The sequence below is a fragment of the Hamadaea sp. NPDC051192 genome, from assembly GCF_040682475.1.
Lineage (GTDB): Bacteria > Actinomycetota > Actinomycetes > Mycobacteriales > Micromonosporaceae > Hamadaea > Hamadaea flava.
Map to the genome: position 1 here is coordinate 57,672 of NZ_JBFBAZ010000013.1, position 55,190 is coordinate 112,861.

A 55,190-nucleotide genomic window follows, 5' to 3' on the forward strand; every position below is an offset into this window, starting at 1 on the left:
GCCGTGGAGTAGGCGGCCGACATGGTGATCTTCGGATCGTCGGTGACGGCCTGCGCTTCGGCGTACAACTGGAGAGCCTCCTGCGCCTGACCGAGCGCGGCCAGCGCGGTGGCCAGCCCAGTCGTGAACGACCACCAGTCGGCCAGGTCGGTGTCGGGCGTGACAGCGGCCCGGCCGCGCCGGGCGGTACGCGCGGCGTGATGGTAGAAACCGCGGGCCAGACTGTCGCCCAGGGTGGCTCGCAGCTCGGCAGGCTGGGACTCGACCGGCGATTCGGGCGGCCCACCGTCGTGCAGCTGCACGGTCATCGGCGTGGACGCGAGCCGTCGCGTCAACATCCCGAGCAGTTCGGCAGTCGTCTCGTCAGCCGCGTCGGCGTGCAGGAAGTGAACGGTCAGCGGGCGGCGCACTGCGCACGCGGCGGCGAACTCCGCCGCGCCGAAGGCGAGGGCGGCGGTCCGCCGGACCGGATGGAACCGGATCGGCTGCTCCTCGGCGGCCGGCGCACCCGGATCCAGAGCCGGGACGATGGCCTGCAGTTCGACGGCATGGCGGGCGGCCTGGCGAGGATGATCGCGGGCGAGGTCTTCCAGGAAAGCGGCGACCCCGGCATACGGGCCCAGGTCCCGGTGGCAGTTGTAGGGCGGACGCCCGGAGGCGCCCGCCCTGCTGCGCCTTACCAGCACCATTCGAACCAGAGCCGACGGGCTCCGGACAGCAGGCGCACGGCGCTCTTGTGGCGGATCGTCATCTTCTTCATGGACACCTCCGGTAGAGATCACAACGAAGTGATCAGCATCATAGGGCTGATCATCGATGAAAGGGAAGGGCTGTCGCGACTCGCAGACCCGCCAAAGTCGGTTGCAGGGCAAGGAAACCGAATGGCACGGTCGACCGACGACGCGGCAGCGGCATAGGGCGATGGCGAGACGGCGTCAGATCCGGTCGATGAGGGTCGAGATCCGCCAGGTCCACGGGTCGCGCAGGGTGTGCACCGACTCGCGGGCGAGGAACGTGCGGTCGTCGCCGCTGCTGGAGTCGGTGAACAGGGTGGTCGCCCCCACCGGCTGGTCGACGTAGAAGCCGCCGTTGCCGAGCGGGCTGGCCGCGGTCTGCTGGCCCTCGGTCCAGACGTCCTCGACGAAGGACGCCTGGGCCTCCCGGTTGAAGACCGTCCACCGTTGGTCGCCACGGCCGAGTTCGGCGCGCCACGAGTACTCGTTGCTCACGAACGCCTGCGCCCCAGCGGCTTCGGAGATGTAGCGGCTGCCGGCGTGCTGGTACTGCCAGACGTGGGTGAACTCGTGGACGAGGACGTCGGACGCGGTGGCGGGGTTGTTGTGCTTCATGTAGATCGTGTTGCCGACGGTCACGGCGCGGTCGTTGATGCTGAAAACGCCGCCGAAGCCGAGCACCACCCGCACGTTGTAGTACGACAGCGACCGCCGGAAGACCTGGAACAGCAGCGCGCGTTCGGCCGTGGTCAGCGCACGCTTACGCCATTGCAGGCCGAACAAGCTCTGCGCGGCGGCGATCCCCTTGAGCGCCGTCGTCAGGAACGCGCCGACGACCCCGGCGACGAAGTCCTTGAGCCCCCGGACGAAGACGGTGCCGTCCCACGACATGAGGCCGCCCAGCCCGCCCAGGCCGACCCGCAACGCGCCCGCGACGACGTCCGCGGCCACGTTGAGGACCGCCTTGACGACCGCGCCGGCGAAGTCGAAGCAGGCCGAGACGACGCCGGCGATCCAGTGGAAGATCCCGTACAGCACGATGCCGACGCCAGGTACCTTGCGCAGCAGGCCGGCCAGCGCGTCAAGTCCGTCGCCGATGAGGTTGCCGACGGTCTCGACGGCGTCCGCGACGGCCTCGGCGACCGCTCCGGTGACGTCCTCGACGGCCTGGGCGACGACGTGGGAGATGTCGGCGATCGCGGTGCCGAGGTCCTGAACGAAGCCGAGGAAGCGCCCACCGGAATGCTTGTCGCGGGTCCACTCGAGGTCCAGGCGGTTGCCGGCCTGGCCGGTCAGCTCCAGCTCGTACATGCCGGTGTGGATGCCGAACAGCTTGGCCTTGAACAGCCGCAGCCGGACGGTGCCGGCCTGGTTCGACGGGAGCGACAGCACGGCCGTCGGACCGTGATCGGCGTCGCCGGTGCTCGTGGAATCGACGACGGCGCCATCGGGGGAGACCAGGCGCAGACCTTTCCACGACGTGACGCCCGGCGCGGACGCGAGCGTGAATTCGATGGCTGCGGGACTCGACGCGGAGCCCTGCACGACGGTGACGGAGTCCTCGCGCGACACCCCCGGGAAGTCGGCGAGCGTGACGATTCTGCTCATGACTCATCATGGAGCCGCCCGGCCGAAAGATACGTCGGCCAATGTCCGGCCGCCGGTCGGAAAAGCGACGCGCGCGCCACCACACGCCGCAGGTCGCCGGCGGCCGTCGCTCAGCGGCTCGCGTACCGGGTGTTGGGCTCGGTCAGCTCGATGATGTTGCCGAGGTTGTCGGTGACGAAGGCGATGCGCTGGCCGATCGCGGCCACGTCCATAGGCCCGCCGATCAGCTCGACGTGCCGGTCGCGGAGCAGGGCGACGGTCGCGTCGAGATCGTCGACGCCGAGGCAGAAGTGGTGCAGGCGAGCCGGGTCCATGCTCGTCAGAACGTCGTCGGTCGGGCCTTGCCGGGTCGCCGCACCGGCGAGGAGTTCGATCTTGACCGTGCCGCTGATCAGGAAGACGAAGGTGGTGCCGTGCGCGTCGAACCGCCGGTCGACGGTGAAGCCGAGCTTGGTGGCGTACCAGGTGACGGTGGCGTCGAGGTCGTCGGCGGTCACGCTGAGGCCGACGTGGTCATGGGTCAGGGAGAGGCTCATGCGATCGAGCCTGCGCCGGGCGGCCGGCCCGTACCAGAGACGGCGCGACGGTAGGAAATCCGGTACCACCCTCGGCCGGTGATCGCGAGGGAGACTTGATCCCATGAACAGCGACAACACGACGCTCGGTGCGACCTTGCGTGCGTGGCGTGACCGGGTCTCGCCGGCGGAGGCGGGGCTGCCGGCTGGGCGCGTACGCCGGGCGAAGGGGTTGCGCCGGGAGGAGTTCGCCGAACTCGCCGGGATCTCCGTGGACTACGTCGTGCGTCTTGAGCAGGGGAGATCCACCACTCCGTCGGCGCAGGTGGCCGCCGCCATCGCCCGTGCGCTGCGGCTCACGGACGCCGAACGGGATCACCTCTACCGGTTGGCCGGTCTCGCCGCTCCGGCGTACGCGGAGCTTTCCGAGCACATCCCACCGGGTCTGCACCGCCTGCTGAACCGGCTGGACGACACCGCCGCCGCGGTCTTCGCCGCCGACTGGCAGCTGATCTGGTGGAACCGCGGCTGGGCGGCCCTGCTGGGCGACCCGTCCTCGACGCCGCCCCGGCTTCGTAACTTCGCCCGCGACATCTTCCCCGTCGACGGGCAGGGTCCGGCGCTGTCGCAGTGGCCGGTGACCTCGTTCGCCCAGGACACCGTGCACGCCGCCGTCGTGTCCGACCTCCGCCGGGCGACCGGCCGTTTTCCGGACAGCCGCCGGCTGACCGACCTGATCCACGCACTCATCAAGGGCAACGCGCACTTCGCCGAACTCTGGGCCGCCGGCGCGGTCGGCGCTCATCGCGAGGACCACAAGCTGGTCGAGCATCCTGCCGTCGGCCCGATCGCGGTGGACTGCGACGTGATCACCGAAGGTGACGCGGACCGCAAGATCGTCGTCCTGACCGCGGCACCGGGTACCGAGGACGAGGCCAAGTTCCAGCTGGCCGTGCTGTCCGGCGTCACGGAGGGCGAGCCGCACAGGTAGCGGATGGAGGGCGCCGCGAGCGGTTCCGGGCCGGCCCGCGACGCCCTCGTCCTAGTGGCGGCTAGCGGACGGACCAGACCTGGTTGGCCTGCGTACCGCCGACGTAGCAGTCCCAGATCTGCAGCGGCGTGCCGTTGGCCGTGCCCTGCCCGGCGGCGTCCAGGCACTTGCCGGAATTGGGGTTCACGACGGTCCCGTTGGCCTGGACGATCCACTGCTGCGCGGCGTTGTTGAGGCAGGTCCACAGCCAGACCTGGGTGCCGTTGGCAGTGCCGACGCCGCGTACGTCGAGGCACTTGCCGGACTGTGGATTGACGAACGTGTTGCCGGTGCGGACCCATTTCTGCGCGCCGGAACCGTTGCAGTCCCACAGCTGGACCTTCGTGCCGTCGGCGGCGCCCTGGGCGTCGACATCGACGCAGCGGTTGGAGCCCTGGCCGACGATCGTCTTGGCGGTGCCGCCACCGCCGCCGGTGGTGCTGTAGCTGAAGCCGGTCACGGCCAGGCCCGCGCCGCCCTGCCAGGGTTCGAAGCCGGCCTGCACGCTGGTGAGATACCAACCGCTCTGGGCGTACCCGCGGGCGAGCATGTCGGCGTAGAAGTCGCGGACGGCGAAGCTGATCGAGCCGGTGCCGGCGGTGCGCACATAGGACACGACGTTCCAGCCGATGTTGCCGAACCAGACGTCCCAGGTGCCACCGGCGAGGGTGACGGTGGCGACGCGTCCGCCGACCGGCTGCGGCGCTCCGGCGTGGTTGAGCCAGACCATCAGCTCCGCGCCGGTGTTCTGCCCGTCGGTGCGGGCCGTCGGATCGAACCAGATGTCGTACGCGGCGTCCCACTGGCCGCTCGCGTAACTCATGGAGACGCTGGTCGTGACGTTGGCGAACGCGCCGTCGGAGGTACGCATCGGCAGCCCGCTGCCGGCCGAGCAGTTGCCGTAGTGGCAGCCGGCGTAGATCGACGGGTAGGAGCCGGGCGCCCCGTTGGTGGGCTTGTTGTGGTCGGACCGGGTCAGGGCGAACCCGGTGCCGGTGACGTTGATGCACTGGGTGGTGTCGTCACCCCAGTTGTTGTTCTGGACGACGTACTTGCCGCCTTGGATGGTGGTGGAGCCGTACTTCTCGCAGATCGCGGTGTCGGCGTGGGCGCTGTGGGCGAGCGGGACGGTGCCTGCGGCGGCCAGCAGGGCCGTGCACAGGACGCGTAGGAGCCGTGACATGGGCCGACGCTAGGCCGCCCGGAACCGGACGGCCTAGACGTTTCGAAACCGGCAAGTTCATAGATCTATGTGGGTGATGTCGCGGAACTCGGCGGGGCGGCCGTCGCCGGTCAGATCGTGTGCCCACAGCCCGACGAACGCCCCGGTGAACCCCCACACCGCCGGTACGCCGTGCGGATCGGTCTCCAGCGCGTGCTCGTCTGACAGCACGGTGGCATCGAGATCGGGGCCCAGCGGCGTACCGGTGGGGCCGTAGCTGAACCGGACCCGGTCGCCGTCGAAGGCCACCGCCACCGGCACCGGGTCCGACCCGGGCAGTGGGACCGGCTCGGCCCGATTCAGCACACCCCGGTCGCAGGTGAGCAGGGTCAGGCACCGTCCGGCGTGCTCGTCCCAGGTCACGGCGGCGTAGTACCAGTTGCGGGTGTTGTAGTACGCGGTCAGCCCGGCCAGATGCTGCGGCGTACGCGGATCGAAGGCGACGGTCGCGGCGAACCGCGTGCGCAGCGCGGTCACCCGCCGGGCGGCCAGGCTCGGCCCGAACCGGGAGAACGGCGACCGCCCCCCGTGCAGGCGTACGCCGTCCCCGTCGACCGTCGTGATCCAGTCCGCGGTGGCAGGGCGGCGCAGCGTGCTCCACTGCGGACCCAGGACGCGCTGGTCGGCGGGCAGCGGGTGTGGCGTACCGGGGTCGGCGAACTCCAGCGGCGGCAGGCCGTCCGCGATGACGGGCCACCCGTCCTGCCACTGCACCGGGGCCAGGGCGGTTTCGCGACCCAGGACGCAGGCGCCGCGCGGGGTCAGCGGCCGGGCGGTGAGGAACGCCAGGTACCACCGGCCGTCGGGGGTGTCGACGAGGCTGCCGTGCCCGGCTTTCTGCAGCGGCCAGTCCGGGTCGTCGACGGCCGACAGCATGCGCGTACCACTGTCGTAAGGGCCGAGCACGTGCCGCGAGCGGGCCACCGTGACCTGATGCTCGTAGCCGGTGCCACCCTCGGCGGTGACCAGCAGGTACCAGCCGTCGTGCCGGTAGAGGTGCGGGCCTTCGGTGTACGGCGCGCCGGAACCGCGGTAGATCGTCACCGGTTCGCCGATGAGCTTGCCGGTGGTCCGGTCGAGTTCCTGGGCGATGATGCCGGCGGACCAGTGCCGGCCCGGTCGCCAGTCGAGGTCGTTGGTGAGCAGCCAGCTGCGTTCGCCGTCGTGGAACAGCGATGGGTCGAAGCCGCGTGCGTGCAGCGGCACCGGTTCCGACCACGGGCCGCTGATCGACGGCGCGGTGACCAGATAGTTGGGCACGTCCCAGAAGCCGCCCGCGTACGCGGCCACGTTGGTGAACACGAGGTAGAACGTGTCGTCGGCGTGCGACAGGCAGGGCGCCCAGACGCCACCGGAGTCTGGTACGCCGTCCAGCCGCAGCAGCCGGTCGGTGTCCAGGACGCCGCCGAGCGGCCGCCAGTTCATCAGGTCCCGGGAGTGGTGCAGCCGGACGCCGGGCATCCATTCGAAGGTGGAGGTGGCCAGGTAGTAGTCGTCGCCGACGCGCAGGATCGACGGGTCCGGATGGAAGCCGGGCAGGATCGGATTGCGCACACTCATCCCTTCACGGCGCCGGCCATGATGCCGCCGACGATCTGTTTGGCCAGGAGGACGAAGACGGCGAGCACCGGCAGGACGCCGACCAGCGCTCCGGTGAGCATGAGCGCGTAGTCGGTGTAGTAGCCGCTGGCGAGCGTGGACAGCGCGACCTGCACGGTCGGGTTCTCGGGGTTCAGCACGACCAGCGGCCAGAAGAAATCGTTCCAGGCGCCCATGAACATGAACAGGCCGAGCACGGCGGCGGCCGGTCGGATCGCAGGCAGCACGACGTGCCAGAACACGCGCAGGTAGGAGCAGCCGTCGACACGAGCAGCCTCGACCAATTCCACCGGCACGGCCTCGTCGACGGCCTGGCGCATCCAGAAGACGCCGAAGGCCGACACGAGGGCGGGCACGATCAGCGCCTGCAGATGCCCGGTCCAGCCGATCTTGGTAGTCAGCAGGTACAGCGGGATGATGCCCAGCTGGGTCGGCACCATCATGGTGGCGACCACGGTGACCAACAGGGCGTTGCGGAGCGGGAAGCGCAGCCGGGCGAAGGCGAACCCGGCGAGCGAGGCGAACACGACGTTGCCGACGGCGACGGTGGTGGCGACGATCGCGGAGTTCGTCAGGGCCAGCGCGAACTCGGTGGAGTCGAAGACGCGGCTGATGTTCTCGGCGAGGTTGCCGCCGGGCACCATCGGCGGGGTCGCCTCGCCGATGGCGCTGTTGTCGCTGCTGGCCACCACGAGGGTCCAGTACAGCGGGAACACCGACGCCGCCACGACGGCCGCCAGCAGCAGGTACGCCAGCGGCCGCCGGGTCACCGCCGGGGCGGCCCGGCGTCGGCGGGGGGTCGCGCCGCCGGCGTGCGCGGGCGCGGATGCGGACAGGGTTGCGGTCACGGCACGCTCCTCAGCGGCTGGCCACGGCCCGGCGGACCAGGGCGAAGTTGATCAGTGCGATGACGGCGACCAGAACGAACAGCACCCACGCGACGGTGGCGGCGTACCCGGCGTCGAACAGGGTGAAGCCGCGTTCGTAGAGGTACATCGTGATGGTCTGGTACTGCCGGTCGGAGCCGCCGGTGCCGGTGGAGGCGCCCTTGGCCTCGAACAGCAGCGGCTCGGCGAACAGCTGCAGCCCGCCGATGGTGGACACGACCGTGGTGAACAGGATCGTCGGGCGGATCATCGGCACGGTCACCGTCCAGAACGCCCGCCAGCCGGACGCGCCGTCGAGCTTGGCGGCCTCGTAGAGGTGGGCCGGGATCGCCTGCATGGCGGCGAGGTAGATCAGCGCGTTGTAGCCGGTCCAGCGCCAGGTCACGATGAACGCGATGGCCAGATGGGACGACCACACCTCGGCGGGCCAGTCGATCGGGTCGACGCCGACCAGGCCGAGCAGCCAGTTGACGATGCCGAAGTCCCGGCCGAAGACCTGCGCGAACACGAGCGCGACGGCCACGACCGAGACGACGTTGGGCACCAGGACCCCGGCCCGCCAGAAGGTGCGCCCGCGGAGCCGTCCGTTGAGCAGCGCCGCCAGGCCGAGCGCGAACAGCAGCTGCGGCACCGTCGACAAGACGAACAGGCTCAACGTGTTCGTCAACGCGTTCCAGAAGTCCGGGTCGGTGAACAGATCGCGATAGTTGGCCAGGCCGACGAAGCCGGCGTCGCCGTTGATCAGATGCCAGTCGTGCAGCGACATCCACAGCGTCGCCAACAGGGGATAGGCCCCGAACACGGCGAAGAGCAGGAAGAAGGGCGCGACGAAGAGAAGCGGGATGACACGCTGGTCGAAGCGGCCGGTCATGGCGGCTGGTCCTTCCGGTGTTCCGGGGCGCCCGCAGACGCGGACACCCCGGAGGTCGGTCTGCTACTTGAGCGCCTTGGCGGCTTCGTCGAGCGCCTGCTGCCAGGCCGCCGCCGGATCCTGCTTGCCCTGCTCGACCCGGGCCAGCGCGCGGCCGAACACGGGGCGTACGTCGGCGTCGCGGGTGCCGCGGTAGTTGGGTTGCAGGCTCTCGCCGGACTTGGCGAAGATCTCGCCGACCGGGGCGTTGTTGAAGTACGGGTTCTTGAAGCCGAGCACGGCCGGGTCTTTGAGCGTCTGCGGCTGCGAGGGCAGGCTGCCGACGTTCTGGAAGATCTTGACCTCGGAGTCGGGAGAGGTCAGGAACTTCGCCAGCTCGTACGCCTCCTTCGCGTGCTTGCCCTGCTTCGGGACGGTCAGGAACGACCCGCCCCAGTTGCCGCCGTTGCCGGGGATCTTGGCGATGTCCCACTTGCCGGCGTTCTCCGCGCCGGAGCCGTCCTTGATCAGGCCGAGCATCCAGCTCGGGCACGGCAGGGTGGCGAAGGTGCCCTGTTTGAAGCCGACGTTCCACGGCTGGCTGAACGGGTCGAGCCTGGCCGACATGCCGGGATTGCGGACGGCGGCGGCGACCTTGTCGAACGCGTCCTTGACGGCCGGGTTGGCGTCGCCGACGTACTTGTCACTGGTGTCGAAGTAGCCGTAGGGCGTCTGGTTGATCATCGCGGTGTAGATGTTGCCGACGCCGTCGAACCACTTGGCCTTCGCGCCACTGGCGGTGAACTTGGTGCCCTGGGCGAAGTAGTCGTCCCAACTGGGCCACAGCGCCGACACCGCGTCGCGTTCGGTCGGCAGGCCGGCGGTCTTGAACAGGTCGGTGCGGTAGCACATGGCCAGGCCGCCCATGTCGGTGCCCAGGCCCATGACGACGTTGCCGCCGTCGGCGATGCCCTGCTGCCACTTCCACGGCAGCCACTGCGCGGACAGGTCTTTGGCGCCGTAGTCGGCGAGGTTGACGAACTTGTCCTTGGACTGGCGGAACTGGGGCATGTAGCCCTCTTCGACCGCCTCGACGTCAGCGGCGCCGCTACCGGCTCCGAGCCTCGTGGCGAGCTGCTTGTGGTGCTGGTCGAACTCGGTCACCCGGGTCTTGACCGTGATGTTCGGATGCGCCGCCATGTAGTCCTTGATGAGCGGCTCGTAGCCGAAGTCGCTGAAGGTCGCGACGGTCAGCGTGATCTTCCCGTCACCGGATCCGGTGCCGCTATTCCCGCCGCCGCAGGCGCTCAGCGTGATCGCGAGCGCCGCGGCGGAAGCCACCGCCGCCAGGCGCGCCGGCACAGCTTGCATGATCCCTCCTCGAATGTGATGTGTGTGCCGCGCCGCCACCTGGGGACGCTTGGGCGGCGCGGCGAGAGGAAACCTAGAAGCGGCCCGAAACATCTGAGAACAAGTTTCGAAACAAGGTGGCTCTCGGCCGGGGTCAGTTGCGAAACTGTGCGGCGTGACCGACGCCCGGCCGACCCTCGCCTTCATCGCCCGCGCGGCCAACGTGTCCGTGCCGACGGTGTCGAAGGTGCTCAACGGTCACAGCGACATCTCCGAGGAGACCCGCGACCGGATCGAGGCGCTGCTGACCAAGCACGGCTATCAGCGCCCACGCGCGCCCAGGCGCAAGGCCCATCGTGGGCACCTGATGGATCTGGTCATCAACGAGCTGGACAGCGCCTGGGGGCTGTCGATCCTGACCGCCGTCGAGCAGGTCGCCGAGGCCGCCGGGCTGAGCCTGGTCGTCTCCGTGGTGCACAACAGGTCCAGCCTGACCCGGCGCTGGCTCGGTGCGGTCACCTCCAGGGGATCGCTGGGCGCGATCCTCGTGCTTTCCGACCTGACCGCCGAACAGCAGGCCGAACTGCGACGGCGTACGCTGCCGTTCGTCGTGGTCGACGGGGTGAACCAGCCACCACCGGGCGTACCGAGCGTCGGCGCGACGAACTTCTCCGGCGCGTACAACGCGACCGACCACCTCATCGGACTGGGCCACCGGCGCGTCGGCGCCATCGGCGGGCCCGAGCAGCTGCTGTGCAGCCGCGCCCGGGTCGCCGGTTATCGGGCCGCTCTGGAAGCGGCCGGCCTGCCCGCCGACCGCGACCTCGTCCGGTACGCCAACTTCCAGCACGACGGCGGCATGCGTACGGCCCAGCAGCTGCTGGCGTTGCCGGACCGGCCCACTGCCGTGTTCGCCGGCAACGACCAGCAGGCGACCGGCGTCTACGAGGCGGCCCGCATCGCCGGGCTGCGCATCCCAGACGACCTGAGCGTCATCGGCTTCGACGACCTGCACTACGCCGAATGGACCTCGCCACCGCTGACCACGATGCGCCAGCCCCTGTTCGAGATGGGCACCACGGCGGCCCAGATCCTGCTGCGCCTGATCAACGGCGAACGCCTGGACGCGCCCCGGATCGAGCTGGCCACCGAGCTGGTCCTGCGCGCCTCCACCGGCCCCGCACCCCGGTAGGCGGACCGCGGTACGGCAAGCGGTAGTTTCGCAACTTCACGACACGGCATCGAAACGCAACTATCGTCCGCTGCCATGCATCCCCGACTCCCGCAGCGGTGGCGCATCCCGCTGGCCGCCGCCCTCGCGGCCGCGCTGGCCGCCGTCGCGCTCACCACGGCCACCCCGGCGCAGGCCGCGATCACCGGTCGCAACCTGCCCGCCGATGGCAAGATCCGGTTCTTCATGGGACAGGACTCGTCCACCCTGTCCGACTACAAGGCCGTCCTCGACGCCGATTCGAGCCTGCCCCGGCCCGGCGGCGTGACCCTCTACACCAACATCGTGCTGCCCGACGCCCTCGCCGGCGTCTACGGCCCGGTCGATTACGGCTCCGGCACGGTCGACTTCCCGGCCACCCTGGGCCAGTATCCGGGCGCGGCCCTCGCGGTCGGCCTGTACCTGTCCGACACCAAGACCGGTTGTTACAACCAGCCGCTGCGGGCCATCGCGGGCACCGGCGACAGCGACGTCGTCGCGCTGACCCCGCAGTACCGCAGCAAGGTCGACGAGATCCTCACCTGGTTCAAGAACACCGGCCGGGAAGTCTTCCTGCGCATCGGCTACGAGTTCGACGGGCCGTGGAACTGCTACAACGCGGGCTACTACAAGCAGGCGTTCCGCTACATCAAGAGCCGCATCGACGCGCTCGGCGCGACGAAGGTCGCCACCGTCTGGCAGTCCGCCGCCTGGCCGATCGATGAGCACCCCGACCATCCGGAGTGGAACTACGTGGTGACCGCCGCCGACCACTTCGACGTCTGGTATCCCGGCGACGACGTGGTGGACTGGGTCGCGATGTCCGCGTTCTACGGCAGCACCTACCGGGCCTACCAGTGGGCCTGCGCGTCCGTCGCCACCAGCCCGCGGGCGATCCAGGACCGCGTGCTGGGCTTCGCCCGCACGCACGGCAAGCCCGTGATGATCGCCGAATCCTCGCCGCAAGGCTTCACGACCGGCGCCAGGACCGCCAGCTGCATCATGAACAAGGCCCCGGTCACGGTCACCGCGGACACGATCTGGACCACCTGGTACGCCGACTACTTCGGTTACATCGCAGCGAACGCCGATGTCATCCGAGCGGTGGCGTACATCAACACCTGGTGGGACGCGCAGACGATGTGGCGGTGCACCGGCGCGGCCGGCAGCGCGACCTGCCCCAACGGGTACTGGGGCGACTCACGGGTGCAGGCCGACCCGACGATCAAGTCCCGGTTCTTCGCCGAACTGCGCAACGCCCGCTACGTCAACGGCACCGGATCATCACCGTCGCCGACCGCCGGTTCCCCGAATCCGACGGCCAGCCCGACGTCCAGTCCCACGCCCGGCCCGACGATCAGCTCCCCGCCGCCGTCCCCGGACCGGGTCGAGGCCGAGACGGCCACCGCGCTGAGCAACGCGACCGTGCTCAGCGATGCCACCGCGAGCGGCGGTCGCAAGGTACGCGGCAACGCCGCCAACGCGTACCTGACGCTGCCCACCCTCGACTTCGGTGGCACCGCGCCGAACCAGATAGTGCTGCACTACTCGTCGCAACGCGCGACGAACCAGGCGTTCACTCTCGAAGTCCACTCCGGATCAGCCACCGGACCGGTCCTGGCCGCGCCCGGCGTACTGGGCACCGGATCGTGGACCACCTACCAGGACCTCACCTACAACCTCAGCGGCGCACCGAGCGGCGCGGCGACCCTGACGATCGTCTTCAAGGCGAACGACGCCAATCCGGTCGCCGACCTGGACTACGTGCGCTTCGTCGGCGGTGGCCGGGTCACCGCCAGTCCCACGCCGAGCCCGACGCCGACCAGTCCGTCCCCGCCGAACGCGGGGCGGCTGCTGCTGGCCGGTCAGTCCAGCTCATCGGCGTACGCGGACCTGGACAGCGTGGTCACCAGCCCGGACGGCGGCTCGGTCTATTACGAGGTGCGGTCGGGGACCTGGGCGACCACCACTCATCGTGACTACGCCGAGCTGCTGGCCGGGCAGGGCAAGGCGGTGCAGGTCGGCATCTCCTGGAAGGACAACCCGCCCGGCTTCCCCGGCGGCGACGAAGCCGCCAAAGCGGCCCGATCCCGGGCGGTGACCCAGGAACTGGCGAACGGGCAGTACGCGGCGAACTTCGCCACCCTGATCCAGTTCGTCAACGCCCACCCGTCATCGGTGTTCTACCTGCGGCTGGACTACGAGGTCAGCAGCTACTACCACTGCACCGACAGCAGCTGCGCCTCTTACAAGAACGCGTTCGCCCGGATCCGGCAGACCATTTCCGGCCAGACACACGGCAACGTCCGCTTCGTCTTCCACCCGGTACGCGGCGAGTACGAGCAGCTCTACCCCGGCGACGCCGTGGTGGACTGGATCGGCGTGTCCGTCTTCGCGCACGAGTTGTGCCTGCCCATCTACGACCACGGGTACCTCTACAACGGCACCCCGCCGCAGAACTACGACACCAGCACCCTCCAGTGCCGCAACGCGTACATCGGCAAGGATCAGTACGGCAACGATGCGGCCGTGTGGGCGAACTTCGACTACGACGGCAACGTGCTGAAGATGATGAAGTACGCCAAGGACCACGGCAAACCCATGATCGTGGCCGAAAGCGGTCTGATGAACTTCACCGCCGACAACGGCGACACCGCCGGGCTGGAGCCGGTACGCGGCGACACCTGGATGCGGCGGCTGTTCGGCCTGCTCGCCTACAACGGGCCGATCCCGAACCTGTCCGGCAGCTACGACCTGTCCGGCGTGATCCAGGCCGTGGTCTACATCGACCTGGACTTCCGCTACGGCTGGGACGGCGTCGACGACGGCTCGTTCGACTTCGCCCCCGACACGACCTGGTTCGTCGACGGCAGGGTGAGCCGGTACGCGGCCGCCCGGTCCTCGTTCTGCGCCGGGCTGGCCGCTCGCGGGTTCGCCGCCCGCTGTTCCTGATCGACGTCGGCGCGCCGCCCTCGATTCCGGGTGGCGGCGCGCCGGCGGCGTGCGTAGATTCGCTGCGATGGTGCGTGTGCTGGCGTTCGACCTCGGTGGAGTGTTGTTCAGTGACGGCACGCGGGAGTTCATCGAATACCTACGCCGGGCGCACGGCGTCGACACGGCACACGCGGGGGAGTTGCTGCACGGCGATCTCGGCAGCCGCTACCGCGAAGGCACGGTTACCCGCGACGAGTTCTGGGGCACTTTCCGGCACACGCTCCGGCTGGAGGACTCCGCGGACGATCTGGCGGCGCGCTGGATCGACGGCTACCGGATCGACGAGGGAACCCGCGACCTGATCCGGGATGTGTCGGCGCGCTACGCCGTGTACTACCTGTCGGACAACGTGGCCGACCGGGTCGAAGCCGTCGAGGACCGCTACGGCTTCCTGAACCTGTTCACCGGCGGCGTGTTCTCGCACGAGGTTGGCGTACGCAAGCCGGACCGCCGCATCTACGAGCACCTGCTCTGGATCGCCGAGGCAGACGCTGAGGACGTCGTGTTCGTGGACGACAAGCAGTGGGCGCTGGACCCGGCCGCGCAGCTCGGCATGGCCACCGTCCTGTTCCAGCACAGCGACCAGGCCCGCCACGCCCTGGCCGCCCTCGGCGTATGCCTCGAGGCATAGGGCTTCTAACACCTGAGGCAGTCGTCGGTCGTCTTCGCCTACGAGCAGCGGCTGATCCGCCCTGGCGATCGGCCTTCGTGAGTTCTCACTGCATGGGGTGACGGTTGTGGGCGCGACGGGAAAGTTATCCACAGGCAGCCGATGATGGATTGTCCTATGTGATTGTGATCCATAGGATCGCCTCCCGTGGGGCAAAACTTGAACGCGCAGCGACCTAAGCAGCAGACCGGTCCGATCTTCTGGGCGGTTCTGGGCGTGGTGTGCCTGGCCACGGTGGGCGGAGTCTGGTTGCTCCGCCCGGACAGCCAACCCGACAACAGCCTGGGCAAGCCCGGCGTCGCGACCCTCGTCGCGGTGTCCGTTCTGGCGTTGCTCGTGGCCACGGCGGCTCGTGGAGCGTCACGGGGCTTCCGCTGGGTGACGGGCCTCGTGACCGTCGTCCTGGCGCTGGGCGTCGAATGGGTGGCGCTCGCCTACTTCAACCGGGGCAACGGCTCGGCCGACGTCGGGATCGGCGTCGTCGCGTCAGCGGCGTGCCTGGCCATGCTGGCCGCAGCCGTGAGCGTCATCCGCGGCCGTCCGGCATGACGCCCGCATACAGCTGACCACAGGGGAGGAACGAACGTGAACGACGAGCTCATGCATGAGCTGGCCCGCATGGAGCAGTACGCGGCGATGCTGCAGGGCCTGCTCAAGGAGGCCGACGCCACCGCGCCGCAGCGTACGCAGGCCGAGGACAGCTCGGGCGCGGTGAACATCGTGCTCGACGCGGCCGGGCTGCCCGAGCGGATGGACGTCTCCTCCGACTGGCCGCGCCGGGTCAAGCCCGACGCCCTCGGCGCCGCGGTCCTCAACGCGTTCGGCCAGGCGTCGGAGTCCCGGGTGCAGGACTGGTCGCGAACCCTCGAGGGCGGCGAGTGGGGCGACAAGATGCAGCGCGCCATGCGCGAGGACTCGGTGGAGCAGTTCACGACGCCGTTGAACGACGTGCCGGCGATGTTCCGCCGCGACACGGCCCCGGTCCAGCCCCGGCGGATCGATGAGCTGGCCGAGGAGATGATGCGGGAGATGGACCGGGTCGACGAGATCGCCGCCGACTCGCCCCTGGTGCAGCACTTCGAGGGGACCAACCGCACCCGCACCGTCACCGTCAAGCTCAACGCCAGCGGGTTGACCGGCTGCGACATCGACGCCAACTGGGCCGCCGACCAGTCCGGCGGCAGCATCGCCCACGCGCTCAACGAGGCCCTGACGATCGCCCGCGACCGGCTGCGTGACCACGCCGGCGCACCCACCGCGCAGGGCCGGCTCGACGCGCTGTTCGCCGAGACGATGGCACTGATGAACGACCCGCGCCGGATGGCCGAGTCCTGACCCGCTCCATGATTGGACCGCAATGGGATACCCAAGCGCCAAAGAAGTAAAGGTCGCAACCGATGCCCTGCGTACCGAGTCGCAGGTCTGGGATCAGCAGAGCGACCAGATGAGCAAGGTCGGGACCACGGCCAAGAACATGCAGCTGGGCCGGATCGAAGCCGGCGTGTTCCAGCTGATCGTCGGCCCCTACAACGACGTGGTCAACACCGTCAGCTCGCGCTCCGACGAGGCGGTGACCGCCATGCACGACATCGGCAACGCGCTGCGGACCGTCGCGACCACCTACGACGCTGAGGACGCCGCCGCCGAGCACCGCAACCGCGGCATCTACTGATCGACACGGGGAGGAAACGCACATGGGATTCTCGCAGGCGCAGTACGAGGCAGCGGTCAACAAGGTGACCGACGGCGCGAACGGCATCAACACCAAGATCGGCCAGGTCGCCCCGGCGGCCAACTCGGCCATGGACCACTGGTACATCCCGGGATTCATCAAGGACGCCATCAAGTGGCTGGCGGAGAAGATCACCCAGCTGGCGCAGTGGATCCTCAACAAGATCATCGAGCTGCTGAAGGGCGCGATCGCCCCGATCCGCATGTTCGTCGACGCCTTCGACTGGCAGGACATCCGCGGCCTGGCCAGCGGCGTGTCCGGCCAGCTCAAGGACACCGCGCTCACCGTCGACGACGTGTGGCACGGCTCGGCGCGTGACGCGTACGTCAAGGCCATGAAGCCGCAGTCGGACGCCGCGGACCGGGTCGCGAAGATCGGCGACAAGGTGTCGACGTCGCTGACCGTGTGCGCGGTCGCCGGCCTGGCGTTCTACGTCGCATTGGGGGTCATCGTCGTCAAATTCATCGCGGCGATGGTGACAGCCATCGCGGCGTTCGGCACGGCGGTGTTCTCCTGGGCCGGCGCCGCCCTGATCGTGGAAGAAGCCGGCGTCAACACAGGCCTCATCATCGCCGCCGTCACCACCCTGACCGCGCTGCTCGGCGCGCAGGCCGCGCAGATGAGCACCCTGCACGGTGAGGCGGTCGACGCCTCGATGTTCCCGGGCGGCAAGTGGCCGAACCCGGTCGTCGCCGGTTACAGCGACGGATCGGTGAAGGACGGCGACGCCGACTGGTCCCTCAAGGGATAAGTTCCGCCCGCTCAGCGCCATGCGGCCCTTCCCACGCTGGGGAGGGCCGCATCGCGTTCTCGCATCCGAATTGGGGAGGAATCGTGCGGATGATCATGGTGATACGGCGGGCGTACCGCTGGCCGCTGGCAGTCCTGGTGGCGATGTCGATAGTCGGCGGCGTCGCGCAGCCCGCCGCCGCGGCGGTCAGCATGGTGGCCAGCGTCGTGCAGGAACCGGGAGACTACGAGGCCCGGTTCCCTGACGTGCTGAAACTCAACGACGGCAGGCTGATGGCGGTGTGGCATCGCGCGACCGCGCACTCCGACGCGGTCGGCACCATCCAGCTCTCGTTCGGCAGCAGCAACGGCCGCACGTGGAGCACCCCGACACCGGCGTTGGCAGACCCGAGCACCATGGCCGGCATCGACACCCGGGACCCGAAGCTCGGCAAGATGAACGACGGCGCGGTCGTACTGACCTTCTTCGTGCCCGGCGGCAAGCTCTACTACTCGGTGTGGAAGCCGGGCTGGACGCGCTTCACCGATCCGGAGCAACTCGTCGCGCCCGGCGTCACCGGTGGCATCTACAGCCACGGCGGCGTACTCGCGTTGGCGGACAACGGAACTCAAGTCGACCAGGTGCTGATCCCGTTCTACACCACGGGAACCGCCGGCGGTGCGCACTTCATGCGGGCGACCTGGCGGGCCACGATCAGCCCCCGGCTCCTGGTGACCAGCTCGAGCATGATGATCGTCAACAGCAACCCGCCTGGCCGTGCCTACACCGAGCCGAGCTTCGTCCAGTTCGGCAGCACGGTCGTCGCGGTCGTGCGGGCCGAGCAGGACGGCGGCGGCTCACCGGCCATCATCGTCAAGTGGAACCCCTACACGGCGACGCCGGCGTTCGCGTACCAGAGCTTCACCGGGGTCCTGGCGAACTCCCATCATCTACTCAAGACGGCGAGCGGGAAGATCTTGTTCACCTACGGCGACAAGGCCCAGACGTACCGCCCGACGGTCGGCATGCTGATCAGCAACCCGACCGCGACCTGGACCAAGGGCACGGTGACGCCGATCTACAACTCGGGCGCGGCCGACCAGGCCAATCCGTCGAGTGTGGAGATCGCCACCGGGACCTTCCTGACCCTGGGCTACAACGCCAAGCCGAAGAGCGTGTCGCCCACCGGCGGAACGCTGTGGGTGATGGAAAGCCACGCCGCTGACTACTGACCGGTCGATGCGGAGGCTCGGGCACGGAGTCGCCCCAGGAAACCCGCATTCGTCGATGGTAACGACGGGCCGATTCGCCTGTCCGGCCGTCGCGCGACGCTGATCGCAACCTGCGAGGAAGCTGTCCGGATCCGTCCGAGAATCCACTCCGGCCGGTCACCGCGCTGCCAGCATCTGCGTACGCCATCCACGAGATGGCCGCCCGCAACGATAGGGAGGTAACGTGAGAAAGCACGCGCTCCGGCTGGCCGCCATCGTGGCCCTGCTGCTCGCCTCGGTCCTGGCGCCCTCGATGGCTCAGGCCCACCAGAGTTCCAGCCCCTCGCCCAACGGCGAATCGCCGTGGCTCTACAGCGATTCATGGGTGCTCTCCGGGTCCTGGTACGGGGAGGGCCTGCACACGGACTACTGCGGCAGTCCGGCCGAGCACTGCAGCGACTACTACGCGCTGGACTTCTCCAAGCCGTCGGCGCCTGCTACCAGGCGCTGTACCCGATCTGGGACGGCATGACGGTCGCGACCGTCGACCGGACCATCGGCCGCCTGACGATGACGAAGAAGTTCGGCACCGTGACGTGGCGGGTCAAGTACATGCACATGGACACGATCAACTACAACCCCGGCGCGGTCGTCGGCACGACCACGGTCGTCGGAAAGACTGGGAACAAGGGCCAGTCGAGCGGCTGCCACCTGCACATCTCGACGCAGGCGTACGACTCCGCGTCCGGGGCGTGGGTGTCGCATCCGCCGCAGTTCTGCGGCCGGACGTACCCCCACGACCACACCACGGCCTGGAAGGGCTGCTGACTCGCACGGTCGACCGACGGATGGCGCGAGACCGGTTGGGGCCCGCGCCATCCGACCGTCTGTGATCTCCGGTAAGGGCAAAGGTCCCGTACCGCCGGGTCGACGAGCCGTGGGCCGCTGCTCATCGGCGGCGCAGGCTAGGAAGAGGGCGTGGAAGGGCTTCTCGCCGCGATGTCTGGGAGGAGGCGATCATGACGATCGTCCAGTGCGAACGACGGGTGGAGCATTACCGCCTGCCGACGGCATTGCCGAGGCTCGCGGCGTGTGCTGGCCGGACCTTGATGCTGCTGGCCCAGCGGCGTGTGCACATGCCACGGCGTCGGGTCGGCACCTGGGTGCGGTTCGCGGACGGGTCGACGTCGCGGATCTACCGTGAGACGGTCCTCGATCGACCCGAACCGCAGGAGCCGTGCGTACTGATCGTCCAATTCCGGCTGCGGTACGTCCGGGGCCGCGGCCACCGAATGTTCGGAGCCGAGAGCCTGCTCAACACCCCGTTGTTCGTCGCCTTCCCGGGGTTCGTGTCGAAGCTGTGGCTGGCCGCCGACGAGCACGGCGTCTATCGCGGATGCTACGACTGGGACGGTCCGGAAGCGGCCCGCGAGTACGTCCGTGCTTTGTGGTGGCCGCTGGCGCTGGTCAGCGACACCGCATCGATCAAGTATCAGGTGCTGCCCGGCGTACGCCGCGACGCCGTTCTCGCCGGTGCGGGCCACGCCGATGTCGGCGCGGGTGGGGAGCAGGATCAGTGGTGGCGACCGCTGGCCACGCTCCCAGCCGCTCAGGCCGCATCGGGTGTCCGGCGGTCGTAGTGGGCGATGATCACGCCCGTCGTGGTCGTGACGCTGCTGGTCAGGTCGAACTCGGTCAGCGGGCTCGCGTCGTCGAACAGGCGAGTGCCGACGCCTAGGGCCAGCGGGCAGATAACCAGCGTGTAGTGGTCGATCAGGCCGGCGGCATGCAGGCTCTGCACCAGCGACACGCTGCCGATGATCGACAGGTCGTCGCCCGGCTGAGCCTTCAGCTCGGCGACCACGTCGACCGCCTCGCCTCGCAGCAGGATCGAGCCGGGCCAGGCGTCCGCGTCCGGCAGGGTACGCGAGACGACGTATTTGGTGGCCGCGTTCATGTGGGCGGTGACCGGATTGCCGTCCGTGGAGCGTCCCCACGCGGTGATGAAGTCCTGCCAGGTACGCCGGCCGAACAGCATGTCGCCCGGCTTGGCCATGCTCTGGGCCATCTCGCGGCCCATGACCTCGTCGTTGTACCGCTGGCCCCACCCGCCGTGCGTGAACCCGCCTCGGGTGTCCTCGTCCGGGCGGCCGAGGCCTTGGGCGACGCCGTCCAGCGTGACCCACATCGTGACTGCGATCGAGCGCATAAGCCCGTTCCTTCCGTGCGGTGAACTGTGTTGCGAGCCGCGCGGTGCGGCCGCTCACCTCCTACACGAACGAATACCGGCGGATTCGACAGCTCAATCAATCTCAGTCGTACAGCGCGGACAGCCAGATATGGGTGAGCGTGTCGACCAGCACCGTGCGGTCGTCGAACGGCGGCACTCCGCAGGCGGCCAGGTAGTACAGCCGCTCGCCGGTCCAGGTCAGCGTGGCGGCCAGGGCGGGCACGTCGACGCCGTCCAGCCGGGCCGCCATCGCTGGGTCGGTACGCCGATCGGCCTCGATGCGGTCGATCGTCGCGTCGGTGAACGTCTGCATCTGGGCCAGCCACAACTCCCGCAGCAGTGCGTCGGACGCCCAGCTCTCCACGATCGCGCGCAGCACCGGCGCGTTCGACGACCAGAGCACGGCGCCGGCGTCGACGCCCGCCCGCAACGTCTCCTTCGGGTCGGCGGACGCCTGCACCCAAGGCTCCGCGGCCTCGTGGCCGGCGCCGACCGCGCGGCGTACGAGTTCGGCCAGCGCGGCCTGCTTGCTGGGGAAGTAGAAGTAGAAGCTGGCTCGGGAGACCCCGGCGGCGGAGATGACCTCCGCCACGCTCAGCGTGTCGAAGGTGCGTTCGCTCAGCAGTTCCCGCAGCGCGTCGAGAATCCGTTCGCGCAGGTCAACGCCGTCCTGGGTGGGTCTATCGCGTCGGGCCGCCACGGGTGACAGCGTACCAGACAGGGTGTATGGACACATCGACCAGACAGGCTGTATGGTCCCCGGCATGACACAAGTTGCCGTACATCTCGTGGTGTCCGATCCCGACACCGCCGCCACCTGGTACGCCGAGGTCCTCGGCGCGAAGGAGACCAGCCGCCTCCTGCTGCCCGACGGCCGCCCGCTCACCGTCGAACTGCTCGTCGGCGACACCGTTCTGGCGGTCGCGGGGGAGTGGCCCGGGCGCGGCCTGCGTACGCCGGCAGCCCTGGGCGGTACTCCGGCCGCCTTCCATCTGCCCGTCGAGGACGTCGACGGCGTATACGACAAGGCGATCAGCGCCGGGGCCACCGAGTTCGAGCCGCCGCACGACGCGTTCTGGGGCGATCGCACGGCGCAGTTCCTCGACCCGTCGGGGCACCGCTGGGCCGTCGACCGCCATCTGCGCGACGTTTCCGAGGCGGAGATCGCCGAGCACGTGGCCGCCATGTTCGCCTGATACCGCCGCCGGCCCCGATCGTCAGTCGGGCTTCTCGGCGGCCAGCCGGGCCAAGACTCGACGGAACGTCGTCCAGTCGCGGTCGCCGATCTCGTCCCGCCAGCCCTGCTCGGTGTCGGCGAAGATCTGCAGGATGCGCTGCTGCATCCGCAGGCCCTTGGCGGTCGGGCGCACTATCCGGGCGCGCCCGTCCGCCGGGTCCGGGCTGACGTCGAGAAAGCCCGCCTTCTGCATGCTCGCGACGAACTCGCCCAGCGACTGCTTGGTCATGCCCATGACGGCGGCCAGTTCGGTCGGGCGGATGCCCTCGACGGGGGTGAGTGACAGCAGCCGCAGGTGGGAGCCGCGCAGGTGTTGGGGCTCGTCGGCGACCTCGGCCTCCATTCGGCGCTTCGCCACCGTCAGAGCGGCGCCGAGCAGGTCGAATACGTGGCCCGGGGGATCGTCGTTGACCGAGGTCATCAGGCTACCTTACTATCTCTAGGTAGTCAGGTGACCTTACTAGTTGGGGGTCGGGCTCATGGACGTCAGCGCCGACGACGTGTCCCTCGTGGCGGCCGAGATCCTCGGTGAACCGGTGACCCTTCACGCCTGGCGATGCGAGGCGATCGAGTATGAGTCAGGTTCACCGGCGACCGGCGGCCTGCGACGGGTGCGCGGCACCACCGCCGACGGGCGCAGCTTCAGCGTCTTCGTCAAACTCGTTCAGCACGTCCGGCACTGGCCGCGACTGCACCTTCTGCCGCCCCGACTGCGCGACGGTTTCGCGGCCCAGTTCCCCTGGCGGCAGGAATTGGCCGCGTGGGACGACGGCTTCGCCGGATACCTGCCGGCCGGGCTGCGGGTGCCTGTGCTGTATCGCGTCGCCGACCTCGGCGACGACCGCCTCATGCTCTACATGGAAGACATCGACGCCTGCCCCGAAGAGCACTGGGACCTGCCCCGATTCCAGCAGGCCGCCACGCTCCTCGGTGGACTGGCCGCCCTCCGCGGTACGCCGGAAGCGGTCGCTGCCAGCCCGTACGACCCAGGTTGGGGACTACGCGGATACGTCGACGGCCGAGTCCACCAAGGAGCCCTGCCCGCACTGGCCGACGAGGAGCTGTGGCGGCATCCGCTGCTCGCCGAGGCCGACAGGAGTCTCCGCGACGATCTGCGCCGGGTCGCCGGGGCGCTGCCGGGGATTCTGAGCCGGCTCGACGTGCTGCCCCAAGCGATCCCGCATGGCGACGCCAGCCCGCAGAACCTGCTGATTCCCCGCGCCGAGCCCGACACGCTCGTCGCCATCGACCTGTCGTTCCAGAGCCCGCACGCGGTCGGGTTCGACCTGGGCCAGCTGCTCATCGGGCTCGCCCACGCCGGGCTGCTCGACGTCGGCGTCCTCGCGGAGGTGCACGACGCGCTCGTCCCGGCGTTCGTGACCGGCCTGCGGGCGTACGGCGGCTCAGCAAGCGCCGCCGACGTCACCTACGGCTACGTCGGCAGCCTGGTGGCCCGGGCGGCGTACACGTCGCTGCCGTTCGAGCTGCTCGGCCAGCCGGTCACGGCGGAGACGCAAGCCGTGTTCCGGCAACGGCTGGCGCTGACCCGATTCCTCGCCGACCTCGGCCTCACCCTGCTGTAGCCGCCCTTCCCGAGAGCAGCCGGTGGCCGCTGCGCGGCCGTGCCCGTAGCCGTCCGTGGTCGGCTCCGTGGTGCGGCCCGTGGTCGTCACCGATGTGCGCCGACCCCGTCGCGGGCGACGCTATTCGTGCTTCCCCCACCGGGTTGCCGACAGCAAGCCAAGCGTTGCCGACAGGCAGATACATCGAGGAGAACATCATGGCCACCGCTACCGTCACCGCCGCGTCGATCGAGTCCGTCACGCTGGAGGTGGCCGACGTCGTCGCCGCCGAGGCGTTCTACACCGCCGCGTTCGGGCTCGGCTCCCGGCTGCGCGTACGCGCCTCGCAGACGCCGACGACCGGCTTCCGCGGCTTCACGCTGTCGCTGGTCGTCTCCCAGCCCGCGGCGGTCAAGCGGCTCATCGGCGCGGCCGTCGACGCGGGCGCCACCGTCCTGAAGCCGGTCTCGAAGTCGCTGTGGGGCTGGGGCGGCACCGTCCAGGCCCCGGACGGCACCGTCTGGAAGGTCGCCACCTCGGCGAAGAAGGACACCGGCCCCGACACCGGCGAGATCGACCAGTTCGTGCTGCTGATCGGCGTCGCCGACTTCACCGCGAGCAAGCGGTTCTACGCCGAACAGGGCTTCGTCGTCACCCGGAGCCTCGGCAAGTACGCCGAATTCGAGAGCCCGGCGAACGGCGTGAAGTTCGTCCTCTACGGCATCCGTGGGCTGGCCAAGGACGCCGGGTTGCCCGCCGACGGCACCGGCTCGCACCGGCTGGCGATCGGCAGCCAGGCCGGCCCGTTCACCGACCTGGACGGATTCAGCTGGGAAGCCACCGCCTGAGGTGTGCGTACGACATGGGTGAAATGGGGGACAGCCTCACCTGGCCAAGGCCGGGTGAGGCTCCCGCTCGTCCGCCGCGGACTTTTCGGCCTCGCGCAGCGCGCGGGTGGTGACCCGCGACGCGAGCAGGATCGCGGCGAGCCCGAGTCCGGCGGCGGCCACCAGGAACGGGGCGCGGATGCCCAGGCCGCGCCCGAGCAGGCCGCCGGCGAGCGCGCCCAGCGGGACGACGCCGAGCACGACCAGCCGGTACGCCGAGGTGACGCGGCCGAGGAGTTCGTCGGGGACCGCGGCCTGGCGCAGCGTGCTGACCACGATCTGGTTCAGCGAGGTCGCGATGGCGGCGAGGAACATCGCGGCCAGTGCGAGGGCGGTGCTGCGGCTCAGCCCGAGAACGGCGTACCCGGCGGCGGGGACGAGCGCGGCGAGCCACGTGACCGGGCCGCCGCCGATGCGCGGCACGACATGTTCAGCCAGCAGCGATCCGATGATCGCGCCGGCGGCCGGCACGGCGATGAACAGGCCGTATCGTGACGGGGGCACCTGATACGGGCCGGTGGCCAGCAGGACGAGCAGGCCGGCGGTGGCGGCGCTGAAGAAGTTGATCGCCGCCGAGATGAACGCGACCCGGCGCAGCAGGTCGTGGCGCCAGAAGTGGGTCCATCCGGCGCGAATGTCCGCCGTGACGGTGGTCGGCGTCGAGTGGCGGCGGTCATGCTCCTCGCGAGTGGGACGCAGCGCGGGCAGCAGCACCGCGGCCAGCCCAGCCAGCGCGAACGCGGCGGCACCAGTGAAGAACGCCGCCGACGCCGCCAGCGCGAACAACGCCGCCCCGGCGGGCGGGCCGACGAAGGTGTTGATGACGGACTGGGTGGCGAACAACCGGCCGTTGGCCCGTTCGAGCCGCTCGCGGGGCACCAGCCTCGGCGGGATGGTCAGGGCGGCGTTGTCCACCAGCGTCTCGGCGCAGCCGGCCAGGAACACCGCCGCATAGAGCAGCCCGACGTGCTGCCAGCCGCTGGCCAAGGCCAGTGCGAGCAGTGCGAACCCGCCCGCACGCAGCAGGTTTCCGGCGGTGAGGATCCGGCGCCGGTCTATCCGGTCTGCCAGTGCGCCGGCCGGGAGGGTCGCGACCAGCCAGGGCAGGAACTGCACCACCGTCATGCCCGCCACCACGAGCGGGTCGCGGGTCAGGGTGGCTACGAGTAGCGGCGCGGCGGCCTGCAACAACCCGTCGGCAAGGTTCGAGGACGCTTGGGACGCCCAGAGCGCCGCGAACGATCTGCGTGGGGCGAAGACAGACACGATTCCGGCTCCTGATGATCTTCTCATGGGCGATTGGCTGATCACCTGTGAGCATGCCATGCTGGCCGCCTCACATGCAATAATGGGTTCACCCATGAGGAGGAGCCGGTGAGATTCGGTCACATCGCGGGCGACCGCCTGCTCGACCTGCTGAACACCGTCGACTGGCGGCTCGGCGGGGCCGACCGCTCGGACCGGCTGGCGAGCTACGCCGACGTCGTCGACTGGTGCGCCGAGTCCGACCTGATCGGCACGACCGAGGCAGCGGCGCTGCGCGATCTCGCGGCACACGACAGCACCGAGGCTGAGCGGGAACGACGCCGGGTCGTCCAGGCGCGCGAGTACGCGTACGCGACCCTGTTCGAAGGTGACGCTGCGGCCGCCGTCGGTCTCGCCGGCCTGTATCGGACGGCGATCGGCGCAGCCGACCTGGTCCAGGACGGTGGCCGCTGGCAGTGGCACGACCGGGACACCAGCCTGCGGCTGCCCCGCGACCGCATCGTCCGCGGCCTCATGGCGCTCACCCAGCGCGACGACCTCGACCGTCTCCACCAGTGCGAGGACGCCAAGTGCGGCTGGGTCTACCTCGACACCTCGCCCCGGCGTAACCGCCGCTGGTGCGCGACGAGCGACTGCGGCGACCGCAACCGAGCCCGCGCGTACTACGCCCGCCAGAAGGCGAAGGAACCGCAGCCCTGATCGTCTCGATCAGGTGCGGGCGAGGTCGTCCCTTGTAGACGCGGTCGATATCAGCGATCATCGAACCATCGATTGATCGCGCTGGGGCGGTGGCTGACACCACGCCCCGGGAACACGAGGAGACCGCGTGTACCAACCGCCTGCACGCCGCACCCTGCCCGTCCTCCTGGCCGCCGCCCTCACCGTCGGACTCGTCACTCCTGCTCAGGCGGCGCCCGCCGACCCGTTCGCGGGCGCGTCGGTCGCCACCGTCACCGACACCCTCGCCCACCGCCTCGCCACCGAACTCGGCAAACCCGCCGCCCGGTCACGGGTCACGTCCGCGGTCGCGGCCGGATCCGTCGACCTCGCCGCATTGCCATTGGGTACGCGGTTCGCCGCCGACGTCGCCGCGGCCAACCACGCCGTGCGGGTGGCCAAGGGGCTCCCCGACGGCGCCGAGTCCCTGCTGCGCGTACGCCTGGGCGACGTGAGCATGCGGGCGCAGGCCAAGCACGAGGTGCCCCTAGTCGCCAGCGCGCCGTCCGACGACGAGGCCACCGCTGTCACCGCGTACGACGCGGCCGGTGGACGCGTCATCCTCGACGGCGACCAGATGCCGCAGCGACCCGTCCTGGTCGTCGAAGTCGACACCGCCCGGGCGCTGCCGCTCGGCATCGAAGTCCTCCGGCAGACGCTCGCGTCGCACCAGGCGAAGTCGGCGCTCGCTGGCGCCGCGCTGACCGGCGGCTACTGGGCGACGAAGGTCGACGCCGTCCGGCTCAGCGACGACAAGGAGCCGTGGATCAAGGGCGACGCCGAGATCTACACGGTGGTCAGCGGCTTCGGCCTCGACGGGCACCCGAAGGTCGACATCGTCCAGATGCCGTACCTGAACAAGGACGGCACCACGTACTACCCGAACCAGCTTCTCGTGCACTTCTCGGCGTACAAGTACAACCTCGCCGACGCGGTCATGATGGAGGACGACGGGGACACCAACTACCTGCAGCTCGCCCAGGCGATCGCGGCCGCGCTGCTGACCATCGCGGACGCGGGCGTCTACATCCCGCTCGTCAGCGCGATCCTCGACGCCATGCCGTCGTCGTGGTGGACCGACGACCCGGACTACGTCGACTCGTGGTACACGCTCGCCACCACCAGCAGCGGACGGCTCAACGGGGCCGCCGCCAACGGGTGGATGGACGTGTCGCCGTACTGGGTCGCGCCACTGTAGGTCGCACCACTGTAGAGAGACGCCGCCGGTGGTCAGCGGCTGCGGCGTGACCCGACCCGCGTACGCCCGGAGAAGGCCGCCGCACCGCCCGGGCTGGACTGGCTGGGCTGCCCCTGGGTCGCCTGGCCGGTCTGGTGGCCGGTCTGGCTTGTGGTCCCCGTCGCGGACCGGTGCCGGGCCGGTCGCCGCCGGCCACGCCGGGCCGCGTTCGACGGCGGAGCCTGGGATGCCGCCGTAGGCACCTGCGCGGCCGGCTTCGGCGGGGGCTCGGCCAGACTCCGGTCGCCGGGCGCGATCTCGGTCAGCAGCGGGTCGCCCGGCCGTAGCCGGGTGGTCGTCGAGGAGACGCCGGCCTTGCGGGTGAGATCGCGTACCTGGCCGATCTGATCGTCCGTGGCGAGCGTGACGACGGTGCCGGTGCTCCCGGCGCGAGCGGTGCGGCCGGACCGGTGCAGGTACGCCTTGTGCTCCACGGGCGGATCGGCGTGGATGACCAGTGCCACGTCGTCGACGTGGATGCCCCGCGCGGCGATGTCGGTCGCGACCAGGGTGGTGACCGTGCCGTCGGAGAACGCGCCCAGGTTGCGGGTCCGGGCGTTCTGGCCGAGGTTGCCGTGTAGCTCGACAGCCGGTACGCCGGCCGCGACGAGCTTGCGGGCCAGTGCCTTGGCCCCGTGCTTGGTACGCGTGAAGACCACCGACCGGCCCGGCGCGCTGGTCAGGTCGACCAGGACGGGGAACCGGTCCTGCGCCTGCAGGTGCAGCACGTGGTGGTGCATCGCCGGTTCGGCCTGCCGCCGGGGCTCGACGGTATGCCGGACCGGCTGGTGCAGGAAGCGCCGCACGAGCACGTCGACACCGGCGTCCAGGGTCGCGGAGAACAACAGCCGCTGCCCATTGGCCGGAGTCTGCTCCAGCAGCCGGCGTACGGCGGGCAGGAAGCCCAGGTCGGCCATGTGGTCGGCCTCGTCGATCACGGTGACCTCGACCGCGCTCAGGTCGGCGTGGCCGGCGTCGATGTGGTCGGCGAGCCGCCCGGGGCAGGCGATGAGGACGTCGACGCCGTCGCGCAGACCCTTGATCTGGCGGGCGTGCCCGACGCCGCCGTAGACGGTCAGCGCGCGCAGCGACATCGTCTTGGCCAGGGGAGCGAGGCTGGCCGCGATCTGATCGGCCAGCTCCCGGGTGGGCGCGAGAATCAGCCCGCGCGGGCGCTTGGCCTGACGCGGCCGGGCCGACGCGGCCAGCCGGGCCAGCAGCGGCAGGACGAACGCGTAGGTCTTGCCGGAACCCGTCTGGCCCTTGCCCAGCACGTCGCGGCCGGCGAGCGCGTCCGGGATGGTCGCGAGCTGGATCGGGAACGGCGTGGTGATGCCCTGGCCGTTGAGGGCCGAGACGAGAGCGGCGGGCACGCCGAGCTGAGCGAACCCGGACGGTGAGGAAGCTGAGGAGGGGCGGCGGGCCGCCATGCGTACTCCGAACGTAGAGGGGTCGGCCAGCCCGGCGCAGACCGTGTTCGGCCGCAGCGCGTGGTGATCGACAAGACGGTTCTGAGGGTACTGCACCATCGCTGGTGTCGTGGTCGCGGCCGTCGCTCCGGCGACGAAGGTCACCCGGAGTACCGACAAACGGAACTTTGTGGTGATCTTGGGGATTTGGGTAGCTGGGCGGGTACTGTCTGACTCTCACCGATCGCGGTCAACCCCCGGCAGGAGCTCATGACGTCACTGAACACCGCGCCCCAGCTGCAGACCGGGCCGAAGCCCCTGCTGGACGCCCGCCAGGGCACGGCCGCCGCCATCACCATGTGGATCTTCGTCGTGGTCCCGTTCCTCGCGCTCGCCGCCGCCGTCCCGCTCGCCTGGGGCTGGGGCCTGTCCGCCGCCGACATCGCGATGGCGGCCACGATCTACGTCATCGCCGGATTCGGCGTCACCGCCGGCTTCCATCGGCTGCTCACCCACGGCTCGTTCAAGGCCCGGCGGGGGCTGCGCGTCGCCCTGGCCGTCGCCGGATCGTTCGCCGTGCAGGGCTCGCCCATCCAATGGGTCGCCAACCACCGCCGTCACCACGCCTTCTCCGATCGCGAAGGCGACCCGCACTCGCCGTGGCGCTACGGCACCTCGGTCGGCGCGCTGCTGAAAGGACTCGGCCACGCCCACGTCGGCTGGATGCTGCGCCGCGAACTGAGCAACCGCACCCGATTCGCCCCCGACCTGCTCAACGACAAGGACATGCGTCTCGTCGGCAAGCTGTTCGGCCCGATCGCGGCCCTGTCGCTGCTCGCCCCGGCGCTGATCGGCCTGCTCATCAGCGGTTCCTGGACCGGCGCGCTGACGGCCTTCTTCTGGGCCGGCCTCGTCCGCATGGCCCTGCTGCACCACGTGACGTGGGCGGTCAACTCCGTCTGCCATGTCTTCGGCGAGCGGCCCTTCGAGAGCCGCGACAAAGCCACGAACTTCTGGCCGCTGGCCATCCTGTCGTTCGGGGAGAGCTGGCACAACTCCCACCACGCCGACCCCACCGGAGCCCGGCACGGCGTGCTGCGCGGCCAGATCGACCCGTCCGCCCGGCTGATCTGGATCTTCGAGAAGCTCGGCTGGGCCCGCGACGTGCGCTGGCCGGTGCCGCAGCGCCTCGAAGCGAAACTGGTCGCTCCGCGGGGCTGACACCACCGGCCACGCCGGCCGAGCGAGACTAAGCGAGGTTGCGCGGACTCTGGCGCCCGAACAGCGACTGCGGCGGCCCAGCCGCCTGCACGTTGCTGCCGAACCGGTCATGGTGGAAGTCGAGGCGCTTGTTCTCCTCCTCGACGCACACCCGGCGCCACATCTCCTCGGCCGCCGTCCACCAGCTTCCGTCGGTCTTGGCGAACGTGCTGATCGTCGCCGACATCGGCGTCACCAGGCCCAACTCCCAGCGGGCCATCATCGTCTCGTGCGTCATCTCCATCAACGCGTCAGCATCATGGCGCGGAGAACGGTCATCGTCGGCAAGCATGGCGCGAATCCTCACGAATGGGGGTGGAGTCACTTTAACTATGCGCTGGTCAGGGCCACCTCGCAAGCCCCAGAGCGTGGTCAGGGCACCACGGGGGGTGAGCTTCATTCATCTATCTCGCCTCCTCGGCGCCCGCTACCTTCGGCCCCATGAACAAGAGGATCTGGTACCCGGCCGCCGCGCTGGCAGCGGTCGTCGCGTCGCTGTTGATCGCCGCGCCTGCGAACGCGGCGACGGCCATCGAGTACGGCCTGATCGCCGCCCTCATCGCCGTCCCCCTCACCTGAACCGCCGCCTCGCCGGATGAAGATCGGGTGCAGTATTCGTGCCCGGTTTGAGTAACAGGCGGGTCGCGCAGTGTCATAGGCATCCGGCACACTGTCGGGCATGCTCGCGCACACCCGCACCGATCTGGCTGACCTCGTCTCTTCCGGGAAGAACGTGAAATACCTCCACTTCTGGGGGCACAAACCGCAACCCGACGGCACCGTCGGCGCGGGCTGCCTGAGCCAGTGGTGGCCCGCCTCCTTCCAGATCGGCGGGCGGGCGTACGCCACTGCCGAGCACTGGATGATGTGGTCGAAGGCGAAGTTGTTCGGCGACGACGTGATCGCCGACAAGGTGTTGTCGGTGAAGCACCCGCGTCACGCCAAGGAACTCGGCCGGCAGGCACGCGACTTCGACCAGCAGACCTGGGACGACAACCGCTACGCCATCGTCGTGGCGGGCAGCGTGGCGAAGTTCGGCCAGCACCACGACCTGCGGGCGTACCTGCTGGGGACGGGGGAGCGGGTGCTCGTCGAGGCGAGTCCGCTGGACCGGATCTGGGGGATCGGACTGGGTGCGGCCGACCCCCGCGCGTCGGATCCCGCGCAGTGGCGCGGGCTGAATCTGCTCGGCTTCGCGCTGATGGAAGCCCGGGACGCTATCCGGGCGGAGTGAGCGCCAGCGCCATGAACCCGGCCAGCGGCCGCTGCCAGCCGGGCACGGTCACCGGCCGGGTCGGATCCCGCTCGGCCTCCAGCAGCCGGCGAACCGACGGCGGCGCGGCGGGCCGCGTACGCAGAGCCACGGCGACCGCCGCCGACCAGCGGATCATCGGCGACGGATCGGACAACTGCTCGCTGAGCCGGGCCAGTACCGCCGGGTCTTCACCGGTCAGGTGCCCCAGGGCCAGGTTCGCGCTCGCGCGTACGCCGTCGCCGTCGGGCACGGCGACGAGGTCGGCCACGATCGCCGGTGTCGTCGGGACCCAGGCGAGCAGCTCGGCGGCGCGGGCGGCCACCTCGGCGTCCGGGTCGCCGAGCCAGCGGCGGAACACTTCGCCGTTCGGGGTGAAGGCCGCGTACGCGTCGGCGGCCCACACCTGCGCGGCGACGTCCATGACCTCGAAGTCGTCGTCTTCCACCTCGCCCTCGTCGAAGGCGGGCAGCAGTTCGCGGATGCGCCGGCGCAGATCCTCGCCGAACGACGGGAACCCGGCGAACGGCAGCGCGCGATCGTCCAGGTCGCCGAGGCCCACGAGGCGGAGCAGATCCACTACCAGTGATCGCTCCGGTGTGGACGGCTCATCCGCGAGCGCCACCAGGAACGGGACGACGTACGCGCTCGCCTCCCAGCGCGTCCCCTGGTGGTAGACGTTGCCGCGCAGCCGGTAGTGCGCCTCGCCCCGGGCATCCTCGTCGGCCGAACCCAAGGCGCGCAACAGATCCGGCACGTCAGCCGCCGACCCGTAAGCGTGGTGCAGCGTGTCCCACGGAACCGCCGTCAACGGATCATTTCCCGTAGTCATAGACCGTCACCGGGATGTCCCGCGCGCACAGTGTGCGTACCACTAGAGGCTCGATCTTGTCCCACGAGCCGCCGGCGAGCCCCGTGCCGATGCGTGGCATGTGCACCGACGCGCCGGACGGCAGCAGTTCCGCGAGCCTGGCGAGGCAGCGTTCGACGGCGTCGTAGCGGATCGGCGGGCCGTTGCTGCCGGTCTTCATGCCGTGCTGGGCGACCATGTTCGCCACCCAGATGTCCGCGGCGACCTGGACGATCCGGACCGCGCCGAGCCCGAAGTCGTTGCCCGCGCGGTGGCGATGCCAGTCGCGGTAGTCGCGCTCCGGCTCGGGCCACCGTTTGGAGATCGCCAGCACGAACCCCTTGCCCCAGCCGCCCAGGTCGTTGCAGATGTGCGCGATCACCTTGGGGCCCTTGGCCTGCGGGCTGGTCGCGTCGCCCTGGCGGACGGTGAGGGGTGTCATGCCGCGATGATGCCAGCGCGGTATGACACCCCAAGCGCGGGTCAGGGCACGAACAACGCGGTCAGCGACTGGTGGTTGGCCTCCACGACGATCGACTCGGCTCCCGCGTTGGCGGTCACTCTGGTCGAGGCGGAGAAGGTACGCGAAGAGCAGCTCGCCAGGACCGGTACGGCGGTGTGCCAAGTATTGATCTTGAAGTGGTGGACGGTGTTGGACACGGTGACGCCCGCGAGCGCGCCGTTGGTGGTGGTGTTGCAGACCGATCCGTCTTGGTTGAGCTGGTGCACCACCAGTTGCGTGCCGACGTACGCGAATCCGCCGGTGAGCCGCCCGCCGACGCACAACGCCTCCGGCTTCGTGCCGTAGCAGGTGGTGACGTTGACGTCGCCGATGGCCTGGATGCTCGTGACTCCCGCCGGAGCTGTGAAGGTGACCGGCGCGGCGTAGTAGCCACTGTCGACGCGGGTACGCGCGGGTTGATAGGTCTGCGCCGACGCGGGCAGCACGCCGAACACGTCCTCGACGTACGTGGACGCCTCGACGCGGATCGACTGCGCGCCGCTGGTGGCCGAATGGTCGATGAAGATCGCCTCCAGCGAGCAGGTGAGATCGCCGGACGCGGGCGCGGTGATCATTCCACGGGTGAGGATCGTCGTGGTCGTCCCGGCCAGCACGTTCTGGCCGGAGACGAGCCGGTCGGTCAGGGCGGTGGCGCCGGGCAGGCGGCAGTAGACCAGATGCGACGTCTCGGTGACGACGGTCGCGGCTGACACGATGAGCTTGCTGCTCAGGTACTTCGTGGTGCCGGCCGGGACGGTGATCCGGGCGCCGAGGTCGTGGAAGACCGGGGTCCCGTTGGTGGACGTCGGCTGGACTCGGTAGGAGCCGGGGACCGACGTGTACACGCGCAGGTCGGACGCGGCGGCGGGCGATCCTGTGGCGAGTAGAGCGACGGAGCCGGTCGCCAGCAGGGCGGCGGCGGACAAGATAGCGACAAGAGCCGATTTCATGGTCGGCAGCGTAAACCCGCTATAGCTTTCGGTCTAGACCGGTATTACGATGCCCGACATGGCTGACGTGGTGGACGTGGCGATCGACGCAGGCCAGACGCGCATGCGACTGGCACTGTCGCGAAACGGTCAGGTCGGGAGAAGCGCCGAAGCGCCCGGGATGACCTACCGGACCGGCTTACGCCCATCCGCCGCGGTGCTGGCCGCGATCGCCGAGCCCTGGACGGCCGTCTCCGCCGCTAACCAGATTGGCACCGTCTGCCTGGGATTGACCAGCGTCCTCGGATCCGACGCCGAATACGCAGCCCTGGCAGCCGACCTGGTCGACCGGCTCGGCGCGCAGCGCGTCCTGATCGCCGGGGACGTCGTCACCGCCCACGCAGGCGCCTTCGGGCTCGGTCCCGGGACCGTGCTCGCCGCCGGGACCGGCGCGATCGCGCTCGGGCTGGACCGCGACGGCGTACGCCGTCAGGTCGACGGCTGGGGCTACCTGTGCGGCGACGCCGGCAGCGGCTTCTGGATCGGGCGAAGAGGCCTGGACGTCGCGTTACGCGGCCACGACGGCCGGATCGAGCCGACCCCGCTGACCGAGCTGGCCGGCAAGCACTTCGGCGACCTCGCCGACCTCGCCGAATCCCTCTACCCGGCACCGGACGCCGTCGCGCGCATCGCCGAGTTCGCCCCGGCCGTGCTCGAGCTCGCCGGCACCGACCCGTACGCCGACCGCATCGTCACCGAGGCCGCCGAGGAACTCGCCGCGACCGTCGCCGCCGCCGGGACGGACCTGCCCGTCTCATGGACCGGACGGCTGCTGCGCAACGACACCTTGCGTCGCCGATTCGCCGACGAACTCGCCCTCCGACGACCTGGCGTACGCCTGCAGGAGCCGCTCGGGGACGGGCTGGACGGCGCCGCGAACCTCGCCGCCGCCACCGACCTCGGCATCCACTCCGGACTGGTGCGGGTGACGGTCCGGTGAGAGTCGGATTCGCCGCCCAGACCCTGACCGTCCCGCCAGGCACCCCCATGGGCGGGTACGCCTTCCGCGAGGGAACCGCCACCGGCACCCTCGACCCGTTGCGCGTCTCCGCGATCACCTGGTCCGACGGCGTACGCCGATTCGGCCTGGCGCTGATCGACGCGATCTGCGTCAACGCCGACCTGACCCAGGCGGCCCGCGCGGCGGTGTCCGACGTGGACCTCCTCTGGGTCGCCGCGAGCCACACCCATGCCGGGCCGGAGACCGGATGCGTACCCGGTGGGACAGCCACACCGCCCGACTGGCTCGCCACCCTCAGCACCGCCGTCGCCGACACGATCGCGGACGCCCGCCAAGCCGAGACCGACGCGTCCGGCCTGGTCCACTCCGGCCCGCTGCACGGCGTCGGCGCGGTACGCAGCCATTACGCGGGCGAGCCGTGCGTACCGCTCGACGTCGTCGAGATCGTCTCCGAGGGCCGCCGAGCCGGCGTGCTGGTCGTCCTGCCCGTGCATCCGACCGTGCTGCCGTCGGAGAACCTCCTCGTCAGCGCCGACCTGACCGGAGCGGTCCGGCGCGCGCTCGCCGACCGCCTCGGACCGGGGACCTGGATCGCGGTCGCAGCCGGCGCGGCCGGCGACATCAGCACCCGGCGTACGCGTCAGGGCCAGGACTCGTCCGAACTGGACCGGCTCGGCGCGCTCGTCGCGGACCGGTGCCTCGAACTCCTCGACAAAACCGCCGCCCCAGCCCTAGAGATCGGCTGGGCGGCCGACGGTGACCTCGATTGGCGCTGCCGCCGCGTCACGCTCGAACCGAAGCCGCCGGTCGACGCGAACGCCCTGATCGCAGCGGCGAAGGACGGCATCCGCGCCGCGTCCGACCCGATCGCCGCCCGCATCGCCGAAGGCAACCTCGACGGTGCGCGGATGGCGGCCGTCGTCGCACCACCCGAGATCGAGGCGGAGGTCGCCGCCGTACGCATCGGCGACCTGCTCCTGGCCGGGCTCCCCGGCGAACCGTTCCTCAGCGCCGCCGAAGACCTGCGCCTGGCGAACCGGGCGCGCGAGGAACAGCAGGGTTGCCCTCGGGCCGTTGTCGTGCTCGGATATACGAACGCCTATCCCGGATACCTGCCGCCGGCCGCCGCCTACGGGTCGGCCACGTACGAAGTCCTCGCGAGCGCGGCCGCCCCCGGCAGCGCCGAACTGATCACCCGCACGGCGGCGGACCTGTTCGCCGCCCTCACCCCACCGCCGTGACCCCACCGCCCTGACCCCGATGGCGACCCCGGCGACGGCAGCTGATCTCCGGAGGGCCAGCTACCTGTCAGCGCCGGGGATAGGTACGCCACCATCCGGAGATCACGAACTCCCGCCGATAAGGCGGGCCACGCGGGGTCACGAACTCCCGCCGAGGGGGCAGGTCACGAACTCCCGCCGAGGAGGCGGGCTGCGAGCGAGCAGCGTCAAAAGAGGGCGAGCAAGAAGCGCCCTAAGAGACAGCAAGACCGAAGGAGAGCGATGATCGACCAGGACGCGTACGCCGAGGTCGCCCGAGCCGCCGTGGAGCGGCTGATCACCACGCAACGCGATGCGATCGCCGAGGCGGGGCGGCTGGTCGCCGACGCGCTCACCGCCGGTGGCGTGCTTCAGGCGTACGGCACGGGGCATTCCCGGGCGGTGGCGTTGGAGCTGGTCGGCCGGGCCGGTGGGCTGATCCCGGCGAATCAGCTCGCCATCCGCGATCTTGTCTACTATGGAGACACCAAGCCCGCCGACATCCTCGATCCGCTGCTCGAACGGGAGTCCGGGGTGGCCGAGCGCATCTGGGCGCTGGCCGACATCCGGCCAGCGGACGTCTTCGTGGTCGCGTCCAACTCCGGCGGCAACACGGCGGTCGTCGAGATGGTCCAGCTGGCCCAGTCGCGCGGGCATCGGGTGATCGCGATCACCTCGGTCGACCACGCCACCACCGCCCAGCGCAGTCCGTCGCTGGCCGAGCTGGCCGACGTCGTCATCGACAATGGAGCCCCCTGGGGTGACGCGGCGGTGCCGCTGCCGGAGGGCGACAGATTCGGGCCGCTGTCCGGGCTGACCGGCGTACTCGCGGCGAATCTGCTGGTGGCCGAGGTCGTCGGGCGTCAGATGGCGGCGGGAACGCCGTCCTTGGTGTACCGTTCGGCCAACACGCCCGGCGGTTACGAGCGCAACGCCGAGATCCTGCGGCAGTACGGTGGGCGTGTCCGTCTCGGCGACGCCTGACCACGTTTTTGTTCGGAGCGCCATGGCCCGCAGCCCGCACAACACGTTCCCGGAGATTCCGCTCCCCGACGCGTTCGACACCGACCGCGCCAAGGGCGAGCAACTGCGGGAGATCCTCGAGGCGATGGTCCGCGAGCAGCCGCCCGGCACGCTGCTGCCGTCGGAGCGGTCGATCGCCGAACGCTTCCAGGTCGCGCGGATGACCGCTCGCCAGGCGATCACCGACCTGGTCACCCGGGGGCTGGTGCGCCGCGTCAACGGCGCGGGCACCTACGTGGCCGAGCCGCGCCTCACGCACGGCACGACCACCGGCTCGTTCAGCCACGACATGCGGCTGCGCGGTCTGGAGCCGGGTGCGCGGGTCGTTTCCTTAGGCGTACGCCCGGCGACCGAATTGGTGGCGCAACGTCTGCAACTGGCCGAGGGCGACCCGATCGTCGCCCTGCATCGGGTGCGTACGGCTGACGGGGTGCCCATCGCGGTCGAGAACACGCACCTGTCCGCGAATCGGTTCCCCGGCCTGGCTGAGCTGCTCGCCGACGACCAGTCCCTGTACGTCGTCCTTCAGGAGCACTGGGGCGTGCAGGTGGCGACCGCCGCCCATCGAGTGTCGGTCATCGCCCTCGACGACACCGACGCCGAACTGCTCGAGGTGCCGATCGGGCTGCCGTCGTTCGTCATCGACCGGGTGGCCTACGACGCCTCGGGCTCGGCGATCGAGTGGGGCCGCTCACGCTACCGGGGTGACCGGTATGACGTGGAGTTCGACGTCCACCCCAGCTAGGTTTACCGGGCCGGCAGCACGTCGGCGCGCGTACTCGGGGGTGGGCTGGATGCTGGACATCGCACGGCTTTGGGCCGAAGGGTGGGCCGTCTCGCGGGGTACGCCCAGGCCGGTGGACGAGCCCTGGGGCTTGCGGATCGAGGTCGGTCAGCCGACCCAGCTGGTCCGGCACGTGCTGCTCGGCGGCGACACCGAGGCCGACGCCGCGGTCGTTCGCCGGCTCATCGGCACGATCACCGAGCCCACCACCTGTATCAAGGGGTTCCTTTCGCCTAGCGAGATGGAGCCGTGGTTCCCCGCCGGTTGGGAGCCGCTCGATCCGTGCTTCCTGATGGCCGTCGACCTGCGCCCGTCGCGCGTGCAGGCGCCCGAGGGGTACGCCGTCACCGCCGAGACCGCCGGCGGGCTCACCCACGTGCGAGTCCATAGCGCCACCGGCGACCTCGCCGCGGCCGGCCAGCTCGGAGTGACCGGCACCGCCGGAGTCTTCGACCAGATCGTCACCGAACCGGCGCACCAGCGTCGTGGCCTCGGGACGGTGGTGATGGGCACGCTCACCAGCGCGGCCGTCGAGAATGGAGCGGCTACCGGCATTCTCGGCGCGACGGTCCAGGGCCGGGCGCTCTATGCGGCGCTCGGCTGGAAGGTCCTCGCGCCGTTGACCGGATTCGTCTACAAGCCCGTCGCCTCCTGACGAAGCCCCCGCCGGGCGGATCCGATGCTCTAGGGTCCTGATCATGGCTATGGACCCCGAGGAGTACTACGCCCACGTGATCGCCGCCGCCGACGCGGAGGGGCGGCTGCCGTTGGCACGCATGACCGGCTGGGACATCAGCCCGTTCGAGCAGGAGGGTCTGCGGGTCTCGCCGCTGCGCCCGCCGGTGATGCCTGAGCCGCCGCGCCACGGCGAGGACCCCGCCGACTGCAGATCTTGCGGCCAACGCGATGAGGGCATCTGGTTCACCGACACGTGGCGGCTCACCCGGACTCAGCGCGCGGGCGTACCGCTTGTCTTGATGCTGCGCCCGCGTGACCACTATGACCTGGCCGACCTGCCGGACGAACTGGCCGCCGAGCTGGGCGTGCTCACCAAGCATCTCGTCGGCCACATCCAGGCGCTGCCGGGCGTTGCCCGCGCGCATGTGTACCGCATCGGCGACGGGTCCGCGCACCTGCACACGTGGTTCTTCGCCCGGCCGGAGGGACAGCCGCAGATGTTGGGATCGTGGCTGGTGGTCTGGGACGACCTGATGCCGGAATATCCGGCGGAGCCGGCCGAGGCCGACGCGGCGACGGTGGCCGACGCGCTCATCGAGTCCTACGGCGGCAGCCGTACGCCCACCGCCTGACCGGACGGCGACGAGTCGATAATCGGAATTTCGGGCGTTGCCGAAAATAGATTCATGATGTCTAATGTCCGCCATGAAGCGACGATGGATCGCAGCATTGCTGCTCGTGGCGGGGCTGCTCGTGCCGGCCGGCCCGGCCCGGGCAGCGACCGCCCTCCCCGCGGGCAAGGCGAATTGGGTCGTGGCCGTGGCCGGGCTCGACCAGGCGAGCGTCAACAACTACCGCGACTGGGTACGCCTCGGGTACTACGCGTTCACCACCGACGGCCTCGTGGTCCACAATTACTGGACCTGGAACCTGCTCGACCAACCCGTCCGCGTCGACTCCGTGTACGCCGACTGCGCCGGTGACGTGCCGGACTGTTACGTCAAGACGGTCGACGGATTCGCCGGCGACCCGACCGGCGGCTTCCAGGGCGCCTATTCCTACACATCGGACGGACGCCTGAAGATCACCTGGACCAAGGACGCGGCCGGGAACGCGCGCAGCCCGCTGACGGAGTACTGGAACCTCACCAGCCTCGGCACGGTCGCCCGGATGAACAGCGCGACCTTCTACACCGACCCGCCGCAGATCCCCGCGTCCGGCGTGTTCAGCGACTACTCGGCGACCTTCGGCATCGGCTACGGCAGCAACGCCGGCCTCGGCCGGGAGACCCGGGCCACGATGACGCAGCTCGTCACCGACGCACGCTACAACGCCCGCAAGTACACCGGCACCTTCGTCGTCGAGAACGGCGGCACGGTGAGCCGGCAGAGCACCGGGGGCACCTGGTGGTTCGGCTCGGGCAACCAGACGCCCGGCGACGCGAACTACGGCAACCCGTGGCAGGTCTGCGCCAACGCGCAGTGCATCGGCTGGAACCAGCACAACTCCAGCTGCAACTGCGGCGCCACGTTCCCCACCAAGAACCGCGTCCGCTACATCGCCGAGATCGGCGGCGGTCGGCGCAACACCGAGTGGTACTGGTGCCAATGCCTGGCCCAGGGCCAGCCCTGCTACAAGGCCAACTCGCATCCCCGGCCGCTGCTGCAGGTCGTCGACGACGATGGCGTCTTCCAGGGCTGGGTCGGCGTCGAGGCGTTCACCCACGTCAGCACGTCGACGCTGCTTCCGGACGGCCAGTACGCGAGCGCCTACTTCGGGCTGTTCGACATGGTGCCCGACCAGCTGCTTCCCTAGATCTACCGGGTGAGGTCTACCGCTCGGCGAGGCCGGGATACGTCACGACGTACCCGCCCTCGTCGAGCGTCAGGTCCGCGCTGAAGGTGCCGGAGGCGTACCGGATCCGGCCGTCGCCGAGCACCGTGTAGGTCTGCTCGGACGGCACCACGGCCAGGCTCGGCAACAACACCCAGGCCGCTGTGATCGTGCTGCTCGTCCCGGCGGGCCGGCCGAGGAGGTTCAGCCGCCGGATCGGCAGGGTGTTGGTCAGCGGCGATGCGTACAGATCGACGTCCAGCGCGTCGGCCAGCCGCTCCGGCTCCTCGGTCCCCGCCAGCGGGGCGGTCGGCAGGACGGCGTTGAGGTTCCCGCGCTCGGAGGTCGTGATCCGCCAGCGGCCACTCGCGCTTTCCATCTTGAGGGTACGCAGAAAGCCCGGGCCTTCGACGGTCACGTCGAGACGGCTGCTGGCCCACCGGCTGTCGGCCGACAGCTCATAGCGGCAGGCGTACGCCACTGGAGCGGCCGTGAACGCGTAGCCGTGCGCGGTGAGCCCGTCGCGATCGTCGTAACCGGCGTACTCGCCGCCCGTCGTGTCGGTACGCCGCCAGACCAGCGCGCGGGGAAGCAACGTCATGCCCCATAACGTACCGGCCGGGGCGTACGCCATGACGACTTTCCGACTTCGCCGGGCTGCCCGTCATGCGACCCTTTCCCGATGCACGAGGCCTTCGCTTCCACTGTCGCCCAACTGCTGCCGGTCTTCGCCCTCGCGGCGCTGGTGGAGCTGATCGCGTTCAGCCGGCAGTTCGGGCGCGGCCTCGGCGAGCTGCGGGCCTGGTCGGACCTCCCGCCGCGGCTGATCGACCTGGGCGCCATCGTGCTCGGCGTGCTGATCATCGGCTGGCTGGAGTTCGACCTGGTCCGGGCCGAGATGATGTGCCTCGACGCGCTCGTCGGCCGGCCCGTGCCGCTCGGCGCGGCCAACGAGGTCCGGGCCACCGTCGTCGAGGCGCTGGTCTATCTGATCGCGTTCCCCGTCGTCGGCGTCGTGCTGCAACTGCTGCTGCGGATCTCGCTGCGGGCCATGTCGCTGACCCGGACGGCGCCATCGACGCTGGACAGTGACCCGGTCGCGCTCGGTCTCCTGGCGGAGGACCACGTAGCCTGATCGGCGTGCCGATGCATGACGACCAGCTCGAAGTCACTCCGGAGATCGTCCGCTCCCTCGTCGGCGACCAGTTCCCGCAATGGCGAACCTTGCCGGTCAAACCGGTCGAATCCTCGGAGGGCACGGTCAACGCGATCTTCCGGATCGGCGAGGACCTGGCCGCTCGGTTTCCCCTCGTGCCCGGCGACCCCGCCGAGATCGGGCGCGACCTGCGAGCCGAAGCCGACGCGTCGGCCGAACTCGCCGGGCGTACGCGTTTCCGCACCCCGGAGCCGGTAGCGCTGGGCGAGCCGGGCGCGGGCTATCCGCTGCCGTGGTCGGTGCAGACGTGGCTGCCGGGCACGGTGGCGACGGTCGAGGACCCGGGGGAGTCGACCGGCTTCGCCGAGGACCTCGCCGAGTTCATCGCAGGGGTGCGGTCGATCGACACCCGGGGGCGTACCTTCAGTGGCAGCGGGCGTGGCGGCGACCTGAAGAAGTCGGACGGCTGGCTCGACTTCTGTTTCGACCGCAGCGTACGCATCCTCGACGTGCCCCGGCTGCGAGCGATGTGGGCGGAGTTCCGGGAGCTGCCCCGGACCGCCCCCGACGCCATGACGCACGGCGACCTCATCCCCGGCAACGTGCTGGTCGACGACGGCCGCCTCGCCGGCGTGCTCGACGTCGGCGGCCTCGGCCCGGCCGACCCGGCGCTGGACCTCGTCAGCGCCTGGCACCTGCTGGAAGCCGGTCCTCGCAAGGTGCTCCGGGAGCGCCTCGGCGAGGACGACCTGGCCTGGGAACGCGGCCGAGCCTGGGCGTTCGCGCAGGCCATGGGCTTGCCGTGGTACTACGCCGACACCAATCCGCCGATGGCCCGCCTCGGCCTGCGTACGCTCGACCGCCTCACCCGGCCGTGAGCCCGCGCTGCTTCAGCTCGGCCATCGCCTCGTCCAGCACCGCCTCGCTCCCGGTGAACCAGCTGCTCTCCCGGGGCCAATGGGTCAGCACGTCGGTGAAACCGAGCCGTTCCGCGCGTTCCACGGCGTCCACGAAGTACTCCGCACTCGACAGCGAGTAGGTGGCCGACCGCGGATCGAGAATGAGGAACCGGGTGGTGCTGACCGGGTTGCGCGCGCTGAGCCGCTCGACCGACGCCCACCATTCCTCGACGTCCTCGGTCACGTCGCCGCCGGCTACCCAGGCGTCGCCGTACTTCTGGGCGAGCTTGATCCCCCGTGGACCCTCGGCGGCGATGACCAGCGGCAGCTCGCTGACCTCACACCGGGCGTCCACCGCCCGGTAGTACGCCCCGTCGAACGTCACTCGGCCTTCGCGTAGGAGCCGATGCAGCAGCTCCACGAACTCGGCGAACCGTTCGAACCGCTGCCGCCGGTCGACGTGCGGCTGCCCGAGGACGTCGTTGTCGAATCCGGCGAGGCCGCCCGCGCCGACGCCGATCATCGCCCGGCCGCCGCTGATGTCGTGCAGCGTGCTGATCTCCCGCGCGAAGTGCACCGGATGGCGGAAGTTCGGCGAGGCCACCATCGTGCCGAGCCTGATGCGCTCGGTCACACCCGCCGCCGCGGTCAGGGTGGCGATCGCGTCGTACCACGGCCCGTCGACGAGGTCCCGCCAGCCCAGATGGTCGTAGGTCCAAGCGTGGTGGAAGCCGGCCGCCTCCGCCTTCTCCCACAGCCGCCGGGCCTGCGCCCAGGGCCGGTCCGGCAGGATCACCACTCCGACTCTCATGCCGGTAGCCTCTCATGATCCGCTCAGGCCCGGGGCACACCGGCGACGATGAATGTGACTATCGTGAGGCCGTGCCGGACACCATGACTCTGGGCTCGATCCGAGCGCCGTCGGGTGCCGTCGTGCTCGGCTGCGGCGGCCACCTCGACGAGTGGGCCGACTTCGGCGAGCCGTTGTCGTCCCGCGCCCGCCGGGCGGCCGGAACGGGCGGAGCCCACCTCAAGGACGGGCTCGCCGAAGCGATCGCCGTGCCCGTCGGGACCGGACCGTTGACGGTCACGGCGACGACCCGCCCCGGCGCGTACGCCCCGGCCGAAGCGATCGCCGTCCTCGAGGTCGCCCTCGGCCTGCCCTGGTCGGCGGTGTCCGAGCAGCCGGACCCGGTGGTGCTCGGCGAGCTGCCCGTCGACACGGGCGGCATGATCATCGGCGACCCCATCGCCCTCGACTCCTGGGTCGGCACCGTGTCGCCGTCCGCCACCGTCGACGGCCTGGCGGACGTCCTCGTCCGGGGCGACGGTTCGGAACAGGCCCAGGCCGAGTTCGGCGCACAACCGATCCCGGCGTTCCGCGCCGGCGGGCCGCACGGGTGGCTGGACCTGCCGGTGGACGCGGCGTACGAGCAGGCGGCGACGGTCAACCGATGGGCGGTCGCCCACGACCACTACAAGTACCTGGCGAAGGTGGAGCTGCACACGCACCACCACCTCGGCCAGCGGGCGGGCTGGCCGCACGCCCTCGGCGCGGGGACGATCGAGGTCGCCGGGTGCCCGGTGCTCGCCGTGCACTGGGATCCGGCCGAGCTGCGACGGTTCGACGGCGGCCAGAGCCATCCGGTGTCGCTGGAGAACGTCGCCGGCGCCGCGGTCCTCCGCTGGACCCTCCCACCCGCCTCGTCCACCCCGGCCGCTAGTTGACCTTGCGCGCTACCGTTCGATGATCGGAGTGCGGTCGACAGGACGGATGCGTACCGGTGTCGCGGGTCGAGGCGCGTGACGCGGTGCCTGATCGGTGGGTGGCTCGTGGTTGACGTACCGGACATGTTCGCCGGCGAGGTTCGTGACCAGCGAGACGCTCTGTGGCGGCTGACGGACCAGGCGGCTGGTTTGACGAAGGCCGGCGACCTGGCGGGTCTGCGGGCGCTCGCCAAGGAAATCCAGGGCGCGATCGAGTCCGGCAACAGCATCGACCGCACCGGTGGGCATCTGGACTCCAACATCGACGACATCCGCGCCGCGCTGAACGACGTCTATGACGCCGCGTTTCCCGTGCGGAACGCAGACGACGCGCGAGATGTCCTGGACGCGCCATGGCCGACCGCCCGGCGTACGGTCGCGCTGGCCGCCATCGTGGACCGCGTCGGCTGGCCGACCCCGCCGCTCGAGCCCCTCGCCGACCGGGCGATCGCCGCCGGCGACGTTCACCTGCTTCGGCTCCTGGTGCTCACTCCCTTGGGCCGCGCACGCCGCGAGACCGTGGCCCGGGTGCTGGACGCCCTGCACGCGGCGGGCGAGCTGGACGTCGAGGTCATCGAGCAGGCGTTCGCCGACGACGAGTACCTGGGCTACGCCATCGTGGGCCGCTCACCGTCCGACAGCGCCGCGAGGTTGACGCCTGCCGCGTGCGCACCGGTCGTCCTCGACTACTTCGAGGAACTCGCCTGGCGGCTGACCACGCCGCCCGAACCCGAGTGGGGCCGGCTGCCCGAGGTTCTGGTGCCGAGGGGTCTGCGGTTCGTGCTCCGGGCCGTGGAGCGGCCGGCCGATCGCCGGATGGCCGAGCGCTTCGGCCCCGCCGAACTGACCGACGACGAGCGGACGGCGCTGGTGGAGCACCTGCGCGACCGGCCGGACGAACAGCGGCGGTACGCCTTCGGCCTCCGGCTGCCGGCGGGCGACGCCGGGGTGCTGCTGCCGCTGCTGGGGTTGCCCGGCGCGGAACCGTTGCTGCGGCTGGTCCAGGCGACCTCCACGACGGAGGCGGTGCGGCAGGATCGGGCCGCCATCCTCGCCGCCGTGGGGCGGGCCGGCGTCGACGGTGCGCGTCAGCTGCTGGCGCTCTGCCCGAGTGAGCTCATTTCGGCGGCGCTGGGCTGGAACCGGACGGCTGTCCACAAGCGAGTCAAGAGCAACGCGTTGGCGGGCATCGCCGCATTGGGCCTCCTGCCGCTGGCCGACGGGGAGACGGTGCTCGATCGGTATCTGGCGGTGCGGGAGGTGGCGAAGCGGGGTCCGAAGCTGGGGCCGAACCGCAGGCACAGCCATGCCGCCGCGGTCGCGGTCGCCCTGGATCATCTGGCTCAGGTGGCGGCTTTCCCGGATGCCGGGCGCTTGGAGTGGGACTGTGAGGCCCGTATCGCCGCGGAGGCGCCCGGCGACTGGATCATCGGCGAGTACGCCGTCGCGGTGCGGCTGTCCGGTACTGAACCGATCATCTCGGTCAGCAAGGCGGGCGAGCAGCTGAAGTCGGTGCCGGCCGGCGTACGCAAGGACGCGCGATACGCCGAGGTCCGCGAACACCAGGAACGGCTCCGCGACCAGGCCCGCCGGATGCGTACCGGGATGATCGAGCGGCTCGTCGCCACCGGTGGCACCCTCGCCCCCGATGAGTTCGCCCGCCTGCGGAGTCTGTCGGCCGGCGCGGCGATGCTCCCGGCCTTGATCTGGCAGGACCACGCCGGCCGGATCGGCCTGCTCGACGAGGTCGACCTCGACGGCCCGCTCACCGCGGCGCATCCGTTCCTGCTGCACGAGCGTGGCCTGCTCGACCACTGGCAAGCGAGGCTCGGACAGCTCCAGATCCAGCAACCGGTGAAGCAGGCCTTCCGGGAGCTGTACCTGGTGACTCCGGCCGAGGGCGACGCCGTCGACGTTTCGCGACGCTTCGCCGGACGCACGGTCGACGGCAAGGTGGCGGGTCAGCTGCTGTCCGAGCGCGGGTGGTCCACCCATGGCCGATATGACGAGCACCAGGCGTCCCGCTCGGCCGGCCCCGGGATCTCCGCCGCGCTGACCTGCGACCTGCCCGGCTACTTCGGCGGTGGCGACGTGGTGGTCGGCGAGGTGCGCTTCCTGAGCGCCGGCTCGGCGGTCCCGCTGGCCGAGGTGCCGCCGGTCGCGTTCTCCGAGGTCATGCGCGACCTGGACCTCGTCGTGTCGGTGGCGGGGCAGGCCTAGCCGCCGGCCGGCGCGTTCCTTCAGCCGATCGAGGTGTTGACATCCCCGCGTACGGCGGACACCGTTGGGAGCGTTCCCACTGTCTCCGTCCCCTCAGGAGGAACATCGGTGAAGCGCATCTTCACAGCAACGGCGGCGCTGTTCGCCACGGTCCTGGCCGGCGCCACCCCGGCGTACGCGCACGGCCAGGACGGCACGAGGTTCTACACGCCGCGCCCCGACCCAGCGGCCGTCCAGCAGATCGCCTCGCTCTACGCGCACGGGCAATGGAGTGTGGCGACGAAGCTGCTCACGATGGTCAGCACCCCGCAGGCGGTGTGGTACACCGGCGGCACGGGTCAGGATGTCACCAAGTCGGTGAAGACCGAGGTCACCCGGGCGGCCGTGCAGCGCAAGGTGCCGGTCCTGGTGGCGTACGACATTCCCTTCCGGGATTGCGCGCAGTATTCCGCGGGCGGGGCGACGAGCGTGGCCGAGTACGAGGCCTGGATCGACGCGTTCGCCGCGGGCATCGGCCGTCACGAGGTGGTGGTGGCGCTGGAGCCGGACAGCCTCGGCATCATCCCCTGGTACACCTCGATCAACGGCGCGTCGGAGTGGTGCAAGCCGGCTGAGGCCGACCCGGCGACCGCCGCGGCCGAGCGGTTCGCGATGCTGAACTACGCGGTGGCGAAGCTCAAAGCGCTGCCGAACACCAGCGTCTACCTCGACGGTACGCACAGCGGCTGGCTCGGTTCGGGCGACGCCGCCGATCGGCTCGTCAAGGCGGGTGTGCAGCAGGCCGACGGGTTCTTCCTCAACCTGTCGAACTATCAGACGACCGAGCGCCAGCTGAAGTACGGCAGCTGGATCAGCAAGTGCGTCTACTTCGGCACGCAGGGCCCGGACTGGGCGCGCGGGCATTTCGACTGGTGCGCGAGCCAGTACTACCCGGCGAATCCGGCCGATTTCAGCACGTGGGGCCTGACCGACGCGTGGTACGACCAGAATGTCGGCGCGGTGTCGCCGGACGTCCTGCCGCACTTCGTGATCGACACGAGCCGCAACGGGCAGGGCCCGTGGACGCCGCCGGCCGGCAACGGGTGGCCGGACGCGCAGGACTGGTGCAACCCGCCCGGTCGTGGGCTGGGCCTGAAGCCGACGTCCAGCACCGGTGATCCGCTGGTCGACGCGTACCTGTGGATCAAGACGCCCGGTCAGTCCGACGGGCAGTGCGACCGTGGCACGGGCACCGGCGTCGACCCGGCACGGGGCGGGATCGCCGATCCGGCGGCCGGGGCATGGTTCCCGCAGCAGGCGATCGAACTGGTGCAGTACGCCGATCCGCCGCTGCGGTGAACGCTCATGATCAGGGTCGTTTCCGCGTCGCTTGACGGCACGGAGATGACCCTGATCATGGAGCAATGCTGGATCACATCCGAACCCTCGTCGAAACCGAGTCCCCCTCCGCCGACGAAGCCGCGCTGCACCGGAGCGCCGACGTCGTCGCCGCCCTCGGCACGCAGGTGCTCGGCACGCCGCCCCAGCGCGACGGCATCCACTTGACCTGGCGGTTCGGCGGGCCGACGCGCGTACTCGTGCTCTGTCATCACGACACCGTGTGGCCCATCGGCTCACTGCGTACGCATCCGTTCGAGGTGGTGGACGGCATCCTGCGCGGCCCCGGCTGCTTCGACATGAAGACGGGCCTGGTCATGGCGCTGCACGCGATCGCCGAACTGCCCGACCGGACCGGCGTGACGCTGCTGGTCACCGGCGACGAGGAGATCGGCTCGCCCGGGTCGCGGGCGCTCATCGAGGCCGCCGCGACCGGGGCGAAGGCGGCGTTCGTGTTGGAGGCGTCCGGCCCCGGCGGCGCGCTGAAGACCGAGCGCAAGGGCTCCGCGGGCTACTCGCTGCGCGTACACGGCAAGGCGGCGCACTCGGGGCTCGAACCCGAACGCGGCCACAACGCGGGCGTCGAGCTGGCGCACCAGGTGCTGGCCATCGCGACGCTCGGCGACGCGGCGCTGGGCACGACCGTCACGCCCACCGTGCTGTCCGCGGGCACCACCCGCAACACGGTGCCCGCGCTGGCCGAGGTCGCGATCGACGTGCGAGCGGCCACGCCGGGCGAACTGTCGCGCGTCGAACTCGCGCTCCGGGCGCTCCAGCCGGTCGATCCAGCGATACGCCTAGAGCTGTCGACCCAGTCTCACCGGCCCCCGATGACCTCCGAATCCTCCGCGGCCCTGTTCGCCCGGGCGAGCAAGCTGGCCGCAGGGCTGGGCCTCGCGCCGTTGACGAAGACGGCCGTCGGCGGCGGATCGGACGGCAACCTCACCGCCGGGATGGGCGTACCGACGCTGGACGGGCTCGGCGCGGTCGGCGGGGGAGCGCACGCCGACGACGAACACGTTGTGGTGGCGGAGATCCCGGGCCGGACCGCGTTGCTGGCCGCGTTGATCGCCGACGCGATAGCAGAGGGTGAATGACCGCTGACGAGGCGTACAAAACAGGACGCGAACGGCGAACGCCTTTAAGATGCCGCGCATGCGACACCTCTGGACCCTGATCGCCGCCCTCGTCATCGCCCCGCTGTCCTGGTTCCTGCTCGCCATCGGCCAGTCCACCTCGCTGCGTGTTCTCGACGACGAGAACACCGCCACCCCGAGCGGCGCCGACATCCTGCGCCCGCTCGTCTTCCTGCTCGTCGCCGGCCTGCTGCTGGGGCTCATCGCGACACTGCGCATGTCGCCGCTGGGCGCGGTGCTGACCGGCGTCCTGTACGCGGGCAGCTACATCCTGCTGATGATCGCCCCGCACGGTGTGGTGAAGGCGTTGTCGAAGGACATCTCGTTCGGCGGGCTCCACGCGGACCTCAGCATGCCGTTGCGTACCGGCACGTCCGCACTGGTCGGCGGGATGCTGTTGCTGGCGCTGCTGAGCGTCAGCAGGTGGCGTCGCTGGCCCGAGCCGGATCTGGCCACCGAGTCGTGGTCGGAGTCGTCGACGACGCGTCGGCCGTCACCGGCCACGCTGGCTGGCTGGACGTCGTTCCTGCGCGACGATTCGCGGCCGATGTCGAGGAATTGATGACGGCAACCTGACCGTCCGGCCTACCGGGCAACCCGCCTTTCCGGCATTCTGCGTACGCAGCGCTCCTGGCGGGTGACAGTTGTCGGGAGTCTGACGGTCCACGTCGTTACTTAGTAGTCCATAGGGCGAATAGCATCCCCGGTTATCGTGCGGGTCCCCGATCGAGAGGTGGCCCGAAATCGTTGTGGGGGTGCGGGTTCGTGACCAGGGTAGCCATCATCGGCGCGGGGCCCTACGGACTGTCCATCGCGGCGCATCTGCGGTCGCTCGGCGTGCCACACCGCATCTTCGGCACGCCGATCGACACGTGGCTGCGTCATATGCCCGCCGGCATGTCGTTGAAGTCCGACGGGTTCGCGTCGAGCCTCAGCTCGCCGGAGCCGGGCAGCCGGCTGTCGGCGTACTGCGCGGAGAACGGGATCGCGTACGACGACACTGCGATCCCGGTCGAGCTGGACGTGTTCACGTCGTACGCGGTGGACTTCCAGAAGCGGTTCGTGCCGCAGGTCGAGGACCGTCAGGTCATCGCGTTGGACAAGGGAGCGGAGGGGTTCACGCTCAAGCTGGACGACGGGGAGACGCTCACGGCCGAACTGGTCGTGGCAGCCGTCGGCATCACGCATTTCGCGCGGATGCCGCAGGAGCTGGCCGGCCTGCCGGCGAACCTCGTGTCGCACGCCTCCGCGCATCACGACCTGTCGGGTTTCGCCGGCCGGGACGTCACCGTGATCGGGGCGGGCTCGTCCGCCGTGGACATCGCCGCGCTGCTGGCCGAGGCGGGCGCGAACACCTCGCTGGTGGCCCGGCGTGACCGCGTCAAGTTCGCCTCCGCGCAGCCGCATGGCGGTCGCAGCCTCTACCAGCGGCTGCGGCATCCGTCCACCGGCATCGGCCCGGGGCTGCGGTCGTGGATCTTCCAGAAGCGGCCGAACCTGTTCCGCTTCCTGCCCAGCGGTCTGCGAGTGAAGATCATCCGCCGGCACCTCGGCCCGTCGTCGGCGTGGTGGATGAAGCCGCGCTTCGACGCCACGGTGTCCACCACGCTCAGCGCCGTCATCGAGCAGGCCACCGTGGACGGCAGCAAGGCCAGGCTGGTGCTGCGTACGCCGGACGGCAAGGTCGAGCACGTCACCGACCACATCATCGCGGCGACCGGCTACTGGCCCGACGTCCAGCGGCTGGAGTTCTTCAGCGACAGCCTGCGCACGGCGATCCGTACGCACGAGCGGATGCCGGTGCTGTCCGGCGGCTTCGAAAGCTCCGTGCGCGGGCTGTACTTCGTGGGACCGCCCGCCGCGAACAGCTTCGGGCCGCTCATGCGATTCATGGTCGGCGCCGAATACGTGGCGCCCCGGGTGGCGCGGGTCCTGGCCCGTAGAGCTGCGGCGACCAGATGACCACGACGCTCGCCGCCGACGCGGCGGCCGCCGAGGGCGTACGCCTTCAGCTGCTGAAGGCGGGCGACGACGCGGAGATCCTGTTCCTGATGCCGGGAGTGGAAGGCGATCTCGCCGAGCTGCTCCCGGCGGTTCAGGCGATGACCGGTCCGCAGCAGGTGTACGCGATGATGCCGGTGCTGCCCGACGCGATCGGCCTGCCCGCGGCGGCGACCCAGGTCGTGACGGCGATCCGGGGGCTGCAACCGGCCGGGCCGTACCGCGTCGGCGGCTACTCGTTCGGCGCGCTCCTCGCCCTCGAAGTCGCCCAGCAGCTCCGGGCGGCCGGTCAGGACGTCGGCTCGCTGTTCCTCATCGAGGGCGTCTACGACGAACGCTTCTGGCCGCGCAAGATGTGGGTACGCGCGCTGCTGCGCCGCACCGGCTGGCAGCTCGCCCGCATCGTGCGGATGCGGCCGCTCGCGGCGCTGGCCGAGGTCCGGCTGCGCGGCGTACGCCTGATCCGGCGACTCGTGCGCCGGAATGCGAAGACGGCGGATTCGGTGCGGGACGTGGCGAGCGCCGAGACGCACTCGGCTCGCTATGCGTACCAGTCGATGGCGGCCTATCGCCCGCGGACCTATCCCGGGACGCTGACCCTGATCGCGACCTCGCGGGACCGGCACTTCGGCTGTGACGTGGCCCGGCTGTGGGCGGGCCTGGCCGAGCGCGTCGTCGTGCAGCGGGTCGACGGCGACCATCTGGAGGTCGTGCGGGAACCCGCGGCGGCGGCCGCGGTGGCGGCGGCGATCGACCACGGCCTGGCGATGGCCCGGCCCGGCTGGCCCGGAGTACGCCCCCGGCCCGGGTTCGAGCGGCCGATGATCCTGACCACGATGCGCTGGTTCGCCGCGGCCCGGCTGGCCCACGCGCTGATCGAGGCGGGCTTCGAGGTGTCGGCGTGCCGGCCGCGCGGGCATGTGCTGGAGCTTGTCGACGGGCTGATCGCCGACTGCCGGCTCAACCGGCTGTGGCGGCGCCGGTCCCTGGTGGCCGCGATCCGCCAGGCGCAGCCGGACATCATCCTGCCCGACGACGAGCGGGCGTTGGCGTTGCTGCGACGGTTGCACGAGTCGGTCAAGACGACCGATCCGGAGCTGGCCGCGCTCGTCGGGCGGTCGCTCGGCGACACCGCACAGTGGACGTCGGTGACCTCGCGGTCGGGGCTGGCGGCGACCGCGACATCGCTGGGCGTGACCGCGCCGGAGACGGCTGTGGTGGACGATCGGCGGCAGCTCGCCGACTGGCCCCTGCCGTACGCGCTGAAGACCGACGGCAGCTGGGGCGGTCGCGGCGTGGCCTTCGTCCGCCAACCCGCTGACGCGGCGACGGCCTGGCGGTCGGTGGCGTATCCGCCGAGCCTGCCGCGTGCGCTCAAGCGGCTGGTGGTCAACTTCGAAGCCGCTCCGTTCTCGGCGTGGGCTCGGCGAGCCCGCCCGGTGGTGAACGTGCAAGGGTTCGTCGAGGGCCGCGAAGGCATCGTGACGGCGGCCTGCTTCGAAGGCGAGGCGACCGCGGTGGTCTGCCTCGAGGTCGTGGCGGCGACCGAGGCCCGTGGACCGGCGGCAGTCGTCCGCGTCATCGACCATCCGCAGCTGGCCTCGGCGGCTCGCGTCCTGGTGGAACGGTTCGGGCTCACCGGGTTCTGCGGCTTCGACTTCATGATCACCGAGTCGGGGGAGGCGTACCTGCTGGAGGTCAACGCCCGCGTCACGCCGACCTGCCACCTGCTGGTCGAGGGGGCCGCACCCGCCGGGCGTACGCTCGCGCTGTTCCCGGCCTCGGCGCCGGACGCGGAGTTCGTCGACGTGCCGTGCCGGGTGCCCGCGCTCGTCCAGCGGGGACAGACGTTGGTCGCGCGCAAGCAGCGGCGGTCGGCCCGGCTCGCCCGGCGCCTGCGCATCGCCCGCTGACTTTGTCGGCTGCCTTTTCCGCGCTGGATCAGGGTTCCGGGTCGAATCATGAGGCAAGATTCGACCCGGAACCGTGATCAGGTGGGCATCAGATCTCGCCGGATGTGGAAAGCGTTTTCCTGGTCGAGCACCGTATCGATGTATTTCGAATTTGTCAACGGTGGATCGCCTACCCTCGAAGCATGGGGCGTCGATGGGATCTGCTCGCGGCGATCGCTGCGGTGACCGCAGCCGTCATGCTGACCGTGTACGTCGTCATCATGCGGGACCAGGGCGACACGCCACTGTGGTGGGTGCTCGCCACGCTGGGGCTCTCGGTGGTTCTGTGCGGGTTCGCCGTCGACCGGCGCCGCGCGCACCGGCGAGGGCTGCTCGGCTTCGCCGGGGCTGTGCTGGTGGTCCTCGGCGTGCTCAGCCTGCTGTCGATCGGCTGCCCGATCCTCATCGCGGGGGTGACCGCGCTCATCGCCGCCGCCACCGCCAACGGCCGCCCGGCAGCGTAGTGGCGGCCTCCGACCGGGATCGGCGTACGCTCGGATGATGGCGGGGGATCTAGGCCTGTTCGGGCCCGAGTCGATCACGTGGCGGGTGCACGCCGACCCGATCCTGCTGATCTCCGCGCCCCGGGCGCTGCTGTTACAGGCGTTGCACCCGCGGGCGATCGCCGGGGTCATGCAGAACTCGGACTTCAAGCGCGATCCCTGGGGCCGCCTCCAGCGCACGATCACCTATGTCGCCACGGTGGTCTACGGGACGACGGCCCAAGCCGAAGCGGCCGGCCGGCACGTGCGGGCCATCCATGCCGCCATGACCGCCGTCGACCCGGCGACCGGCGAGCGATTCCGCGCCGACGAACCCGAACTCCTGCGGTGGGTGCACGTCACCGAGGTCGACTCGTTCGTCACCACCGCACAGCGGGCCGGCCTCGGGCTCACCGCCGACGAGGTCGACCGCTACTACACCGAGCAGCGTCGCGCGGCGGCACTCGTCGGGCTGGATCCCGAGTCGGTGCCCGGCACGGCGGCCGAGGTCGCCGAGTACTACGCCGCGACGCGACCCCAGCTGGCCACGACCCCGGGTGCGATGGAGGTGCTGCGCTTCCTCGTGTCGCCGCCGATGCCGTACGGGCTCGGCCTGACGCCCGTGCGGTTCGCCTGGTGGAGCTTCAGCGCGCTCGGCGTCAGTCTGCTGCCCCGCTGGGCACGCCGGCTCTACCTGTTGCCGGGGCTGCCGACCACCGACCTGTCCGCGACCGCGTCGGCGTACGCCCTCCGGCACGCGATGCGGGCGTTGCCTCGCCGCGTCTTCGAAGGACCGCTCTATCGCAGCGCGATGGCCCGCGCGGAGCGAGCCGTCGCACCAGGGGGCGCCACCCCAGCGGGGGGAGCCGGGTGACCGGTGGGGCCGCGTGCGCCCGATACGACCCCACCGGAACACATCACGCGATGTTGGCCTGCGGACCCGCGTACGTGCGCAGCAGCGACGGCACGTTCGCCGCCGAGTCGAGCGTGTACGAGTAGAAGCTCGACGGCGTGAACGCCGAGCCGTTGGTCTGCGCCTTGCCGGTGCAGTTCACCAGGATGCTGCCGGACTGCTTGAGCTGCGCGGCGGAGGTGTCGTTGTAGTACGGGTTCGCCACGTTCTCGAAGTAGCTGTTCTCCAGCACCATCTTCGTCGAGCCCCGGGACAGGTTCCCGTACGACGTGATGTTCTGCATGTAGTTGTTGTAGAGGTGGGCGTACGCGACGTTGTCGGTGCTGGGGTTGCGCTGGTTGGTGTCGTGGATCCAGTTGTGGTGGATCGTCATCCGCGCCGTCACGTTGTCGGTCCAGCCGATGCCGAACGCCTTGTTCGTGTTGCTCAGGACGTTCCACGAGACCGTCAGGTACGTGGTGTCCAGGCGGCTGTCGATGAGCCCGTCGTTGGTGTCGTGGATGCGGTTGTGGTCGATCCAGATGTGGTCGGCGGTGTCCATCTGGATGCCGTCGTAGTCGAAGTCCTTGTCGTCGGGGTCGTCCGAGGCCATCTTCGTGTCGCCGATGGTGAGGTTCCGGATGATGACGTTCTTCGTGCCCGGGTTGAGGTGCAGGCCGCCGTTCTTGATCTGCCCGGTCGCGCCGACGCCGATGATCGTCTTGTTCGACGCGATCGGGATCTCGTAGCCGTACGGGGTGACCGTGATGGTGCCGCTGATCCGGATCACGTACGCCGCACTCGCGGCGGCGTACTTCACGAGGTCGGCCTGGGTGGTGACGGTGACCGTCGTGCCGCCCGCGCCGCCGGTGGTGCCCGCGGCGAATCCGTCGGCCGTGTTCGACCACGTACGCCCACCGGACGTCGGCGACGCCGTGGCCCCGGTGACGTAGTTGAACGACCACTGCATGCGGGCGATGTCGGAGCAGGGTTCCTGGATGATCGGGTTGCCGCCGGCGGTGGAGCCGTC

58 protein-coding genes (1 of these 58 only partly in view) are annotated in these 55,190 nt (G+C 70.3%); 38 read left to right on the forward strand and 20 right to left on the reverse strand.

The genetic code is table 11. The features are described 5' to 3' along the window. From AB0M47_RS08340 to AB0M47_RS08350, 3 genes are all read right to left on the reverse strand, one after another. Positions 1–689 carry the beginning of a tetratricopeptide repeat protein gene (locus AB0M47_RS08340; protein WP_363410430.1) on the reverse strand. Its footprint begins 1,033 nt before the window's first position, so the window shows 689 of its 1,722 coding nt (coding positions 1–689); the start codon lies at positions 687–689; its stop codon lies off the left edge, out of view. A 246-nt stretch (positions 690–935) separates the two neighbouring features. Continuing rightward, on the reverse strand, positions 936–2,342 hold the full coding sequence (locus AB0M47_RS08345) for a DUF4157 domain-containing protein (protein WP_363410433.1): 1,407 nt from the start codon (positions 2,340–2,342) through the stop codon (positions 936–938). A 110-nt stretch (positions 2,343–2,452) separates the two neighbouring features. Next, on the reverse strand, positions 2,453–2,878 hold the full coding sequence (locus AB0M47_RS08350) for a VOC family protein (protein WP_363410436.1): 426 nt from the start codon (positions 2,876–2,878) through the stop codon (positions 2,453–2,455). A gap of 103 nt (positions 2,879–2,981) precedes the next feature. Here AB0M47_RS08350 and AB0M47_RS08355 point away from each other — a divergent pair, with 103 nt between their 5' ends. Beyond that, positions 2,982–3,848 carry a helix-turn-helix domain-containing protein gene (locus tag AB0M47_RS08355; RefSeq protein WP_363410439.1) on the forward strand — a complete coding sequence of 289 codons (867 nt, stop codon included), beginning with the start codon at positions 2,982–2,984 and terminating at the stop codon, positions 3,846–3,848. A 61-nt stretch (positions 3,849–3,909) separates the two neighbouring features. Here AB0M47_RS08355 and AB0M47_RS08360 read toward each other — a convergent pair whose 3' ends face one another. From AB0M47_RS08360 to AB0M47_RS08380, 5 genes are all read right to left on the reverse strand, one after another. Continuing rightward, entirely contained in the window at positions 3,910–5,070 is a 1,161-nt protein-coding gene (locus AB0M47_RS08360) for an RICIN domain-containing protein (protein WP_363410442.1), read from the reverse strand. A 57-nt stretch (positions 5,071–5,127) separates the two neighbouring features. Continuing rightward, positions 5,128–6,669 (reverse strand): glycoside hydrolase family 43 protein, encoded by a 1,542-nt coding sequence (locus AB0M47_RS08365; RefSeq protein ID WP_363410445.1) that lies wholly within the window; start codon positions 6,667–6,669, stop codon positions 5,128–5,130. After that, a complete protein-coding gene (locus AB0M47_RS08370; protein WP_363410583.1) occupies positions 6,666–7,478 on the reverse strand; it encodes a carbohydrate ABC transporter permease in 813 nt (270 codons plus the stop codon). The genes AB0M47_RS08365 and AB0M47_RS08370 overlap by 4 nt, the downstream gene beginning before the upstream one ends. Before the next feature lie 88 nt (positions 7,479–7,566). Continuing rightward, positions 7,567–8,466: a sugar ABC transporter permease gene (locus AB0M47_RS08375; RefSeq protein WP_363410448.1), complete on the reverse strand. Its 900-nt coding sequence runs from the start codon at positions 8,464–8,466 to the stop codon at positions 7,567–7,569. Positions 8,467–8,529: 63 nt separating this feature from the next. Further along, positions 8,530–9,816 (reverse strand): extracellular solute-binding protein, encoded by a 1,287-nt coding sequence (locus tag AB0M47_RS08380; protein WP_363410451.1) that lies wholly within the window; start codon positions 9,814–9,816, stop codon positions 8,530–8,532. A gap of 154 nt (positions 9,817–9,970) precedes the next feature. Between AB0M47_RS08380 and AB0M47_RS08385 the strand changes: the two genes are divergently transcribed. The 11 genes from AB0M47_RS08385 to AB0M47_RS08435 all read left to right on the forward strand — a co-directional run bounded on the left by AB0M47_RS08385 (position 9,971) and on the right by AB0M47_RS08435 (position 19,982). Then, on the forward strand, positions 9,971–10,987 hold the full coding sequence (locus AB0M47_RS08385; protein WP_363410454.1) for a LacI family DNA-binding transcriptional regulator: 1,017 nt from the start codon (positions 9,971–9,973) through the stop codon (positions 10,985–10,987). 75 nt (positions 10,988–11,062) lie between these two features. Beyond that, the gene (locus tag AB0M47_RS08390) at positions 11,063–13,957 is read left to right on the forward strand and encodes a carbohydrate-binding protein (protein WP_363410457.1); all 2,895 of its coding nucleotides are present in this window, start codon (positions 11,063–11,065) and stop codon (positions 13,955–13,957) included. A gap of 67 nt (positions 13,958–14,024) precedes the next feature. Then, positions 14,025–14,630, forward strand: coding sequence for an HAD-IA family hydrolase (locus AB0M47_RS08395; protein WP_363410460.1), 606 nt, complete (start codon positions 14,025–14,027; stop codon positions 14,628–14,630). Positions 14,631–14,816: 186 nt separating this feature from the next. After that, positions 14,817–15,218 carry a hypothetical protein gene (locus AB0M47_RS08400; protein ID WP_253751481.1) on the forward strand — a complete coding sequence of 134 codons (402 nt, stop codon included), beginning with the start codon at positions 14,817–14,819 and terminating at the stop codon, positions 15,216–15,218. 36 nt (positions 15,219–15,254) lie between these two features. Continuing rightward, positions 15,255–16,004, forward strand: coding sequence for a hypothetical protein (locus tag AB0M47_RS08405; RefSeq protein ID WP_363410463.1), 750 nt, complete (start codon positions 15,255–15,257; stop codon positions 16,002–16,004). 22 nt (positions 16,005–16,026) lie between these two features. Next, positions 16,027–16,341: a hypothetical protein gene (locus tag AB0M47_RS08410; RefSeq protein ID WP_253751475.1), complete on the forward strand. Its 315-nt coding sequence runs from the start codon at positions 16,027–16,029 to the stop codon at positions 16,339–16,341. A gap of 22 nt (positions 16,342–16,363) precedes the next feature. Further along, positions 16,364–17,152: a hypothetical protein gene (locus AB0M47_RS08415; RefSeq protein ID WP_253751472.1), complete on the forward strand. Its 789-nt coding sequence runs from the start codon at positions 16,364–16,366 to the stop codon at positions 17,150–17,152. 89 nt (positions 17,153–17,241) lie between these two features. Continuing rightward, a complete protein-coding gene (locus AB0M47_RS08420; protein ID WP_363410467.1) occupies positions 17,242–18,363 on the forward strand; it encodes a sialidase family protein in 1,122 nt (373 codons plus the stop codon). Positions 18,364–18,586: 223 nt separating this feature from the next. Next, entirely contained in the window at positions 18,587–18,874 is a 288-nt protein-coding gene (locus tag AB0M47_RS08425; RefSeq protein ID WP_363410470.1) for a hypothetical protein, read from the forward strand. Continuing rightward, positions 18,871–19,170: a M23 family metallopeptidase gene (locus tag AB0M47_RS08430; RefSeq protein WP_275978555.1), complete on the forward strand. Its 300-nt coding sequence runs from the start codon at positions 18,871–18,873 to the stop codon at positions 19,168–19,170. The genes AB0M47_RS08425 and AB0M47_RS08430 overlap by 4 nt, the downstream gene beginning before the upstream one ends. 191 nt (positions 19,171–19,361) lie before the next feature. Then, positions 19,362–19,982 carry a hypothetical protein gene (locus AB0M47_RS08435; RefSeq protein WP_363410474.1) on the forward strand — a complete coding sequence of 207 codons (621 nt, stop codon included), beginning with the start codon at positions 19,362–19,364 and terminating at the stop codon, positions 19,980–19,982. Here AB0M47_RS08435 and AB0M47_RS08440 read toward each other — a convergent pair. After that, a complete protein-coding gene (locus AB0M47_RS08440; RefSeq protein WP_363410476.1) occupies positions 19,952–20,551 on the reverse strand; it encodes a dihydrofolate reductase family protein in 600 nt (199 codons plus the stop codon). The genes AB0M47_RS08435 and AB0M47_RS08440 overlap by 31 nt on opposite strands. Before the next feature lie 103 nt (positions 20,552–20,654). After that, positions 20,655–21,272 (reverse strand): helix-turn-helix domain-containing protein, encoded by a 618-nt coding sequence (locus tag AB0M47_RS08445; protein WP_363410479.1) that lies wholly within the window; start codon positions 21,270–21,272, stop codon positions 20,655–20,657. A gap of 64 nt (positions 21,273–21,336) precedes the next feature. Here AB0M47_RS08445 and AB0M47_RS08450 point away from each other — a divergent pair, with 64 nt between their 5' ends. Beyond that, the gene (locus AB0M47_RS08450) at positions 21,337–21,768 is read left to right on the forward strand and encodes a VOC family protein (RefSeq protein WP_363410482.1); all 432 of its coding nucleotides are present in this window, start codon (positions 21,337–21,339) and stop codon (positions 21,766–21,768) included. A gap of 21 nt (positions 21,769–21,789) precedes the next feature. On the opposite strand, the gene AB0M47_RS08455 is transcribed toward AB0M47_RS08450, so the two are convergent. Further along, the gene (locus tag AB0M47_RS08455) at positions 21,790–22,230 is read right to left on the reverse strand and encodes a MarR family winged helix-turn-helix transcriptional regulator (protein ID WP_363410485.1); all 441 of its coding nucleotides are present in this window, start codon (positions 22,228–22,230) and stop codon (positions 21,790–21,792) included. A 58-nt stretch (positions 22,231–22,288) separates the two neighbouring features. On the opposite strand from AB0M47_RS08455, the gene AB0M47_RS08460 reads away from it, so the two are divergent. Together AB0M47_RS08460 and AB0M47_RS08465 are read left to right on the forward strand one after the other, a co-directional pair. After that, complete coding sequence (locus AB0M47_RS08460) at positions 22,289–23,392, forward strand: hypothetical protein (protein WP_363410488.1); 1,104 nt, start codon at positions 22,289–22,291, stop codon at positions 23,390–23,392. A gap of 197 nt (positions 23,393–23,589) precedes the next feature. Beyond that, complete coding sequence (locus AB0M47_RS08465) at positions 23,590–24,219, forward strand: glyoxalase (RefSeq protein ID WP_363410491.1); 630 nt, start codon at positions 23,590–23,592, stop codon at positions 24,217–24,219. Positions 24,220–24,255: 36 nt separating this feature from the next. On the opposite strand, the gene AB0M47_RS08470 is transcribed toward AB0M47_RS08465, so the two are convergent. Beyond that, entirely contained in the window at positions 24,256–25,524 is a 1,269-nt protein-coding gene (locus AB0M47_RS08470) for an MFS transporter (RefSeq protein ID WP_363410494.1), read from the reverse strand. A gap of 108 nt (positions 25,525–25,632) precedes the next feature. Here AB0M47_RS08470 and AB0M47_RS08475 point away from each other — a divergent pair, with 108 nt between their 5' ends. Both AB0M47_RS08475 and AB0M47_RS08480 read left to right on the forward strand, forming a co-directional pair. Then, positions 25,633–26,223 (forward strand): CGNR zinc finger domain-containing protein, encoded by a 591-nt coding sequence (locus AB0M47_RS08475; RefSeq protein WP_363410497.1) that lies wholly within the window; start codon positions 25,633–25,635, stop codon positions 26,221–26,223. A gap of 127 nt (positions 26,224–26,350) precedes the next feature. Beyond that, positions 26,351–27,439 carry a DUF3103 family protein gene (locus AB0M47_RS08480; protein WP_363410500.1) on the forward strand — a complete coding sequence of 363 codons (1,089 nt, stop codon included), beginning with the start codon at positions 26,351–26,353 and terminating at the stop codon, positions 27,437–27,439. 32 nt (positions 27,440–27,471) lie between these two features. Here the strand turns inward: AB0M47_RS08480 and AB0M47_RS08485 are convergent, their stop codons facing one another. After that, positions 27,472–28,908 carry a DEAD/DEAH box helicase gene (locus tag AB0M47_RS08485; RefSeq protein ID WP_363410586.1) on the reverse strand — a complete coding sequence of 479 codons (1,437 nt, stop codon included), beginning with the start codon at positions 28,906–28,908 and terminating at the stop codon, positions 27,472–27,474. Between the two features lie 249 nt (positions 28,909–29,157). Here AB0M47_RS08485 and AB0M47_RS08490 point away from each other — a divergent pair, with 249 nt between their 5' ends. Beyond that, the gene (locus AB0M47_RS08490) at positions 29,158–30,108 is read left to right on the forward strand and encodes an acyl-CoA desaturase (RefSeq protein ID WP_363410503.1); all 951 of its coding nucleotides are present in this window, start codon (positions 29,158–29,160) and stop codon (positions 30,106–30,108) included. Between the two features lie 28 nt (positions 30,109–30,136). Here the strand turns inward: AB0M47_RS08490 and AB0M47_RS08495 are convergent, their stop codons facing one another. Then, entirely contained in the window at positions 30,137–30,439 is a 303-nt protein-coding gene (locus tag AB0M47_RS08495; protein WP_363410506.1) for a hypothetical protein, read from the reverse strand. Positions 30,440–30,588: 149 nt separating this feature from the next. Here AB0M47_RS08495 and AB0M47_RS08500 point away from each other — a divergent pair, with 149 nt between their 5' ends. Together AB0M47_RS08500 and AB0M47_RS08505 are read left to right on the forward strand one after the other, a co-directional pair. Next, complete coding sequence (locus AB0M47_RS08500) at positions 30,589–30,726, forward strand: hypothetical protein (RefSeq protein ID WP_363410509.1); 138 nt, start codon at positions 30,589–30,591, stop codon at positions 30,724–30,726. A gap of 100 nt (positions 30,727–30,826) precedes the next feature. Further along, a complete protein-coding gene (locus tag AB0M47_RS08505; RefSeq protein WP_363410512.1) occupies positions 30,827–31,381 on the forward strand; it encodes an NADAR family protein in 555 nt (184 codons plus the stop codon). Here the strand turns inward: AB0M47_RS08505 and AB0M47_RS08510 are convergent. Genes AB0M47_RS08510 through AB0M47_RS08520 form a run of 3 tightly spaced genes read right to left on the reverse strand, consistent with a single transcriptional unit; the run spans position 31,365 to position 33,701 of the window. Beyond that, a complete protein-coding gene (locus tag AB0M47_RS08510; RefSeq protein ID WP_363410515.1) occupies positions 31,365–32,231 on the reverse strand; it encodes a HEAT repeat domain-containing protein in 867 nt (288 codons plus the stop codon). The two genes, AB0M47_RS08505 and AB0M47_RS08510, sit on opposite strands and share 17 nt — an antisense overlap. After that, positions 32,215–32,691, reverse strand: a complete 477-nt coding sequence (locus AB0M47_RS08515; protein ID WP_363410518.1) for a macro domain-containing protein — start codon at positions 32,689–32,691, stop codon at positions 32,215–32,217. Before AB0M47_RS08515 ends, AB0M47_RS08510 begins: the two co-directional genes overlap by 17 nt. Before the next feature lie 41 nt (positions 32,692–32,732). Continuing rightward, a complete protein-coding gene (locus tag AB0M47_RS08520; protein WP_363410521.1) occupies positions 32,733–33,701 on the reverse strand; it encodes a hypothetical protein in 969 nt (322 codons plus the stop codon). 58 nt (positions 33,702–33,759) lie between these two features. On the opposite strand from AB0M47_RS08520, the gene AB0M47_RS08525 reads away from it, so the two are divergent. From AB0M47_RS08525 to AB0M47_RS08555, 7 genes are all read left to right on the forward strand, one after another. Then, positions 33,760–34,680 (forward strand): BadF/BadG/BcrA/BcrD ATPase family protein, encoded by a 921-nt coding sequence (locus tag AB0M47_RS08525; protein ID WP_363410524.1) that lies wholly within the window; start codon positions 33,760–33,762, stop codon positions 34,678–34,680. Beyond that, positions 34,677–35,942 carry a hypothetical protein gene (locus tag AB0M47_RS08530; RefSeq protein ID WP_363410527.1) on the forward strand — a complete coding sequence of 422 codons (1,266 nt, stop codon included), beginning with the start codon at positions 34,677–34,679 and terminating at the stop codon, positions 35,940–35,942. The genes AB0M47_RS08525 and AB0M47_RS08530 overlap by 4 nt, the downstream gene beginning before the upstream one ends. A gap of 261 nt (positions 35,943–36,203) precedes the next feature. Next, positions 36,204–36,944 (forward strand): SIS domain-containing protein, encoded by a 741-nt coding sequence (locus tag AB0M47_RS08535; RefSeq protein WP_363410530.1) that lies wholly within the window; start codon positions 36,204–36,206, stop codon positions 36,942–36,944. A 22-nt stretch (positions 36,945–36,966) separates the two neighbouring features. Beyond that, positions 36,967–37,728: a GntR family transcriptional regulator gene (locus AB0M47_RS08540; protein ID WP_363410533.1), complete on the forward strand. Its 762-nt coding sequence runs from the start codon at positions 36,967–36,969 to the stop codon at positions 37,726–37,728. Between the two features lie 49 nt (positions 37,729–37,777). After that, on the forward strand, positions 37,778–38,422 hold the full coding sequence (locus AB0M47_RS08545) for a GNAT family N-acetyltransferase (RefSeq protein ID WP_363410536.1): 645 nt from the start codon (positions 37,778–37,780) through the stop codon (positions 38,420–38,422). A 43-nt stretch (positions 38,423–38,465) separates the two neighbouring features. Then, positions 38,466–39,077, forward strand: a complete 612-nt coding sequence (locus tag AB0M47_RS08550) for a hypothetical protein (protein WP_363410539.1) — start codon at positions 38,466–38,468, stop codon at positions 39,075–39,077. Positions 39,078–39,150: 73 nt separating this feature from the next. Then, positions 39,151–40,260, forward strand: a complete 1,110-nt coding sequence (locus tag AB0M47_RS08555) for a hypothetical protein (RefSeq protein WP_363410542.1) — start codon at positions 39,151–39,153, stop codon at positions 40,258–40,260. A gap of 16 nt (positions 40,261–40,276) precedes the next feature. On the opposite strand, the gene AB0M47_RS08560 is transcribed toward AB0M47_RS08555, so the two are convergent. Further along, on the reverse strand, positions 40,277–40,879 hold the full coding sequence (locus AB0M47_RS08560; protein WP_363410545.1) for a putative glycolipid-binding domain-containing protein: 603 nt from the start codon (positions 40,877–40,879) through the stop codon (positions 40,277–40,279). Positions 40,880–40,960: 81 nt separating this feature from the next. Between AB0M47_RS08560 and AB0M47_RS08565 the strand changes: the two genes are divergently transcribed. Then, the gene (locus AB0M47_RS08565; protein ID WP_253751387.1) at positions 40,961–41,413 is read left to right on the forward strand and encodes a hypothetical protein; all 453 of its coding nucleotides are present in this window, start codon (positions 40,961–40,963) and stop codon (positions 41,411–41,413) included. Between the two features lie 11 nt (positions 41,414–41,424). Further along, positions 41,425–42,312 carry an aminoglycoside phosphotransferase family protein gene (locus AB0M47_RS08570; protein WP_363410589.1) on the forward strand — a complete coding sequence of 296 codons (888 nt, stop codon included), beginning with the start codon at positions 41,425–41,427 and terminating at the stop codon, positions 42,310–42,312. Here the strand turns inward: AB0M47_RS08570 and AB0M47_RS08575 are convergent. Further along, positions 42,299–43,144 carry an LLM class flavin-dependent oxidoreductase gene (locus AB0M47_RS08575; protein ID WP_363410548.1) on the reverse strand — a complete coding sequence of 282 codons (846 nt, stop codon included), beginning with the start codon at positions 43,142–43,144 and terminating at the stop codon, positions 42,299–42,301. The genes AB0M47_RS08570 and AB0M47_RS08575 overlap by 14 nt on opposite strands. 71 nt (positions 43,145–43,215) lie before the next feature. Here AB0M47_RS08575 and AB0M47_RS08580 point away from each other — a divergent pair, with 71 nt between their 5' ends. The 9 genes from AB0M47_RS08580 (at position 43,216) to AB0M47_RS08620 (ending at position 54,142) form a co-directional block, all read left to right on the forward strand. After that, positions 43,216–44,061: a hypothetical protein gene (locus AB0M47_RS08580; RefSeq protein ID WP_363410551.1), complete on the forward strand. Its 846-nt coding sequence runs from the start codon at positions 43,216–43,218 to the stop codon at positions 44,059–44,061. 105 nt (positions 44,062–44,166) lie between these two features. Further along, a complete protein-coding gene (locus tag AB0M47_RS08585; RefSeq protein ID WP_363410554.1) occupies positions 44,167–46,320 on the forward strand; it encodes a DUF4132 domain-containing protein in 2,154 nt (717 codons plus the stop codon). Between the two features lie 108 nt (positions 46,321–46,428). Continuing rightward, entirely contained in the window at positions 46,429–47,658 is a 1,230-nt protein-coding gene (locus AB0M47_RS08590) for a glycoside hydrolase family 6 protein (RefSeq protein ID WP_363410557.1), read from the forward strand. A gap of 65 nt (positions 47,659–47,723) precedes the next feature. Continuing rightward, positions 47,724–48,794 (forward strand): M20 family metallopeptidase, encoded by a 1,071-nt coding sequence (locus AB0M47_RS08595; protein WP_363410560.1) that lies wholly within the window; start codon positions 47,724–47,726, stop codon positions 48,792–48,794. A 58-nt stretch (positions 48,795–48,852) separates the two neighbouring features. Continuing rightward, the gene (locus AB0M47_RS08600; protein ID WP_363410563.1) at positions 48,853–49,395 is read left to right on the forward strand and encodes a hypothetical protein; all 543 of its coding nucleotides are present in this window, start codon (positions 48,853–48,855) and stop codon (positions 49,393–49,395) included. Between the two features lie 203 nt (positions 49,396–49,598). Then, complete coding sequence (locus AB0M47_RS08605) at positions 49,599–50,795, forward strand: NAD(P)/FAD-dependent oxidoreductase (protein ID WP_363410566.1); 1,197 nt, start codon at positions 49,599–49,601, stop codon at positions 50,793–50,795. Further along, positions 50,792–52,747, forward strand: coding sequence for a thioesterase domain-containing protein (locus AB0M47_RS08610; RefSeq protein WP_363410568.1), 1,956 nt, complete (start codon positions 50,792–50,794; stop codon positions 52,745–52,747). Before AB0M47_RS08605 ends, AB0M47_RS08610 begins: the two co-directional genes overlap by 4 nt. Before the next feature lie 182 nt (positions 52,748–52,929). Then, positions 52,930–53,250, forward strand: a complete 321-nt coding sequence (locus AB0M47_RS08615; protein ID WP_363410571.1) for a hypothetical protein — start codon at positions 52,930–52,932, stop codon at positions 53,248–53,250. Positions 53,251–53,287: 37 nt separating this feature from the next. Further along, a complete protein-coding gene (locus AB0M47_RS08620; protein ID WP_363410574.1) occupies positions 53,288–54,142 on the forward strand; it encodes an oxygenase MpaB family protein in 855 nt (284 codons plus the stop codon). A 43-nt stretch (positions 54,143–54,185) separates the two neighbouring features. Here AB0M47_RS08620 and AB0M47_RS08625 read toward each other — a convergent pair. Further along, on the reverse strand, positions 54,186–55,190 hold a 1,005-nt coding region (locus tag AB0M47_RS08625; RefSeq protein WP_363410577.1), incomplete at its 5' end, for a hypothetical protein.

Excerpts from the sequence above, each read along its gene's own strand:
- AB0M47_RS08515 (WP_363410518.1), bottom strand. The coding sequence starts at position 32,691 with ATGACACCCCTCACCGTCCGCCAGGGCGACGCGACCAGCCCGCAGGCC.
- AB0M47_RS08540 (WP_363410533.1), top strand. The coding sequence starts at position 36,967 with ATGGCCCGCAGCCCGCACAACACGTTCCCGGAGATTCCGCTCCCCGAC.
- AB0M47_RS08380 (WP_363410451.1), bottom strand. The coding sequence starts at position 9,816 with ATGCAAGCTGTGCCGGCGCGCCTGGCGGCGGTGGCTTCCGCCGCGGCG.
- AB0M47_RS08345 (WP_363410433.1), bottom strand. The coding sequence starts at position 2,342 with ATGAGCAGAATCGTCACGCTCGCCGACTTCCCGGGGGTGTCGCGCGAG.
- AB0M47_RS08410 (WP_253751475.1), top strand. The coding sequence starts at position 16,027 with ATGGGATACCCAAGCGCCAAAGAAGTAAAGGTCGCAACCGATGCCCTG.
- AB0M47_RS08610 (WP_363410568.1), top strand. The coding sequence starts at position 50,792 with ATGACCACGACGCTCGCCGCCGACGCGGCGGCCGCCGAGGGCGTACGC.
- AB0M47_RS08365 (WP_363410445.1), bottom strand. The coding sequence starts at position 6,669 with ATGAGTGTGCGCAATCCGATCCTGCCCGGCTTCCATCCGGACCCGTCG.
- AB0M47_RS08600 (WP_363410563.1), top strand. The coding sequence starts at position 48,853 with ATGCGACACCTCTGGACCCTGATCGCCGCCCTCGTCATCGCCCCGCTG.
- AB0M47_RS08485 (WP_363410586.1), bottom strand. The coding sequence starts at position 28,908 with ATGGCGGCCCGCCGCCCCTCCTCAGCTTCCTCACCGTCCGGGTTCGCT.
- AB0M47_RS08615 (WP_363410571.1), top strand. The coding sequence starts at position 52,930 with ATGGGGCGTCGATGGGATCTGCTCGCGGCGATCGCTGCGGTGACCGCA.
- AB0M47_RS08535 (WP_363410530.1), top strand. The coding sequence starts at position 36,204 with ATGATCGACCAGGACGCGTACGCCGAGGTCGCCCGAGCCGCCGTGGAG.
- AB0M47_RS08395 (WP_363410460.1), top strand. The coding sequence starts at position 14,025 with ATGGTGCGTGTGCTGGCGTTCGACCTCGGTGGAGTGTTGTTCAGTGAC.
- AB0M47_RS08490 (WP_363410503.1), top strand. The coding sequence starts at position 29,158 with ATGACGTCACTGAACACCGCGCCCCAGCTGCAGACCGGGCCGAAGCCC.
- AB0M47_RS08550 (WP_363410539.1), top strand. The coding sequence starts at position 38,466 with ATGGCTATGGACCCCGAGGAGTACTACGCCCACGTGATCGCCGCCGCC.
- AB0M47_RS08455 (WP_363410485.1), bottom strand. The coding sequence starts at position 22,230 with ATGACCTCGGTCAACGACGATCCCCCGGGCCACGTATTCGACCTGCTC.
- AB0M47_RS08505 (WP_363410512.1), top strand. The coding sequence starts at position 30,827 with ATGCTCGCGCACACCCGCACCGATCTGGCTGACCTCGTCTCTTCCGGG.
- AB0M47_RS08500 (WP_363410509.1), top strand. The coding sequence starts at position 30,589 with ATGAACAAGAGGATCTGGTACCCGGCCGCCGCGCTGGCAGCGGTCGTC.
- AB0M47_RS08350 (WP_363410436.1), bottom strand. The coding sequence starts at position 2,878 with ATGAGCCTCTCCCTGACCCATGACCACGTCGGCCTCAGCGTGACCGCC.
- AB0M47_RS08415 (WP_253751472.1), top strand. The coding sequence starts at position 16,364 with ATGGGATTCTCGCAGGCGCAGTACGAGGCAGCGGTCAACAAGGTGACC.
- AB0M47_RS08460 (WP_363410488.1), top strand. The coding sequence starts at position 22,289 with ATGGACGTCAGCGCCGACGACGTGTCCCTCGTGGCGGCCGAGATCCTC.
- AB0M47_RS08465 (WP_363410491.1), top strand. The coding sequence starts at position 23,590 with ATGGCCACCGCTACCGTCACCGCCGCGTCGATCGAGTCCGTCACGCTG.
- AB0M47_RS08440 (WP_363410476.1), bottom strand. The coding sequence starts at position 20,551 with ATGCGCTCGATCGCAGTCACGATGTGGGTCACGCTGGACGGCGTCGCC.
- AB0M47_RS08525 (WP_363410524.1), top strand. The coding sequence starts at position 33,760 with ATGGCTGACGTGGTGGACGTGGCGATCGACGCAGGCCAGACGCGCATG.
- AB0M47_RS08520 (WP_363410521.1), bottom strand. The coding sequence starts at position 33,701 with ATGAAATCGGCTCTTGTCGCTATCTTGTCCGCCGCCGCCCTGCTGGCG.
- AB0M47_RS08565 (WP_253751387.1), top strand. The coding sequence starts at position 40,961 with ATGCACGAGGCCTTCGCTTCCACTGTCGCCCAACTGCTGCCGGTCTTC.
- AB0M47_RS08420 (WP_363410467.1), top strand. The coding sequence starts at position 17,242 with ATGATCATGGTGATACGGCGGGCGTACCGCTGGCCGCTGGCAGTCCTG.
- AB0M47_RS08360 (WP_363410442.1), bottom strand. The coding sequence starts at position 5,070 with ATGTCACGGCTCCTACGCGTCCTGTGCACGGCCCTGCTGGCCGCCGCA.
- AB0M47_RS08390 (WP_363410457.1), top strand. The coding sequence starts at position 11,063 with ATGCATCCCCGACTCCCGCAGCGGTGGCGCATCCCGCTGGCCGCCGCC.
- AB0M47_RS08355 (WP_363410439.1), top strand. The coding sequence starts at position 2,982 with ATGAACAGCGACAACACGACGCTCGGTGCGACCTTGCGTGCGTGGCGT.
- AB0M47_RS08430 (WP_275978555.1), top strand. The coding sequence starts at position 18,871 with ATGACGGTCGCGACCGTCGACCGGACCATCGGCCGCCTGACGATGACG.
- AB0M47_RS08510 (WP_363410515.1), bottom strand. The coding sequence starts at position 32,231 with ATGACTACGGGAAATGATCCGTTGACGGCGGTTCCGTGGGACACGCTG.
- AB0M47_RS08620 (WP_363410574.1), top strand. The coding sequence starts at position 53,288 with ATGGCGGGGGATCTAGGCCTGTTCGGGCCCGAGTCGATCACGTGGCGG.
- AB0M47_RS08435 (WP_363410474.1), top strand. The coding sequence starts at position 19,362 with ATGACGATCGTCCAGTGCGAACGACGGGTGGAGCATTACCGCCTGCCG.
- AB0M47_RS08595 (WP_363410560.1), top strand. The coding sequence starts at position 47,724 with ATGCTGGATCACATCCGAACCCTCGTCGAAACCGAGTCCCCCTCCGCC.
- AB0M47_RS08545 (WP_363410536.1), top strand. The coding sequence starts at position 37,778 with ATGCTGGACATCGCACGGCTTTGGGCCGAAGGGTGGGCCGTCTCGCGG.
- AB0M47_RS08450 (WP_363410482.1), top strand. The coding sequence starts at position 21,337 with ATGACACAAGTTGCCGTACATCTCGTGGTGTCCGATCCCGACACCGCC.
- AB0M47_RS08575 (WP_363410548.1), bottom strand. The coding sequence starts at position 43,144 with ATGAGAGTCGGAGTGGTGATCCTGCCGGACCGGCCCTGGGCGCAGGCC.
- AB0M47_RS08570 (WP_363410589.1), top strand. The coding sequence starts at position 41,425 with ATGCATGACGACCAGCTCGAAGTCACTCCGGAGATCGTCCGCTCCCTC.
- AB0M47_RS08560 (WP_363410545.1), bottom strand. The coding sequence starts at position 40,879 with ATGACGTTGCTTCCCCGCGCGCTGGTCTGGCGGCGTACCGACACGACG.
- AB0M47_RS08495 (WP_363410506.1), bottom strand. The coding sequence starts at position 30,439 with ATGCTTGCCGACGATGACCGTTCTCCGCGCCATGATGCTGACGCGTTG.
- AB0M47_RS08375 (WP_363410448.1), bottom strand. The coding sequence starts at position 8,466 with ATGACCGGCCGCTTCGACCAGCGTGTCATCCCGCTTCTCTTCGTCGCG.
- AB0M47_RS08555 (WP_363410542.1), top strand. The coding sequence starts at position 39,151 with ATGAAGCGACGATGGATCGCAGCATTGCTGCTCGTGGCGGGGCTGCTC.